57 protein-coding genes, 1 tRNA gene and 2 pseudogenes (1 of these 60 cut by a window edge) are annotated in these 57,049 nt (G+C 58.8%); 26 read left to right on the top strand and 34 right to left on the bottom strand.

Annotated elements, in window-relative coordinates:
- From CKO36_RS02385 to CKO36_RS02345, 9 genes are all read right to left on the bottom strand, one after another.
- Positions 1–452, bottom strand: partial view of a flagellar basal body L-ring protein FlgH gene (locus CKO36_RS02385; RefSeq protein ID WP_242469343.1) — the 5' portion only. The gene continues 172 nt to the left of window position 1, outside the view; the window shows 452 of its 624 coding nt (coding positions 1–452); its start codon is at positions 450–452; its stop codon lies beyond the left edge, outside the window.
- Between the two features lie 90 nt (positions 453–542).
- Positions 543–1,334 (bottom strand): flagellar basal-body rod protein FlgG, encoded by a 792-nt coding sequence (gene flgG / locus CKO36_RS02380; RefSeq protein ID WP_200280015.1) that lies wholly within the window; start codon positions 1,332–1,334, stop codon positions 543–545.
- A gap of 36 nt (positions 1,335–1,370) precedes the next feature.
- Entirely contained in the window at positions 1,371–2,111 is a 741-nt protein-coding gene (gene flgF, locus CKO36_RS02375; protein ID WP_200280012.1) for a flagellar basal-body rod protein FlgF, read from the bottom strand.
- Between the two features lie 47 nt (positions 2,112–2,158).
- Positions 2,159–3,475 (bottom strand): flagellar hook protein FlgE, encoded by a 1,317-nt coding sequence (gene flgE, locus CKO36_RS02370; protein ID WP_200280008.1) that lies wholly within the window; start codon positions 3,473–3,475, stop codon positions 2,159–2,161.
- A 33-nt stretch (positions 3,476–3,508) separates the two neighbouring features.
- Positions 3,509–4,180, bottom strand: coding sequence for a flagellar hook assembly protein FlgD (locus tag CKO36_RS02365; protein ID WP_200280005.1), 672 nt, complete (start codon positions 4,178–4,180; stop codon positions 3,509–3,511).
- A 61-nt stretch (positions 4,181–4,241) separates the two neighbouring features.
- Positions 4,242–4,661 carry a flagellar basal body rod protein FlgC gene (gene flgC, locus CKO36_RS02360; RefSeq protein ID WP_200280002.1) on the bottom strand — a complete coding sequence of 140 codons (420 nt, stop codon included), beginning with the start codon at positions 4,659–4,661 and terminating at the stop codon, positions 4,242–4,244.
- The gene (gene flgB, locus CKO36_RS02355) at positions 4,661–5,074 is read right to left on the bottom strand and encodes a flagellar basal body rod protein FlgB (RefSeq protein WP_200279999.1); all 414 of its coding nucleotides are present in this window, start codon (positions 5,072–5,074) and stop codon (positions 4,661–4,663) included. Before flgB ends, flgC begins: the two co-directional genes overlap by 1 nt.
- A 93-nt stretch (positions 5,075–5,167) precedes the next feature.
- Positions 5,168–5,980, bottom strand: coding sequence for a CheR family methyltransferase (locus CKO36_RS02350; RefSeq protein WP_200279996.1), 813 nt, complete (start codon positions 5,978–5,980; stop codon positions 5,168–5,170).
- A 79-nt stretch (positions 5,981–6,059) separates the two neighbouring features.
- Positions 6,060–6,998 (bottom strand): chemotaxis protein CheW, encoded by a 939-nt coding sequence (locus CKO36_RS02345; protein WP_200279993.1) that lies wholly within the window; start codon positions 6,996–6,998, stop codon positions 6,060–6,062.
- A gap of 203 nt (positions 6,999–7,201) precedes the next feature.
- Between CKO36_RS02345 and flgA the strand changes: the two genes are divergently transcribed.
- The 5 genes from flgA to CKO36_RS02320 all read left to right on the top strand — a co-directional run bounded on the left by flgA (position 7,202) and on the right by CKO36_RS02320 (position 10,830).
- Entirely contained in the window at positions 7,202–7,972 is a 771-nt protein-coding gene (gene flgA, locus CKO36_RS02340) for a flagellar basal body P-ring formation chaperone FlgA (RefSeq protein ID WP_200279990.1), read from the top strand.
- 128 nt (positions 7,973–8,100) lie between these two features.
- Complete coding sequence (gene flgM, locus CKO36_RS02335; RefSeq protein WP_200279987.1) at positions 8,101–8,412, top strand: flagellar biosynthesis anti-sigma factor FlgM; 312 nt, start codon at positions 8,101–8,103, stop codon at positions 8,410–8,412.
- 79 nt (positions 8,413–8,491) lie between these two features.
- Positions 8,492–8,980, top strand: coding sequence for a flagella synthesis protein FlgN (locus tag CKO36_RS02330; protein WP_200279984.1), 489 nt, complete (start codon positions 8,492–8,494; stop codon positions 8,978–8,980).
- 66 nt (positions 8,981–9,046) lie between these two features.
- A complete protein-coding gene (gene fliK, locus CKO36_RS02325; RefSeq protein ID WP_200279981.1) occupies positions 9,047–10,492 on the top strand; it encodes a flagellar hook-length control protein FliK in 1,446 nt (481 codons plus the stop codon).
- Positions 10,489–10,830, top strand: coding sequence for an EscU/YscU/HrcU family type III secretion system export apparatus switch protein (locus CKO36_RS02320; protein ID WP_200279978.1), 342 nt, complete (start codon positions 10,489–10,491; stop codon positions 10,828–10,830). Before fliK ends, CKO36_RS02320 begins: the two co-directional genes overlap by 4 nt.
- Here the strand turns inward: CKO36_RS02320 and CKO36_RS02315 are convergent.
- The 18 genes from CKO36_RS02315 to CKO36_RS02230 all read right to left on the bottom strand — a co-directional run bounded on the left by CKO36_RS02315 (position 10,818) and on the right by CKO36_RS02230 (position 27,275).
- Complete coding sequence (locus CKO36_RS02315; RefSeq protein WP_200279975.1) at positions 10,818–11,261, bottom strand: DUF2802 domain-containing protein; 444 nt, start codon at positions 11,259–11,261, stop codon at positions 10,818–10,820. The two genes, CKO36_RS02320 and CKO36_RS02315, sit on opposite strands and share 13 nt — an antisense overlap.
- Positions 11,262–11,277: 16 nt before the next feature.
- A complete protein-coding gene (locus CKO36_RS02310; protein ID WP_200279972.1) occupies positions 11,278–11,763 on the bottom strand; it encodes a chemotaxis protein CheW in 486 nt (161 codons plus the stop codon).
- Positions 11,764–11,845: 82 nt separating this feature from the next.
- Positions 11,846–12,967, bottom strand: a complete 1,122-nt coding sequence (locus CKO36_RS02305) for a protein-glutamate methylesterase/protein-glutamine glutaminase (protein WP_200279969.1) — start codon at positions 12,965–12,967, stop codon at positions 11,846–11,848.
- Positions 12,968–12,970: 3 nt separating this feature from the next.
- On the bottom strand, positions 12,971–15,058 hold the full coding sequence (locus tag CKO36_RS02300) for a chemotaxis protein CheA (RefSeq protein WP_200279966.1): 2,088 nt from the start codon (positions 15,056–15,058) through the stop codon (positions 12,971–12,973).
- 83 nt (positions 15,059–15,141) lie between these two features.
- Positions 15,142–15,918 (bottom strand): protein phosphatase CheZ, encoded by a 777-nt coding sequence (locus tag CKO36_RS02295; RefSeq protein WP_200279963.1) that lies wholly within the window; start codon positions 15,916–15,918, stop codon positions 15,142–15,144.
- Between the two features lie 53 nt (positions 15,919–15,971).
- Positions 15,972–16,358 carry a chemotaxis response regulator CheY gene (cheY, locus tag CKO36_RS02290; protein ID WP_200280153.1) on the bottom strand — a complete coding sequence of 129 codons (387 nt, stop codon included), beginning with the start codon at positions 16,356–16,358 and terminating at the stop codon, positions 15,972–15,974.
- A gap of 90 nt (positions 16,359–16,448) precedes the next feature.
- Positions 16,449–17,201 carry an RNA polymerase sigma factor FliA gene (locus CKO36_RS02285; RefSeq protein WP_200279960.1) on the bottom strand — a complete coding sequence of 251 codons (753 nt, stop codon included), beginning with the start codon at positions 17,199–17,201 and terminating at the stop codon, positions 16,449–16,451.
- Positions 17,202–17,349: 148 nt separating this feature from the next.
- On the bottom strand, positions 17,350–18,174 hold the full coding sequence (locus tag CKO36_RS02280) for a MinD/ParA family protein (protein ID WP_200279957.1): 825 nt from the start codon (positions 18,172–18,174) through the stop codon (positions 17,350–17,352).
- A complete protein-coding gene (flhF, locus tag CKO36_RS02275) occupies positions 18,161–19,444 on the bottom strand; it encodes a flagellar biosynthesis GTPase FlhF (protein ID WP_200279954.1) in 1,284 nt (427 codons plus the stop codon). Before flhF ends, CKO36_RS02280 begins: the two co-directional genes overlap by 14 nt.
- A gap of 41 nt (positions 19,445–19,485) precedes the next feature.
- Positions 19,486–21,591, bottom strand: coding sequence for a flagellar biosynthesis protein FlhA (gene flhA, locus CKO36_RS02270; protein ID WP_200279951.1), 2,106 nt, complete (start codon positions 21,589–21,591; stop codon positions 19,486–19,488).
- The gene (gene flhB, locus CKO36_RS02265; protein ID WP_200279948.1) at positions 21,591–22,742 is read right to left on the bottom strand and encodes a flagellar biosynthesis protein FlhB; all 1,152 of its coding nucleotides are present in this window, start codon (positions 22,740–22,742) and stop codon (positions 21,591–21,593) included. Before flhB ends, flhA begins: the two co-directional genes overlap by 1 nt.
- Positions 22,743–22,811: 69 nt before the next feature.
- The gene (fliR, locus tag CKO36_RS02260) at positions 22,812–23,585 is read right to left on the bottom strand and encodes a flagellar biosynthetic protein FliR (RefSeq protein WP_200280150.1); all 774 of its coding nucleotides are present in this window, start codon (positions 23,583–23,585) and stop codon (positions 22,812–22,814) included.
- Between the two features lie 40 nt (positions 23,586–23,625).
- The gene (gene fliQ, locus CKO36_RS02255; RefSeq protein ID WP_200279945.1) at positions 23,626–23,895 is read right to left on the bottom strand and encodes a flagellar biosynthesis protein FliQ; all 270 of its coding nucleotides are present in this window, start codon (positions 23,893–23,895) and stop codon (positions 23,626–23,628) included.
- 45 nt (positions 23,896–23,940) lie between these two features.
- On the bottom strand, positions 23,941–24,687 hold the full coding sequence (fliP, locus tag CKO36_RS02250) for a flagellar type III secretion system pore protein FliP (protein ID WP_200280147.1): 747 nt from the start codon (positions 24,685–24,687) through the stop codon (positions 23,941–23,943).
- Between the two features lie 29 nt (positions 24,688–24,716).
- On the bottom strand, positions 24,717–25,007 hold the full coding sequence (gene fliO, locus CKO36_RS19505; RefSeq protein WP_338053403.1) for a flagellar biosynthetic protein FliO: 291 nt from the start codon (positions 25,005–25,007) through the stop codon (positions 24,717–24,719).
- 143 nt (positions 25,008–25,150) lie between these two features.
- Positions 25,151–25,666, bottom strand: coding sequence for a flagellar motor switch protein FliN (gene fliN / locus CKO36_RS02240; protein WP_200279941.1), 516 nt, complete (start codon positions 25,664–25,666; stop codon positions 25,151–25,153).
- Positions 25,667–25,748: 82 nt separating this feature from the next.
- Positions 25,749–26,735, bottom strand: a complete 987-nt coding sequence (fliM, locus tag CKO36_RS02235) for a flagellar motor switch protein FliM (protein WP_200279938.1) — start codon at positions 26,733–26,735, stop codon at positions 25,749–25,751.
- A 33-nt stretch (positions 26,736–26,768) separates the two neighbouring features.
- Positions 26,769–27,275 carry a flagellar basal body-associated FliL family protein gene (locus CKO36_RS02230; protein ID WP_200279935.1) on the bottom strand — a complete coding sequence of 169 codons (507 nt, stop codon included), beginning with the start codon at positions 27,273–27,275 and terminating at the stop codon, positions 26,769–26,771.
- Between the two features lie 143 nt (positions 27,276–27,418).
- Between CKO36_RS02230 and CKO36_RS02225 the strand changes: the two genes are divergently transcribed.
- Positions 27,419–28,633 carry an AI-2E family transporter gene (locus CKO36_RS02225; protein WP_200279932.1) on the top strand — a complete coding sequence of 405 codons (1,215 nt, stop codon included), beginning with the start codon at positions 27,419–27,421 and terminating at the stop codon, positions 28,631–28,633.
- A gap of 3 nt (positions 28,634–28,636) precedes the next feature.
- On the opposite strand, the gene panC is transcribed toward CKO36_RS02225, so the two are convergent.
- The 3 genes from panC to pcnB are packed head-to-tail and all read right to left on the bottom strand — an operon-like array spanning position 28,637 to position 31,637.
- Entirely contained in the window at positions 28,637–29,488 is an 852-nt protein-coding gene (gene panC / locus CKO36_RS02220) for a pantoate--beta-alanine ligase (protein ID WP_200279930.1), read from the bottom strand.
- A gap of 9 nt (positions 29,489–29,497) precedes the next feature.
- Entirely contained in the window at positions 29,498–30,298 is an 801-nt protein-coding gene (gene panB, locus CKO36_RS02215; protein ID WP_200279927.1) for a 3-methyl-2-oxobutanoate hydroxymethyltransferase, read from the bottom strand.
- A 7-nt stretch (positions 30,299–30,305) separates the two neighbouring features.
- Positions 30,306–31,637 carry a polynucleotide adenylyltransferase PcnB gene (gene pcnB / locus CKO36_RS02210; protein WP_420826305.1) on the bottom strand — a complete coding sequence of 444 codons (1,332 nt, stop codon included), beginning with the start codon at positions 31,635–31,637 and terminating at the stop codon, positions 30,306–30,308.
- 172 nt (positions 31,638–31,809) lie between these two features.
- On the opposite strand from pcnB, the gene CKO36_RS02205 reads away from it, so the two are divergent.
- A tRNA-Glu gene (locus CKO36_RS02205) sits at positions 31,810–31,884 on the top strand.
- A 52-nt stretch (positions 31,885–31,936) separates the two neighbouring features.
- Positions 31,937–33,034 (top strand): alanine racemase, encoded by a 1,098-nt coding sequence (alr, locus tag CKO36_RS02200; RefSeq protein WP_200279921.1) that lies wholly within the window; start codon positions 31,937–31,939, stop codon positions 33,032–33,034.
- A 153-nt stretch (positions 33,035–33,187) separates the two neighbouring features.
- Here the strand turns inward: alr and CKO36_RS02195 are convergent, their stop codons facing one another.
- On the bottom strand, positions 33,188–33,337 hold the full coding sequence (locus CKO36_RS02195) for a hypothetical protein (protein ID WP_200279918.1): 150 nt from the start codon (positions 33,335–33,337) through the stop codon (positions 33,188–33,190).
- A gap of 249 nt (positions 33,338–33,586) precedes the next feature.
- On the opposite strand from CKO36_RS02195, the gene CKO36_RS02190 reads away from it, so the two are divergent.
- The 11 genes from CKO36_RS02190 (at position 33,587) to CKO36_RS02140 (ending at position 44,533) form a co-directional block, all read left to right on the top strand.
- Complete coding sequence (locus tag CKO36_RS02190) at positions 33,587–35,662, top strand: ribonucleoside triphosphate reductase (protein WP_200279915.1); 2,076 nt, start codon at positions 33,587–33,589, stop codon at positions 35,660–35,662.
- A gap of 72 nt (positions 35,663–35,734) precedes the next feature.
- Positions 35,735–35,929 (top strand): anaerobic ribonucleoside-triphosphate reductase, encoded by a 195-nt coding sequence (nrdD, locus tag CKO36_RS02185; RefSeq protein ID WP_200279912.1) that lies wholly within the window; start codon positions 35,735–35,737, stop codon positions 35,927–35,929.
- Positions 35,930–35,952: 23 nt separating this feature from the next.
- Positions 35,953–36,648 (top strand): anaerobic ribonucleoside-triphosphate reductase activating protein, encoded by a 696-nt coding sequence (locus CKO36_RS02180; protein WP_200279909.1) that lies wholly within the window; start codon positions 35,953–35,955, stop codon positions 36,646–36,648.
- A 109-nt stretch (positions 36,649–36,757) separates the two neighbouring features.
- Complete coding sequence (locus tag CKO36_RS02175) at positions 36,758–37,747, top strand: SPFH domain-containing protein (RefSeq protein ID WP_200279906.1); 990 nt, start codon at positions 36,758–36,760, stop codon at positions 37,745–37,747.
- A 17-nt stretch (positions 37,748–37,764) separates the two neighbouring features.
- Positions 37,765–38,697 (top strand): SPFH domain-containing protein, encoded by a 933-nt coding sequence (locus CKO36_RS02170; protein WP_200280144.1) that lies wholly within the window; start codon positions 37,765–37,767, stop codon positions 38,695–38,697.
- 220 nt (positions 38,698–38,917) lie between these two features.
- Positions 38,918–39,874 (top strand): serine hydrolase, encoded by a 957-nt coding sequence (locus CKO36_RS02165; RefSeq protein ID WP_200279903.1) that lies wholly within the window; start codon positions 38,918–38,920, stop codon positions 39,872–39,874.
- A 261-nt stretch (positions 39,875–40,135) separates the two neighbouring features.
- Positions 40,136–40,690, top strand: a complete 555-nt coding sequence (locus CKO36_RS02160) for a NapC/NirT family cytochrome c (RefSeq protein ID WP_200279900.1) — start codon at positions 40,136–40,138, stop codon at positions 40,688–40,690.
- A 2-nt stretch (positions 40,691–40,692) separates the two neighbouring features.
- Positions 40,693–41,664, top strand: coding sequence for an ankyrin repeat domain-containing protein (locus CKO36_RS02155; RefSeq protein ID WP_200279897.1), 972 nt, complete (start codon positions 40,693–40,695; stop codon positions 41,662–41,664).
- Positions 41,665–41,710: 46 nt separating this feature from the next.
- Positions 41,711–42,328 (top strand): c-type cytochrome, encoded by a 618-nt coding sequence (locus CKO36_RS02150; protein WP_200279894.1) that lies wholly within the window; start codon positions 41,711–41,713, stop codon positions 42,326–42,328.
- A gap of 47 nt (positions 42,329–42,375) precedes the next feature.
- Positions 42,376–43,668, top strand: coding sequence for an NAD(P)/FAD-dependent oxidoreductase (locus tag CKO36_RS02145; protein ID WP_200279891.1), 1,293 nt, complete (start codon positions 42,376–42,378; stop codon positions 43,666–43,668).
- A 379-nt stretch (positions 43,669–44,047) separates the two neighbouring features.
- Positions 44,048–44,533, top strand: a complete 486-nt coding sequence (locus tag CKO36_RS02140; RefSeq protein ID WP_200279888.1) for a hypothetical protein — start codon at positions 44,048–44,050, stop codon at positions 44,531–44,533.
- Here the strand turns inward: CKO36_RS02140 and CKO36_RS02135 are convergent.
- A complete protein-coding gene (locus CKO36_RS02135; RefSeq protein ID WP_200279885.1) occupies positions 44,504–45,316 on the bottom strand; it encodes a TetR/AcrR family transcriptional regulator C-terminal domain-containing protein in 813 nt (270 codons plus the stop codon). The genes CKO36_RS02140 and CKO36_RS02135 overlap by 30 nt on opposite strands.
- Positions 45,317–45,669: 353 nt before the next feature.
- Between CKO36_RS02135 and metH the strand changes: the two genes are divergently transcribed.
- From metH to CKO36_RS02115, 4 genes are all read left to right on the top strand, one after another.
- Positions 45,670–49,440 (top strand): methionine synthase, encoded by a 3,771-nt coding sequence (gene metH / locus CKO36_RS02130; protein ID WP_200279882.1) that lies wholly within the window; start codon positions 45,670–45,672, stop codon positions 49,438–49,440.
- Between the two features lie 100 nt (positions 49,441–49,540).
- On the top strand, positions 49,541–50,368 hold the full coding sequence (locus tag CKO36_RS02125) for an ABC transporter substrate-binding protein (RefSeq protein ID WP_242469335.1): 828 nt from the start codon (positions 49,541–49,543) through the stop codon (positions 50,366–50,368).
- Entirely contained in the window at positions 50,361–51,395 is a 1,035-nt protein-coding gene (locus CKO36_RS02120; protein WP_200279876.1) for a FecCD family ABC transporter permease, read from the top strand. The genes CKO36_RS02125 and CKO36_RS02120 overlap by 8 nt, the downstream gene beginning before the upstream one ends.
- Entirely contained in the window at positions 51,392–52,225 is an 834-nt protein-coding gene (locus CKO36_RS02115) for an ABC transporter ATP-binding protein (protein ID WP_200279873.1), read from the top strand. Before CKO36_RS02120 ends, CKO36_RS02115 begins: the two co-directional genes overlap by 4 nt.
- A gap of 43 nt (positions 52,226–52,268) precedes the next feature.
- On the opposite strand, the gene CKO36_RS02110 is transcribed toward CKO36_RS02115, so the two are convergent.
- Positions 52,269–52,676 carry a PilZ domain-containing protein gene (locus tag CKO36_RS02110; RefSeq protein WP_200279870.1) on the bottom strand — a complete coding sequence of 136 codons (408 nt, stop codon included), beginning with the start codon at positions 52,674–52,676 and terminating at the stop codon, positions 52,269–52,271.
- Positions 52,677–52,781: 105 nt separating this feature from the next.
- Here CKO36_RS02110 and CKO36_RS02105 point away from each other — a divergent pair, with 105 nt between their 5' ends.
- Together CKO36_RS02105 and CKO36_RS02100 are read left to right on the top strand one after the other, a co-directional pair.
- Complete coding sequence (locus CKO36_RS02105; RefSeq protein ID WP_200279867.1) at positions 52,782–54,686, top strand: DUF294 nucleotidyltransferase-like domain-containing protein; 1,905 nt, start codon at positions 52,782–52,784, stop codon at positions 54,684–54,686.
- Positions 54,687–54,691: 5 nt separating this feature from the next.
- Positions 54,692–55,414: a 3'-5' exonuclease gene (locus CKO36_RS02100; protein WP_200279864.1), complete on the top strand. Its 723-nt coding sequence runs from the start codon at positions 54,692–54,694 to the stop codon at positions 55,412–55,414.
- Positions 55,415–55,444: 30 nt separating this feature from the next.
- Here CKO36_RS02100 and CKO36_RS02095 read toward each other — a convergent pair.
- Positions 55,445–56,569: pseudogene (locus tag CKO36_RS02095) on the bottom strand (BCCT family transporter); the annotation flags it as partial.
- A gap of 68 nt (positions 56,570–56,637) precedes the next feature.
- On the opposite strand from CKO36_RS02095, the pseudogene CKO36_RS02090 reads away from it, so the two are divergent.
- Positions 56,638–57,049 (top strand): annotated as a pseudogene (locus tag CKO36_RS02090) (ISKra4 family transposase); the annotation flags it as partial.

The following is a 57,049-nucleotide window of genomic DNA, read 5'->3' as shown; positions in this document are numbered from 1 at the left end:
TATTCCTTGCCTTGGTTCAGGCCAAGCCATTTTTCACCCTGCACCACCAGGTTACCATTGGGCAGCACCTCGGCCACCGTCACGGTAATTTGACCACTCAGGCTGTTGCTTTGCTCCGAGTCGCCCTCGCCTTCAAATTCCTGGCCGGAAACGGCCCCGACGCCCAACAGATTGTTGGAGGGCTCCACCTGATGTCCCATGACATCCAGCTGAGAAAAATCAACCCCAACCGTGGAATCTTTAGTCACTGAGGTCTTGGCTGATTTGCTGGCATTGGTGTTTTCAACCAATTGCACATTCAGCAGATCACCCACCTGACGGGCCTTATAGTCCTCAAACAGGCCACGGCTTTGCGCGGGCTGAAAAATGGCCCCATTATTGAACCGCTGCGGCAGGGGGGCAGGCGCGGATGCGGCAATGAAATCTGGATTATCTCCGCGTTTTGGCGGCATGGAATCGCAACCGATCACCAGAATCACCGCAAAAGTGATGGTGAATTTGTGGATGGGTGGCATTGCCGCTACTCCTGCATTGAGCCGACCTTAACGGCCAAGGTTATTGTTGGCGTACTGAATCATGGCATCAGCTGTTGACAATGCTTTGGTATTAGCCTCATAGGAACGCTGGGTTTCGATCATATTGACCAGTTCCTCGGCAATATTGACGTTGCTGGTTTCAAGCATGCCTTGCCGTGCTTCCCCCAGTCCATTGATACCAGGTGCGGATTCCTGGGCCGCACCAGAGGCTGCGGTTTCCAGAAACAAATTCTCACCAATGGGTTGCAGGCCAGCGGGATTGATAAAATCGGCCAGCTGTATCTGCCCAAGCTGTTGCGGATCAACCTGTCCTGGCAGTTGCGCGCTCACCGTACCGTCCGCGCCGATTGAAATCGACTGGGTTTCCTCTGGAATTACCAAGCCTGGCTGCAAAGGATAGCCATTCGACATTACTACTTCACCATCAGCATTGATCTGAAAGCTGCCGTCTCGTGTATAGCCAAGATTGCCATCGGGCAGCAGGATCTGAAAAAATCCGCGCCCATCAATAGCCACATCCAGCGAATTGTCCGTCAATACCATATCGCCCTGCTGAAATAGCTTTTCGGTCGAAACGGTGCGGACTCCGACACCCAGCATGAGGCCGGAAGGTAATTGGGCGTCTTGGGTCGCTTGGGCACCGGGCTGGCGAATCGTCTGGTAGAGGAGATCTTCAAACACTGGCCGGCCTTTTTTGTAGCCGGTGGTATTCACATTGGCCAGATTGTTCGACACTACCGACATTCGTGTCTGCTGAGCATCGAGTCCGGTTTTTGCGACCCATAGCGCTTGATTCATGGTTTTTTACTCCTGCTGGCTCGGCACAGGCCGTTATCAACTCATACCGAGTAGCTTGTTGTTGTTTCGGGCAAGGTTATCGGCGGTGCTCATCATTTTCACTTGGGTTTCATAATGGCGAGTGAGCTCCATCATGCGCGCGAGTGCAGCCGCCGTATTGACATTGCTGGTTTCCAGCATGCCAGAAACCACACGCACATTGGCATCAGCGGGCGCTTGTCCACCGTTGCGCAAGCGGAACAGACCATCCTCGCCACGCTCCAGATCAGCGGTTGGGGGATTGACCAAACGCAGACGCTCAATCGCAGCCAGACCTCTGGGTTCACCGCCGAGCGGGCGAATAGTCACCGAGCCATCAGCGCCGATAGTGATACTTTCAGCCGGCGGAATAGCAACTGGTCCACCATCGCCAAGCACCTGTAAGCCATTGCCCAGGCGCATAATGCCTTGAGCGTCGATCTGCAAATCTCCGGCGCGGGTATAGGCCTCGGTGCCGTCCTGGGCCTGTACCGCAAGAAATCCATTACCACGAATAGCAATGTCCAGATCGCGACCAGTGCTCTGCAAGGCCCCCTGGGTAAAGTCAATTGCCTCATCGGCTACCTGCACATAATCACGGGAGTCGAACACGGGACCCCGCATGGGTTCGGTATAGGCATAAGCGATGGCTTGGCGGAAGCCATTAGTATTAGCATTGGCCAGATTGTTGTTATTGACTGCCTGTGCATACATACTTTGCTTAGCGCCAGTCATGGCCACATAAAGCATTCGATCCATGATACTACCTCCGAATTTAATGCAGCGCTTAACCGATAGCCAACGGCCTAGCGGATATTGAGGATTGTCTGAGTAATCGCGTTCGCAGTCTCAAGTGTTTTGGCATTGGCTTGATAATTCCGTTGCCCGGTAATCAAATTGACCAGTTGTTCAGCCAGATCGACATTTGAGCCTTCCAATGCGCTGGACTGTATAGAACCCAAGCCGGCCGTCGCTGGTGCTCCGATTGAGACACCACCAGATGCATAGGTTTCTTGCCAGTTATTGTCTCCGAGTTGAGCCAAACCTTGTGGATTAATGAAGTTTGCAAGTGCAACCTGGGACAACACTTTCGACTGATTATTGGTAAATTGGGCAAAAACGCGGCCTGTTTCATCAACATTGATGCCGCTCAATTGCCCTGATGTGTAACCATCTGCAGTTATAGAAACCTCATTATCTCCGTCATATTGTGTAGATCCAGCCAAGTTTACAGGAAGGTCAACAAACCCGTTTGCTCCATTATCTAAAAAAGGGTCATTTATTGAGCTTATCGTAATAACGGGATCTGCTGTTGTAAGTTGTCCTAACGCATCAAAGGTTATATTTTGTGGAGCAGCAGACCCTACATCAACAACTTGACCAAAAGTCGCACTAGCAGGATCATCATCCGTCATACCAACATAAAGATCCCAATTCAGCGGGTCTGCAACACCACCACCCGCATCCGTCCTTTGGAAAAAAAGTGTCACTGGCCGTGGCGTCCCAAGAGAATCATAAGTAGTTACCTGTGTTGAAAAATTGTACGTATCAGGAGTTGGATCAGGAAAAGCAAAAGTACCACCAGCAACAACTCCAGGAGGTACTTCAGCATTGGCATCAAGGTTTACAATGGAATCAATGGTAGTGGTTGCTTTTGGCTCTATTTTACTGGTAGTTAGCTGGATATCCTGTGGGGAGCCAACGCTAAATGTCGTATTGGAATCCGTTTCATCCAGCGGGTCGAACCCCTGGAGCCTCTGTCCACTGGTATTGGTAATGTAGCCGTCACGGTCAACTTGATATTCGCCAGCGCGCGAATACACTCGACTACCATTAGGGTCATCCAAAACGAAAAACCCGTTGCCACTGATGGCAAGATCCAGTCCATTATTAGTGAGTTCGATAGGTCCTGGCGAAAAAAGCTGTGTCACAGACAACACATTTGCACCTTGCCCCACCGCAGTTTTACTGGAGCTGGCAAAAGATTGCGCGAAAAGATCCCCAAATTCGGCGCGCGATTGCTTGAACCCTGTGGTTGCAACATTCGCAATATTATTACCAGTGACGTTCAGATCGGTCTGGGCGGCATTTAGACCGGTCAATCCAACATTGAATGCTGACATTGTTTGTCTCCTTTTGTTTCGTAATGTCTCGAATCAACCAATACGCCGAATATCTTCGAATTCAAGCGTACCGAGGCCAATCACATCAATCAGCAGTCGGCCTTCCTCATTGACCGTGACGCTATCGACCTCTGCATCGAGATAGACTTCAGCTGCCTGGGATTCGCCGCCTCCCGTTGTAGACGCACGAAATTCATAGACCCCGGCTGGCGCGGGATTGCCATCGGCGAGTAGGCCATCCCAGGCAAAATTGTTCAGTCCGGCGGATGTGTCCTGCAGAGCGATTTGCTGAACCGTGGCACCACTGGCGTTGACCACGTCGATAGTGACTGATTGTGCTGAACTGGTCAGATCAACCGCACCAGCGATGCTCCCCCCGGCCGTGAGTTCACTGAACTCAGTTGGCACCAGCACATCCTTGCCCACCAGGCTGGCCGCTTGCAGTGATTGACTCTGACTCAGAGTACGCGCAAGCACACCGAAGGAGTCCGTCAACGTCTGCATGCCTTCCAGGGTGGAGAACTCCGCCATCTGGGCGATCATTTCGCCATTGTCGGTGGGCTCAAAAGGATCCTGCTGGGCGAGTTGCTTGGTCATCAGCATCAGAAAGTCGGCCTGATCCAGCTTATTGTTAGGGCCGGTATTCGTTGGCGACTTGGGTGCAAGCCCCAACCTCTGAAGAGTTTCCAGTGAAAATTCTGACATCGTTATTGATCCTTCGTTTGTTCAGCGCCTGAGATCATTGAATCCAATGTCTCGCAACCCGTTACTGTGCGCCAAGTTGCAGAGTGCGCTGCAACAACTGGCGGGTGGTGTTCAGGACTTCAATATTGGCTTCGTAATTGCGCGAGGCTGACATCATATTGGCCATTTCCTGCACCACATTCACGGCAGGGCGGAAGACATAGCCTTCTTCGTTGGCCTGTGGATGCTGCGGCTCATAGGTGGCGATAGGATCTTCCGGCCGATCAATAATGCCGGTCACTCGCACTGGCGTGTCGGCACGGTTGGGGTCGGTGCGGTCGTAGACCGTCTGGAACAACACCTCTTTGGGCTGATAGGTGTCTTCGGGGGTTGGTGCCCCAACACTGGAATTGGCCAGATTGGAGGCCACGGTATTCAGTCGCACCGACTGAGCAGTCAGCGCGGAAGCCGAGGTCGAAAAAATACTGAAAAAATTGCTCATTAGCCTCCTCCGGATTGCAGCGCGGATCTCAGCCCTCTGATCTTGCGATTCAGAAATTCAACACTGCTTTGATATTGCATGGCATTTTCGGCGAAGGTGGCATGCTCAAGTTGCGGATCGACGGTGTTGCCGTCGAGCGCCGGTTGCGATGGAACGCGATAGAGTCGCTCCGGCGGCATATCGACAGCGCCGGTCGCCGGCGGCGGCAAATGTCGATCATTGGTGCGCTTTAGCGGCAAGGTATTGCCGCGCCCAGCCGCCTCAGCCAATACGGCACGGAAATCAATATCGCGCGCCTTGTAGTTGGGCGTATTCGCGTTGGCCAGGTTGGACGCAAGCAGTTCCATGCGATCCGCCCGGACCAGAATGGCTTGCGGGGCAATGCCCAGTGCTTTGTCGAGGGATAGACTCATGGCTCATCCTGCGGTTGCTGTCCCGATGGTTCGGCTAAAAAGCAAGCAATGGATGTGCCAGTGCCGCCTGATGGCGGCGGGGAAGGGGGGAAATCAGATGCGGCGCAGCACCGAACCGCGCGGAGTCCGCTCGACCTCAAAAGCTTTGGTATAAGGCCCGGCCGACTCTGAGGCGCCAATGAAAAAATATCCGCCGGACTCCATCTGCCGGGCGATGCCGTCAAAGACCTGACGTTTGGTCTCAGCAGAGAAATAAATCAGCACATTGCGGCAAAAAACGATGTCAAACTTGCCGAGCGCAGCATAGGAGTCCAGCAGGTTGAGTTTTTGGAAACGCACCTGACGCTGGATCTCAGGCTTGATTTGGTGTCCGTTCGCAACCGTCGTAAAAAAGCGATTGCGACGCTCCTGGCTCAGCCCGCGCACAATGCTCAAGCCATCGTAGAGACCGGAGCGCGCCTCGGCCAGGGCGGATTCGGACAAGTCCGTAGCGATGATATTGGCACTGGGGGCTTTCAGCGGATTAGTGCTGGCATATTCGTTCAGCACCATGGCAATGCTGTAAGGCTCCTGCCCGGTGGAGGCGGCGGCTGACCAGATGCGCAGGCTGCGTTTGGTGGCAGCAAGTTGCGGCAGGATGATGTGATGCAGCATCTCGAAGGGGTAGGTGTCACGAAACCAGGAGGTTTCGTTGGTGGTCATGGCATCAATCACGCGCGATTTGAGCTTGGTCTGCGTGGGACTGCGCAAGGCGCGCAATAACTCTTCAACACTGGCGAAGGAAAACTCACTGAGCAGACGCGACAGCCGGCTGGACACCAGATACTGGCGGTTTGAGCCGAGCACCAGCCCACAGCATTCGCTCAGAAAACGCGAAAACTCATTGTAATCTTGCGGGTCTATCATGTAGCAATCTGGTACTTTGGCCGTCTGGCATGGAATGAAACGGGCATTGTATCGCGCCGGCACACCCGGCGGCCCTGCTTTAGTTGTGACTAGGCGCTTCCTCGCCAGTATATTTCAAGACAGCGGCCGCGAGTTCATCGGGATCGAATTTTGGCAGAAAATGATTGGCGCCGGCACGCTTAACCAGATCCATATTGAACTGACCGCTTAGCGATGAATGCAAAATCACAGTCAGTGCTTTAAGATTGTCGCTTTCACGAATTTTGCGTGTGAGCGTATAGCCGTCCATGCGCGGCATTTCGATATCCGAGATCACCAGAGCAATCTGTTCACTTACCGGCCTGTCAGAGTCAAGCTGTTCCAGGTATTCAAGCGCGGCTTGACCATCCGAGCGCGTTTCCACTGCATAACCCATGCCTTGAACGCTGCGCTCAATCTGGCGGCGAGCCACTGTGGAGTCATCCACCACCAGCACGCACCGGTTTTCTTGACGCGCTTCGCCCTGGCTTTTTAATTCGTCTGAAATGTCTTGCGCTAAGGGATTGATCTGCACAAGCACCCGCTCAACGTCAATGATCTCGACCCAGCGGTTGTCGATTTCGGTAACGGCCACTAGGTAGCTTTCCCGCTCCGTTCCCCGGGGCGGTGGCCTGACCTTCTCCCAACTAACATTCACGATGCGATCCACATTCGACACCCAGAAACCCTGCACCGAGCGGTTAAACTCAGTCACAATTACCTTCGCATCAGCCCCCGGCGCAATGGTCTGGGCACCAAAGCCAATGGCCCGTGCCAGATCAATAATGGACACTGTCTTGCCACGGATGTTGGCCACCCCGCAAACGATAGGCGACGATCCTGGGATCTGGCGTAAATTTGGCTTGGCAATAACCTCCCGCACCTTAAACACATTGATGCCAAAGGTCTGCTCATTGCCGAGATGGAACAACAGCAGTTCCATACGGTTTTGCCCGACCATCTGCGTTCGCTGATCGACACCGTCAATAAATTGACTCACCTTAGTCCTCCCGATGCGGCACGGCGCCACCGGTATCGCACGGCAGCTATTAGCTGGATAATAGCCTAATTGCGACAGGATAGCAGGCGCCCGTGACTTGTTTTGGCCCTCGTTGCATGCCAGAAAATGGCATTGATATTGCGTATTTTAATTATTGCCAGCCAGTATGGCTTTTATCAGGGAAGCCCAGTGAGAATTCAAAGATGCTGAAGCGCACACTCATGCCCGCCCTGACCGGCGCCATGGCCCCCCGAATGCAGCGCCGGGGGTTGCTGTCCCTGGGCCTTGCCACAGCTGTGATGATTGCGAACAGCGCCTTGGGGGCCACCGGATCGGATGCCATCGAACCGGTCAGCAATATCGAGCGCACCGCCAGAACTTTTCTGTATCGCGAAGCCGGCGGTGAGCGTGGCGCAACCGTAAAGGTCAACATCAATCCGGTCGATCCGCGTCTGCGTCTGCAACGCTGCGATCATGACCTTCAGGCCAGCTTCGCGCCGGGTGCGAACCAGGACGGCAACACCAGTGTCAAAATTCAATGCCAGGGGCCGGTGCGCTGGTCGCTGTTCGTCTCGGCGCAGGTCGAGCGCTTTGGTGAGGTTGTGGTGGTCAAACGCCCCCTCAATCGCGGCAGCTTGGTGATGCCGGCGGATATCGCCCTGGAACGGCGCGAGACCAGTGGACTGCAAGCCGGTTATTTCGACGACATGGCCACCATTATCGGCATGCAGGTGCGCCGCTCGCTGCGCCCGGGTGACATACTGACCGATGCTTATCTTAAGACTCCGTTGTGGGTCGAGCGCGGGCAACTGGTGCAGATGCTGTCCGAAACCGGTGGCATCCGTGTCATCATGAGCGGTGAGGCGCTCGAAGGCGGCAGTGCCGGAGAGCGCATCCGCGTGCGCAACAACTCCAGCAAACGCGTGCTGGAGGGCATCATCGAATCACCCGGCGTGGTGCGAATTCCAATGTAAGGCACATTCGCCGGTGCACGAGGGCGTCAATGCCTAGCGCTCGGATATGATTTTTTCAGTTTCCGCTCTCAGGGCCGTTAAGTTAAGATTCGGCAGGAAACTCCAGCGTATTAACAGCAACATTGCCGATGGAAATTAAAAATCTTGGCCCTAAAAGACGCACTGAGCGATCGGCATCCAAAGTGGTCGAGGCCAGCCGTAAAGGCGCGGGTGGAAAAGTCGCCGCTTCCGTGCCGGCCTCATCTTCCAACCAGAGCGAATCCATCGAGCTGACAGCCATTGCGCGCGCGCTGGGTGCAGCCCAGGCCGAGGCGGCCAACGCGCCTTTCGATGCCGACCGGGTTCAGGAGATTCGCGACGCCATTGCCGAGGGCCGCTACCCGATCAACAATCATCGCCTGGCGGATAAACTGATCGAACTGGAAGGACTGCTCGACTAATCGATCAGTCCCACATCGTCCGACGCCCTCGGGACAGGACCAGCCTCGGGTGACGGAGCTTTATCAATGAGGCCTCAGCATGCCACAGCATCAAGAGTTTCAGCCGGCTCTGGAACGCGCAATCGATCTCTCCCGCCAACTCGAACAACTCTTACTGGATGAAACCGCCCTCCTCCATGGTCGCGAGCCTGAACGCTTGCAAGCCCTGATCAAGAGCAAGCTGCGTCTCCTGCGTCAGGTCGAACAAGCCACCCGGCACCTGAAAGCCCTTGTCGAACAGGCCGGCCAGCCTTTTACCCGCGAGGGTCTGAGTCAACTCCTGGAGGCGCTCGACACCGATCCGACTCAGGAGGATTCACTCAGCGCACAATGGCAGACCCTGCGCAAGCTGGCCGCCAGTTGCGAGCTGATGAATCGCAACAATGCCCAAACCGTCGAGCACAGCCGCAAGCGGGTCGCCACGGCCTTGAGCATCATCCGCGGCGAAGAAGACAACGGCAACACCTACAACCTCAGTGGTCATGAACAGTCCGGCACTGTGCTCGGACGCCCGTTGACTCAGGCCTAAGCCGTACTCATCTTCAGCTCGTCACCCCTGCCGCAGGCGTGACGCTGAGCTGCTCAGAGCCATCGCATGGCAGACTTCACTCAAGTCAACCCCCGGGCCGGTAGCCACTCGCCGCCGGTTCGCTCCCAAGCCCCCGAAACAGCAACTCTGGTGCGCGGTACGCGCGTGGCCGCACAGGCCCAGGACAGCGCGCGTCTTGCACTGGGTTCCCGCGTCGAGGTGCAATTGAAGTCCGTGCTCCGCTCGGGCGACCTTGAAGTCCGCCTGCGGGCCTTGGGCCAAAATGCTCAGAACGCCCAGCCCGCACCGCGCGGCCAGTGGTCTCAGACAATGCGCGTGGGTATCACAGACGCATTGCGACCGGCCCTGCTTGAGGCACTACGCACCCTTTCGACTGATCAGTCACGCCAGGGATCCATCCTGAAAGCCGAGGTGGTGTCCTTAAACCCGCGGATTATGCTGCGCCTCATGCACTCCGACGGCGCAGAAGCACCCGGAACCAAGGCTTGGTTCGTCGCTCAAGTGCGCGCACACTGGCCGGGCGCCCAACGCCTGACCAATACTTTTGCAAACTGGGCGCGCAATCTGCAAGAAAGCAAGGCCGCATCCCCTCTGTCTGGGCGTGCTGAGGCAGGCAAACAGCCATCGCAAACCGGACAAACCCAAACCACAACCAAGGTTCCGTTGCCGCCAGGACAGGCTGAAGCGAGTAAAGCGCTGGCGACGCCAGAGCGCGCTCAATCTGTACAACACAGCGAACTCAATCAGGCCATCAAAGAGATTCTGAATCGCCTCGCCAGTCCACGCGAGCTGACAGATCCACAACGATTGCCAGTCACACTCAAAAACTCCGGCATCTGGCTCGAAGCCTTGCTGGCGCGGGCTGCCGTCACTCCCAATCAGCGCCTGTCACTGGAAGCCGATCTCAAAGGACAGTTATTGCGTCTGGCGCAACAATTGCGCGCAACCCCAGCACCCAGCAGCAACGCTGGTGCCAAATCTGGCCCGCAGCGCGCTTCCGATCCACCGACTGGCGGTGGAGCGGATCGCTTGCTGCAGCAACCGGCCACTGCGCTGTCGCGCGAGGTCCATGGCATGCTGAAGCAGCTTGTCACCCTCCAGTTACAGAGCGCAGATCATGCCCCTGACCCATTACGCTGGGCGGTGGAGCTGCCCTTTCAGAGCAGTGCCGGGTTATTGGCGCTTGATGCCGACATTCAACGCGAATCAACCCAGGATGAAGAAGATCCGGAGCGTTGGAGTATGCAGCTGCGGCTCGACCTCCCAGTACTCGGGCCACTGTTAATCAGCCTCATTCTCCATAACGACCGTCTGCACGCCAGCCTGGTCGCCGAGCAGAGCGCCGGTGCAGCCAAGCTGCGCGAGCGACTCCCGGAACTCAGAGCGCAGCTTGAGAAACGCGAGATTGAAGTGGCCAGCCTGCATGCCCGCGAAGGATCGACCGAACGACCACCCAAGCCGGAGCCACCGCTCCTGAACGAACAGGCATGAGCAAGGTGCAGGAGGTACAGGAGTCAGCCGACAGCAGCCACGAACGACCGCTGGCAACACACAAAGCCGTTGCCTTGAGCTGGGATCGCGAGCATGCGCCTCGCATCACCGCTACCGGTTCCGGCTTAACCGCTAGGGAAATCCTGCGTATCGCCGATGAACATGGCATTCCGCTGCAACAGGATCCCGCGCTGACCGAGGCCTTGGCGCAGATTCCCCTGGGTGAGGAAATACCGCCAGCCCTCTATGCAGCCGTTGCCGAGGTACTGGCCTTTGTCTTCACGCTGGCCGGCATTGATCCGCACCAAGATCACAGAGCTGAAGATCACAGATCTTGATGTGACCCCACGCCTGTGGCAATCCCCTGACCATGTAGGGTAAACAACAGATCAACTTCCGATTCCGTGAGCGAGCAAAGTTTGCGCACCTCGGCACGATCCTGTCCGTGGCGGATCAGTTGTATCGCTTGGGTATAAGGACTGCTGTCGGCATTGCGCAAACGCATCTCCAAACGTGTCTGCTGGTTGAGTTCACCCTGACGTTCGACCGCGCGAAGCACCCGGGCCAGATCTTCACGATGTGTTACAGCTTCACCTGACAAGACCCGGGCCGCACCCTGAATAGCCAGCAAGGTCTGGGTTTGCTGCTCTAAAGCCTGCTGCATCCGCGCCAGGTGTTTGCGCAGCTGCATCAAGGCCAAGAGTGCCACGCCCGCCAGCAGCGCAAACAGGGCGGCAACTAGAGCCAGGAGATTGGTCAGGGTGATCAAGGCGCGAGGAGCAAAGTCACATACTGCGCACCAGCTCCCATTCCTCATCAGACAGCAGTTTTTCCAGACTAATGAGAATGGTCAGGCCATTGGCGCTGCTGTGAACACCAAGAATAAAGCGGCTGCTTTGATCACTGCCAACAGCGGGGGTTGGGTCAATATCCTTGGATGCAATCTGCACCACCTCGGCCACCGAGTCCACCAGGATACCGACATTCTGATTCTCGACATCAATGATGACGATGCGCGACTGATCGGTGGTGTCATGATTAGGCAACCCCATGCGCCGGCGCCCGTCGATGACGGTGACAACATCACCGCGCAGGTTAATGATGCCAAGAATGTAATCCGGTACCCCGGGTACGGGCGCAATCTCAGTGACCCTCAGCACCTCCTGTACCTGAAGCACGTCAATCGCATAGGTCTCTTCAGCCAAGCTAAAGGTGACATAGGATGAGGAGTCGCTGGCAACAGCGTCCGACGCTTTCTGTGATGCGGTCATGTCATTCTCACTTGCTCACTTGCAAAATTCTGGGCATTGATGCGAATTATTCAGCCGTTGCGCTGCTTGATTAAGGGGTTGCTCAACAGAAGCTCTTCACCAGCGCCGGTCCAACCTCGGTGAGGGTCAATACATCATCGGCCAAGCCGGCTTCAACCACCGCCGCTGGCATGCCATAAACGACCGAGGAAGCGGCATCCTGTGCCCAGATTTTGGCCCCCACGCCTTTTAACGCTCTGGCACCTTCACGCCCGTCAGCCCCCATGCCGGTCAGCACCACCGCCAGCACCTGGCCGCGCAGTGCCCCCACAGCTGACTGAAAATTGATATCGACGCTCGGCTTGTAGATGGTCCCCGGGGCGCTCTCGGCAATCTTGATGCGAGTGGTGGAACCACCTTCGAGTAGCATTTGCATGCCACCCGGGGCCAGCAGCGCCAGGCCGGGCTTGAGTACGTCACCGGTGACGGCCTCGCGCACCTCAATTTGACACAGTTTGTTCAGACGCTCGGCAAAGGCTGGTGTAAAGCTGGCCGGCATGTGCTGAATTAGCACAATCGGCAGCGGAAAGCTTTTGGGCAAATGTTTGAGTACTTCCTGCAACGCCACCGGACCACCGGTTGATGTCCCGATGAGTACGGCCCGCATGGATTTCAGCGTTCCCGCACTAATGCTGGCCGCAGTGGTTGAAGGCGCCCCGGAACCCAATCCGCCCGCGCCAGTGGCCGGTGCGCCAGCCCCCCCTCGCGCACGCGTGGAGCTGGCCGGCGCAGGCCGTGCCGTCACCCCCGGAATTGAGGTGCGCACCCGGCTGCGTGCCATGGCGCGCACGCGTCGGCGCAACAGCGTCTTGGCGGTATCCTCATCGCCGGCCATCTCACTGAAGCGCTTGGGCATGAAATCCAGCGCTCCGGCATCCAGCGCATCAAGGGTCGCCTGGGCGCCGTCGGTGGTCAGGGTGGAAAACATCAGCACGGGCGTTGGGGTGTCGGCCATGATGTGGCGCACCGCTGTAATGCCGTCCATCACGGGCATTTCAATGTCCATGGTGACAACATCCGGCTTGAGTTCCTTGACGACCTTGATGGCTTCCTGCCCATTGGCGGCCGTGCCGACGACCTCAATGCCAACATCGGCATTGAGAATCTCGACAATTCGCCGGCGAAAAAAGCCGGAGTCATCAACAACCACGACACGACACGCCATGAACTAAACCTCCTCTGCAACGACTCTGTCGCGTGCGCTGCGGCTGCTTAAACCACCCTTGCCCATGGTGCGCATAAGTTCGGGCACGTCCAGAATCAAGGCGATACCGCCATCGCCGGTAATGGTGGCCCCCGCCAGACCGGGCACGCCGCTCAGTCCCAGGCCCAGCGGCTTGATCACGACCTCTTCCTGACCCACCAGGCCATCGACGACCAGCCCGACTTTGCGCTGACCAACGTGCACCACCACCACATGGGCTTCCGCATTGGCTTTGACCGGCACATCGGGGCGGATCCAGCGACCGACATACACCAGCGGCAACGCATGACGGCGCACCATAATGGTTTCCTGATCATCGACGAAGTGACTCTTAGTCAGATCCAGGTCGAGAATCTCGGACACCGAGGCCAGGGGAATGGCGAAGCGGCGCCCGTCCAGGATCACCATGAGCGCCGGCAAAATTGCCAGCGTCAGCGGCAGGCGCACTTGCAGGCTAGTGCCACGACCGAGTTCAGAGTCAATTTCCACCGTGCCGTTGAGTTGGGCAATGCGGGTTTTGACCACATCCATGCCAACACCACGGCCGGAGACATCCGAGATCTCCTCCTTAGTGGAAAAGCCCGCCATGAAGATCAGGTTGAAGGCATCACGATCCGACATGCGCTCAGCCACCATCGAGTCGAGCAGCCCCTTAGAAACGGCTTTTTCGCGCAGTGCACTGGGATCCATGCCCCGGCCGTCATCTTCGATGATCAGCGCAATATGATCCCCTTCCTGTGCGGCCCCCAGCACCACCCGGCCTTTGCGTGGCTTACCCGCCGCCTCGCGCTGCTCGGGAGTCTCTACGCCGTGATCCACCGCGTTGCGCACCAGATGCACCAGCGGGTCCGCGAGGGCCTCGACCAGGTTTTTGTCCAGGTCCGTATCTTCACCGAAGGTCTCTAAATCGATTTCCTTGCCCAGATTGCGCGCCAAATCGCGCACCACCCGGGGGAAGCGACCAAAGACCTTTTTGACTGGCTGCATGCGGGTTTTCATCACCGCCGTTTGCAGATCGGCAGTGACCAGTGCCAAGGAACCAATGGCTTTGGAAACCTCATCGTCAGCCATCTGCGAACGCAGCATGCTGAGCCGGTTACGTACCAGCACCAGCTCACCGACCAGATTCATGATTTCATCAAGTCGATGAGTATCCACGCGTACCGAGGTCTCAACCTGGGCATTCTGGGTATTGCGGGCCGGTGCTTTGGTCGCAGTCGCATCCTTGACTGGAGCGGATTTTTCCGCCGCAGCCGGTTTGGGTTCTGGTGCTGCTGCCGGTTTGGGTGCCGGTGCCGATTTGGGCGCTGGAGCCGGCTTTGCGGGTTCCGCAGTTGCAGTTGAGGGCGGTAGCTCGGCGACGGGTTTGGGGCGCCCGCCTTCACCATGTAATTGATCGAGCAGAGCCTCGAATTCGTCATCGGTGATGGTGTCGCCGTCGGCCGCAGGAGCCGCTGGCGCGGAAGCCGTGTCACCGCCCCCAGGTGACGGAGCCTGGGCGCCAGGTTCACCACTGATTGCGGATAGCAGATGATCGTACTCCGCCTCGGTGATCTCGCCATTTGCGCCTGGAGCTGCTGCTGCGGTGCTTGCATCCGCCGGTGCCGGCTCCGATGCGGCCTCTGGTGTTGGCGCGCTGTCCGGCGCGGGAGGACTGGAATCACCCGGCACGGCCAATTTATCGAGATCGGCAACCAACGCGGCGGGTGCGGACTCCAGATCCTGTCCCGACTTGATATCATTGAACATGACATTCAACACATCAAGCACGCGCAAAATCGAGTCCATCAGGAAGGCATCAATGCGTTTTTCACCATTGCGCAACAGGTTGAAGATGTCTTCGGCACGATGGCAAATCACTACCATGGGTTCAAGGTTTAGAAAACCTGCGCCACCCTTGATGGTGTGAAAACTGCGAAAAACGGCGTTGAGCAGATCGCGGTTTTCCGGCTCCTGCTCCAGATCAATCAACTGCTCGTTGAGTCCTTCAAGCAGCTCGCCGGCTTCAACGAGGAAATCCTGCAGAATTTCGTCATTCGGGTCGATGGCCATGGCGTTTACTCTTGCTAGTGAAGATCATGGGTGCCTGCCCTGTGAATCGATATCCGGTTGCATAGCGAAGGTTGGCGGGTAGATTAGAAGCCCAAACTTGAAAGCAGCGCATCGACATCATCCTGACCGGAAACAACGTCGGCTTCCGCATCTTTGGTGTTAGGCACCGCCGGCCCCTGCCCGTCCAGCGGACTTGCTGCTGCCTTGGCTCCAGCAGCTGTCGTTGAGGATTGAATTTTTTCGGGTTCCAGTCGCTCACCCGAGAGTCGCACCAGTCCCACCAAATTGCCCTCAACCTCCTGCACCAGGCGGATCACCCGGGCAATGATTTGTCCAGTCAGATCCTGAAAATCCTGCGCCATCATAATCTCTGACATCAGACTGCCCAAGCGTTTGGCTTCATCCGTGGCATGACCCAGGAACGCATCCAGGTCGCTGGACAACTCGCGGAATTGACTGACATCTAGCTCGCGACGGCGAAAACTGGCCCAACGCTCGATAAAGCGGGCCGACTTCTCGTGCAGTGCCTCAGCGATCGGCAGGCCTTCATCAACAGCATTCAGGGTGCGATGCGTGGCCTGCTCGGTCATGGTAATCACATGATTCAGTCGCTCCTTGGCGTCTGGAAAATCCGCTTGGGTAATTTCCAGCAGCCGGGAGTCTTCCCGAAAACTGCGCAGCGCGTCATGGAGATCGCGCGTCAAACGACCAAGCTCTTCAAACAGCTCCCGCTCATAGGGCGCGCCCAAACGCTGGATTGTCAATCCCGCTTCATCGGCCTGGCCCGCTTCAAGCTGCTCAATCAGCAGGCGCGCCAGTTCGAGCTGGCGCTGCTGAGTTTCTATTTGCTGTTGTGGCATGATCACCTTGTCTCGCGTCGGCGCGGCCGGTCAGGCCGTAGCAAAAACAAACCTCAGCTCTTCACCCGATCAAAAATTTTATCGATCTTTTCTTTCAGTGTTTCGGCGGTGAAGGGCTTGACAATGTAACCATTGACCCCGGCTTGTGCCGCTTCCATGATCTGCTCACGCTTGGCCTCGGCCGTTACCATCAACACGGGCAAATCCTTCAAGCGCTCGTCGGCGCGAACCGCCTTGAGCAGTTCAATGCCCTGCATGTTCGGCATGTTCCAGTCAGTGACCAAAAACTCGTAGGCACCATTTTTCAGCATCGGCAACGCCGTACTGCCATCATCGGCCTCGGAGGTGTTGTTGAATCCAAGATCGCGCAGTAGATTCTTGATAATGCGTCGCATCGTGGAAAAATCATCCACAATGAGAATTTTCATGCCTTTGTCCACTTTCAACTCCCAATCATTTCATTGGCGACCATTATTTGGCAACGAGCACCAGCCTCCCCTCCCTGGGTAATCCACACTGAGGCCATGCTCCTAGACCGTAGCACTTGAAGTAATCCATTCTTGCAGGCGAGCCCGCAACCGATGGACAGATTGACTTCTGATCTGGCACACCCGGGATTCCGTAATTCCCATCACGGCGCCGATCTCGCGCAAATTCAATTCTTCATTGTAATAGAGTGCCAGCACCAAGCGCTCCTTTTCTGGCAGGGTCGCGAGCGCCTCGGCGAGGGCGTCGCGGAAGGCGTCGCGCTCCAGCGCCTCAATCGGCGTCGCACCATCAGCCGGCAGTAAGCGGTCAGAATCACGATCCTGACCGAAGAGTTCATCAAGCCCCAACAACTGCACACTGGCATTGTCCTGCAACATGGCATGAAAGTCATCCAGGCTCACCTGAAGTTCTGCAGCAATTTCGCGGTCCCGTGCCGCGCGCCCCTCACGCGCCTCCACCTGTTGTATCGCCTCAGCAATGCGTCGACTGTTACGATGCACTGAGCGCGGCGCCCAGTCAGAGCGACGCAGCTCATCGATCATGGCCCCGCGGACCCGAATGCCGGCATAGGTGGCAAAGGTCGCTCCCTGACCGCCCTGGAACTGGCGTGCTGCTTCAATCAGACCAATCATACCTGATTGGATCAGGTCGTCGACCTGCACGGAGGCCGGCAACCGTGCCATTAAGTGATGCGCAATCCGGCGCACCAAGTCAACATGCCCCGTCACCAGTTGTTCCGGCGACACGGCATCCGCATCGCTCCGATAGTCCTGCAGGGATTGCTTCGCAGTCATGACAGACGCCAGGTCATGGGGCCAATGCTGAGCTCAAGCGCAGAATCCTGCGCCAAATAAAATCACCATTGTGGTGGATTTGATCAGAAAAGTCTCGGAAAAACTAGTTGGGGCCGGCGGTTGAAAATCTGAAGACCCGGCGGATCAATCAGGCGTGTGCAAGCAGGCGTTCGACGAAAAAACCCAGGCCACCATGATTGGAGCGGGCGGTTTTCCAGCCATCGACCCGGCGTGCCAGTTCGGCAAAGGCGCGCGCCGAAGCGCTGGCCGGGTAAAGATTGACCACCGGCACGCGCTTTTGCACCGCCCGGCGCAAATGCTCATCAAGTGGAATGATACCTGATAACTCAACTACGACATCAGGTAAGTATTGCGTCAGTACCGTCGCAAGATTCTGCGCGACTCGCCGCCCGGCCTCAGCATTGACCATCATGTTGCACACCAGACGAAAACGGCGCAAGCCATGATCCTGATGCAAAACCTTAATCAACGCATAGGCATCGGCCATTGAGGCCGGTTCGTCGCACACCACTACCAAAACATCCTGCACAGCCTTGCAAAAACTGGTAACGGAGCCCTGCACACCAGCGGCGGTATCAACGATCAGCACATCGAGTGGCTCACGATACGAGCTAAAAGCGCGAATCAGCCCCGCATGCTCGGTGGTACTCATGTTGGCCATGGATGCAACACCCGAGATGGCGGGCACCAGCAAAATGCCATCGGGTCCTTCAACCAGGATGCTGCCGAGATCATCAACCTCGCCGCTGACTAAATCATACAGGGTGCGCTGCGGACGCACCCCAAGCAACAAATCAGCATTGGCAAGCCCCAGATCGGCATCAAACAGCATCACCCGACGGCTGAGCCTGGCCAGTGCCACAGCCAGATTGACCGACACATTGGTTTTTCCAACCCCACCTTTGCCGCTTGCAATAGCTAAAAGCTTTAACTGCGGCTCATAGGCCGACATGGGCGCCTTTCCTAAAAGGAACCACCGATTCGAGAATCATCCCCTGATCCGCCGGACCCAGGCGGTCTGCGACGGGAGCTGCGCCCAGGGATTGCATGGGCTGTTGGGCCGCTTGTTGTAATGGTTGTCGCAGTGACTGCTGCACAGGCGCCTGCTCCAGCGAGGTGCTAAAGGACGGGGCGCGACCCATGGGGGTGTCATGCAGGGCCAGCCGGGTCAGGTACATGGAATCCACAGCGTGGAAGTGCTCGGCTAGGCCCAGGCCATCGCTATAGAACGCCAGTCCCAGGCGTTGCTCAAGCAGCACCGACAGTGCCTCGCCAAGGTGTTCGACCTCATCGACTTTGGTCAACACCAGCGCACTCGGCGTATTGCCTTGAAAGGCTTGCAAAAGCTGTCTGAGCACCCGCCCCTGATGCGTCGCCGCAATTACCAGCCAGGTTTCGATCTCGACTTCCGCGCGCACATGGGCAAACAGGCGCTGCTCGGCAACATCCTGCGTTGCCTGTCCAGCGGTATCGACCAACACCAAGCGCCCCTCACCAGCCCGCACCGCCAAATCGACCAGTTCGCGTTCGCTCTCCAGCAGCATCACCGGCACGCCGGCCATCTGCCCAAAGGCCTGTAATTGTTTGTAAGCTCCCAGGCGCTGGCGATCCAGCGTCACTAGGCTGACGGCATCCCGCCCCATGCGTCGAATCTGGCGCAGCGCCAGACGGCTGACAGTGGAGGTTTTGCCCACGCCCGTCGGACCCACCAGCGCCAGCATGCCACCACGTTCCAGGATTTCCGGTTGCTCGGTCGGCAGTGCCGATGACAGGCGTGCTCGCACCCGCGACCAGGCAGTTTCAATTGAGGTGTCTTCAGGAATGCCGCCTGCAACACTGCGCGCGAGCTTGTCCTCGAAACCGCGCCCAATCAGTCCGGCCGCCAAATCGGCTGCCAGGGGATGACGTGCGGCCCATTGCGAACTCTCGCTGGCACCTTGTTGCTGCACCAGCAGATGGCGCAGGTTACTGAGTTCGCGTCGCATGGCGTTTAGCTGCGGATCGACTGGATTCTGACCGTAGCCAAGGACGCGTTCCATCCCTCCCTCGGCTCCAGCACGCATGGGATCATCGGTGCCCCCCCCGGCATCCACGGCCGCCACGATCTCAAGCATGCCATCGACCCGGCGACTGGAAAGGATCACCGCGTCAGCGCCCTGATGCTCCCGCACTTGGCGCATCGCATCCCCCATGTCCTTCGCCCGATATCGCCGTACATTCATCTATTACTCTCCCTACTTACATCCCGTGGACTGGGCAAGGACTAGGCGGCACGCGCGTTCGCCTGTCCCACGGTCGCTACGACCCGAATACGTCTGTTATCCGGTATCTCGGTAAAAGCGATCACAGTCAGATTACGCACCGCACCGCGCAGCCAACTTGAAATCCAGGTGCGAATTTCCGGAGCCACCACCAGCACCGCCGGGGCTCCATCCATTTCCTGACGGCGCACCGCATCGGCAACGGATCGCTGCACCCGTTCGGCCAGGCTGGGATCAATGCCGATGCTTTCCCCCTGACTGTTTTGCAATGATCTATGCAAAAGTTGTTCCAGCGAAGGATCAAGGGCAATCAGCGGCAACTCGTCGCCAGCGCCAACCAAGTCCTGCACAATTGAGCGTGCCAGGGCGACCCGCACGGCAGCGGTCAGCACGTCGGGATCCTGACTGCTCTGCGAACGCTCCGCCAAAGTTTCGGCAATGGTGCGAATGTCGCGAATTGACACCTGTTCAGCCAACAAATTCTGCAAGACCTTGAGCACCACACCGAGTGGCAGCGATTTGGCAAACAGATTTTCGACCAGCTTGGGCGAGCGGCGCCCGAGCTGATCGAGCAAATGCTGCACTTCCTCATAGCCAATCAACCGATAGGCGTTTTCGCGTAACACCTGCGACAGATGGGTGGCGATGACCGTAGCGGCATCCACCACGGTATAACCAGCTCCCTGCGCCGTATCGCGATCCGAGGGATCGATCCAGAGCGCATCCAGCTTGAAGGTCGGATCCTTGGTCGGGGTTCCAGGCACCTTGCCGAACACCTGGCCAGGGTTGATTGCCAGCTCGCGATCAGGAAACACCTCGGCCTGGGAGATATTCACTCCCAGCAGGGCGATACGGTACTGATTGGGACCAAGCTCCAGGTTGTCGCGAATATGCACCGGTTGAATCAAAAAGCCCAATTCCTGGGACAACTTGCGGCGCACCCCTTTGATCCGCCCCATCAACTGGCCATCCTGGCTGCGGTCCACCAGGGCAATCAACCGATAGCCCACCTCCAACGCCACCAAATCCACTGCGGGCACATCGTCCCAGGACAGATCGCGCATCTCAGGTGGGGGTACCTCATCGCCACCAGGTGGCAGCGCCGCTTGCGCCTCAGCCGCTTCCCGTTCGGTCGCATGACGGCTAATTTGATAGCCGGCTCCGGCAAGCATGCTCGCCAAACCAAGAAACACCATGTTCGGCATCCCGGGAATCATGCCCATGACGCCAATGACGCCAGCGCTCACATAGAGGACTTTGGGGTTTTCAAACAGCTGGGCCGTGACTTGCTGGCCCATGTCCTGCGCGGTGGAGACTCGGGTGACTATCAGGGCCGTAGCGGAGGACAGCAGCAGCGACGGCAACTGCGCGACCAGACCGTCACCAATGGACAGCAAAACGAAGTTGGAGGCCGCATCATCAAAGCTCATATCGTGCTGCGTCATGCCGATAATGAGCCCACCAATCACATTGATGAACAGAATCAGAATGCCGGCGATGGCGTCGCCACGCACGAATTTACTGGCACCATCCATGGAGCCGTAAAAATCAGCTTCCTGGGCGATTTCTTCGCGACGCGCGCGAGCCGTATCCTGATCGATCAAGCCGGCATTCAGATCGGCATCAATAGCCATCTGTTTGCCCGGCATGGCATCAAGGGTAAACCGGGCGCTCACCTCAGACACACGCCCAGCGCCCTTGGTGACCACAATAAAGTTAATGATGACCAGGATGGAGAACACCACCAGGCCGGCGGCAAAGTTGCCACCGATGACAAAGTCACCAAAGGCCTGCACCACGCGCCCGGCCGCCGCCGTACCATCGGCCCCATTGAGCAGGATGACCCGGGTTGAGGCCACATTCAGCGCCAGGCGTAGCAGGGTCGCCACCAGCAGCACGGTTGGAAAGATCGCGAATTCCAAAGGTCGCGCGGCATAGATGGCGACCATGATCACGACCAGTGACAAAGCAATATTAAAAGTAAACAGAATATCCAGGATAAAGGGCGGTAGCGGCAGCACCAGCATGGCCAGCAAGGCCATCAGGAGCACGGGCGCTCCCAGCCCGAAATCCCGCAGTGCTTGCAGTCTGTCGGCGATGCCAGCCATTAGTTCGCCTGGTGCGCACGACGCGCACTGACGCGATCAAGAAATTCCTCAGGCACCGGCAAATCCCGGGGCATGACCGGCTGCATATCCGGGCGCTTGAGCTGATAGACGTAGGCTAGAATGCGCGCCACAGCGACGAAGAGACCTCCGGGAATTTCCTGATTCAAATCAGTGGTGAAATAGATTGCGCGCGCCACCTTCGGTGCTTCGACCGCCACAATCTTATGCTCCTCAGCCAGTTCACGAATTTTGAGTGCCACCTCATCAATCCCCTTGGCCAGCAAGCGTGGCGCGCCCATGGCGCCGGGCTTATATGCAATAGCCACGGCGAAATGGGTCGGGTTGGTAATCACCACATCTGCCTTAGGCACTTCGGCCATCATGCGTCGCTGCGCCATTTCCATTTGCATTTGCCGGATGCGCCCCTTGACCTCCGGCTTGCCTTCGGTTTCCTTGTGCTCATCCTTCACTTCCTGCAAGGTCATTTTAAGCTGCTTGTTGTGATTCCACAGCTGAAAGGGTACATCAATCAGCGCAATCAGCAGCAGCACCGCAGAAACCATTAAAAACACCCAGGCCGCCAGATGCCCGGCATGCATGATGCCCTGTTTCACCGACTCCTCACCCAACATCAAGATCTCATCGACAATCCCCGAGAGTACGGAGGCGGCCACTCCACCGATGAGGATGACCTTGCCCAGGGACTTGACAAGTTCTATCAGCCCGGTTGTAGAGACAAACTTCTTCGCCCCCTTAATGGGATTGAGCTTGTTAAACTTGGGCGCCATCGCCTGACCCGAGAAATTGCCCCCTCCGATGATCAGGGGTCCCACAACAGCCGCGACGGTAAGCAGGGTGAGCAAGGGGGCAAGATTTAGCAAGGCATCCGTGACCTGCCGACCGAAATACACCGGAACAATGGCGGAGTTGAACAGCTGTTCGCGCTCAAGGGTCAGACCGTCAGCAAACTGATTGGCAATCTCCATACCCAGATGAGACCCAAACAGCACCATGAAGCTGCTGGCCACAATCAGCACAATGAAGGTATTGAGTTCCTTCGAACTCGGCACCTGGCCTTTTTCACGCGATTCACGAATGCGTTTGCCAGTCGGTTCTTCGGTTTTTTCCTGGCCGTTTTCGTTTTCGGCCATGGCAATTCTCCGGGGCCTGTCCGGGGCCGAGAGTGCTGCGCAACCCGCCTTGGGTGCGTCAGCAACGGATCAGAGCCTGATCAGTTGCTGAATCAACTCAAAACCCTGTGTTAGTAATTCACCAAGCCGGGCAAAAATACTCGGCAGCAGAACGCTCAGCAGAATAAAACCGGCCATCATCATGACTGGAAAACCGACGGCAAAAATATTCATTTGCGGTGCCGTACGCGCCACCACGCCCATCGACAAATTCACCACTAGTTGCGAAGCAATGGCCGGCAGTGCAATCAACAGCGCCCCGCTGAACATGGTGGTGCCAAAGTTAAGCAGTGCCCAGAAGTCATCCGACCTCAAGCCAGCCTCGCTGATCGGCAGGCTGACAAAACTCAGCATCAGCATTTCAATCAGCACCAGATGGCCATTCATGGCGAGAAACAGCAAGGTGGCAATAATGACAAAAAACTGCGCCACAATCGGCACCTGTATGCCACCCACAGGATCGATCGCCGAGGCAAAGCCCAATCCCATCGACAGTGCCACACTCTCTCCGGCCTGAGTCAATGCCGAGAAAACCATTTGCAGACTAAACCCCATCGCAATGCCGATCACGACCTGCTGCATGGCCACCATCAGCCCCTGCATGCTGAGGGGGTCAATCAAGGGCGCTGCGGGCAACTGCGGCGCAATCAGCATCGCCAACAACAGCGCCAGCCCCATACGCATTTGGGCATTGACATTCCTGGCGCCAAAAATGGGCGATACAAACAGCATCGCCGTGATGCGCATAAAGGGCCAGATCACCGACAGCGTCCAAGTCATGATCTGATCCGCGCTGAAGTTAATCACAGCAGCGCTCAGTTTCAGGCTCCCGGTTGCGGTTTAGTCAACCCAGCAGCGTTGGGATACGATCATAGAGACCAACGGTATAATCAGTGATGGTTGCTAACATCCAGTGTCCCGCAAACAGTATCGCAGTAAACACTCCAAGCAGTTTGGGGATAAAGGTCAGCGTCATTTCCTGCACCGATGTTGCCGCCTGAAGCATACCAACCAAAACACCAATTGCTAACCCAGTGACCAAGGGTGGCGCCGCCATATAGAGCAGGATCGTCCCTGCTTCTTTGCCAATATCAATTACCATTTCCGGTGTCATTGCATATCACTCCTCAATGGTTGTGCTGCACCTGTATTCCTCGGTCTAGCCATAGAAACTGCGCGCCAGCGTACCCAAGATCAGTGACCAGCCATCAATTAGCACAAAGAGCATAATTTTGAACGGCAAAGAAATAATCATTGGCGACAGCATCATCATACCCATGGACATCAGCACACTGGCAACGACCATGTCGATAATCAAAAATGGAATCAGGATCAGAAAGGAAATCTGAAATGCGGTTTTAAGTTCGCTGGTCACAAAGGCTGGCACCAGCAAATTCAACGGGATCGCATCCGGGCTGTCGAATCCATCAATACCATTGATGTCAGCAAACATAGCCAAATCCACCTCGCGCGTCTGCGCCAGCATAAAGGTACGCAAGGGTTTTACCGCAGCACTCAGCGCCTCTTCCGTGCCTAACTCCTCATTTGCATAAGGCACCACAGCATCGTTATAAATATCCTGAAACACCGGCCCCATAATAAAAAGGGTCAAAAAAAGCGCGAGCCCGAGCAAAATCTGACTCGACGGCGTCTGGGTGGTACCCATACCCTGGCGCAGAATCCCCAGAACAATGATAATGCGCGTAAAGGAAGTCATCATGATCAAGGCCGACGGCAGCAGCGTCAGCAGGGTCATGAGAATCAGCGCTTGCAGCTTGACCGTGTAGACCTCGCTACCATCTGGAGTGGCGGTCACCGACAGGGCATTCAAGCCACCCAGCTGCGCCCCGGCATCAGACGCAAACAGCGCACAGCCCAGCGCCCCGAACAAAACAGTCAGGACCATCAGCGGGCGGCGGGTCAGCGGAATCGAACTCATGCGTCTGGGGTTTTACTCATCTGCTTGCGCAGCAGAGAAGCAAAATCAACGCCAGGCTTGGGTTCCGCAGGGGATTTCAGGGGTTTTTTCAGTTCGTGCAGCCTGCGCATACCGGCCGGACCGACCCCAATCAGCACTTGTTCCTCACCAATCTGAACGAGCATCAGGCGCTCACGGTTCCCGACCGAACGAACCGCCAAAATTTCGATGGCGTGGGGAATGCCAGCGCCAGAAGTGCCAGAAAATCGACGCATGAACCAGGCAAATGCCACAATTGCAAGTAGCACAAAGGCCAGGCCACCGATTAACTGCGTCAGATAGCCGCCGGCCCCATAGCGGCCAATAGTTGGTTCAAGTGGCTCGGCGCCCCCGGCACCTGGCATTAGCAAAAACCATACCATAAACCACCGATGCCAAGCGCCTGATCGCATCACTTGTTGATCTTCCGAATGCGCTCGCTCTGGCTGATGACGTCGGTCAGGCGGATACCAAATTTTTCATTGACCACCACCACTTCGCCATGTGCGATCAAAGTGCCATTGACCAACACGTTCAGGGGCTCACCGGCCAAGCGGTCGAGTTCGACCACCGACCCTTGATTGAGTTGCAGCAGATTGCGAATCGGAATCCGGGTGCGGCCAATTTCCATCGAAATGGTGACAGGTACGTCCAGCACCATATCGAGATTGACTTGATCCGCACCTTCGACATGATCCTCGGAGAACTCCTCTGGATTCATCGGAGTGGCCGCCGATGCGTCATTGCCACCCCCAACCCATTCGGACTGACGCGTGCCGGATGCCGCACCACTATCTGTCTGTTTTTCTTCCTCTTGCTGCTCTTCAAGTGCTGCTGCCCAATCGTCCGCCGCCGACGACTCATCCCCGGCATCCATATCGACCTCCGGGGTGTCATCAGTAACCGGGTTGTCTTGTTCCTCGCTCATAGCTGAACTCTTTGCGGTTGTGGTGCTGCGCTCATCGAATTTAACTGACCAATGCCCATGATTCTACCCAAAAGGCAACACTTTAATTCGTTTGCACATGCACGATTTCTTCGATCCTGATCGCATTTTGTCCATTGATAGTGCCAAATTTGCCACGAAATAACGGGATATCCTCCACATTAAGGTCCACCAGATCGGGAAAATCGATTGGAATAATGTCGCCCGGGCGCACTCTAAGTAACTCTTCGACAGTTAAGGTCGTCTCGATTAGTGTGGAACTGACTTCAACTTCAGCCGCATAGACCTCCTCTTCGAGCGCATGCAGCCAGCGCTTATCCACGCTGGAGCGGTCGGATTGTAAACCGGTATCAAGATGCTCGCGAATGGGTTCGAGCATGGAGTAGGGCAGTGTCACATGCAGATTGCCACCACCACCATCAAGATCAACGTGAAAATCATTGATCACAACAATCTCGGTCGGGCTGACGATGTTGGCAAACTGCGGGTTCACCTCCGCGTTAATGAACTCAAACTTGAGTTCCATCACCGGCTCCCAGGCTTTCTCCATGTCGGCGAAAGCCGTATTGAGCAGATTCTGGATCACCCGAAGTTCCATGGGCGTGAAATCACGCCCTTCAATACGGGTGTAGAAGCGCCCATCACCGCCAAAGAAATTATCCACCAATACAAACACCAGCTTGGGATCAAACACAAACAGCCCGGTACCATGCAAGGGGATAACACGCACCAAATTTAGGCTGGTTGGCACAAAGAGCGAATGCACATAATCCGAGAATTTAACCAATCGGGTGCCAACCACAGAAATTTCCGCTGAACGGCGCAACAGATTGAACAAGTGCACGCGCAAGTAGCGGGCAAAGCGCTCGTTGATCATTTCGAGCGTGGGCATGCGCCCACGCACAATGCGTTCCTGGGTTGCGAAATTGAACGACCGCGCCTCGCCATCGGCGGGAAAGGGATCCTCGTCGGCATCAATGTCGCCGCCATCAACGCCATGCAATAGGGCGTCGATTTCGTCCTGACTAAGGATGTCGGTCTGCTGGGACATGGCGAATACTCCGCTCGGCCAGATGACTCTGGCTTACTGCATTACAATTTCGTTGAAATAGACATGCTCAATCCCGGCCGGGGAGCCGGTACGCACCAAAATCGCGGTAATCGCGTCATAAATCTGTGTGCGCAAGGCATCCTTACCTTCGGGGGTATTCAATTCTGCATATTTCTGGTTGCCCAGGATCGGCAGCAAATCGTTACGAATAATCGGCGTGTGCAAGCGCAAGGCATCAATCACCGCCGGATCCCGGCTGGCCAGCACTAGGTTAACCCGTACAAAGCTGGCCGGCTGATCCGGCTCCAGAGTCGCCGTAATCGGCTTGTCGAGCCGGTAGTAGAGCAAGGGCATGGGTGCGGGTTCCGTAGTCACTTCCGCCTTTTCAGTACCGCCCAGCAGAAAATACCAGGCTGCCCCGCCACCGCCACCAAGCACAATCAGTGCCAGCAAAAGGATGATAATCAGTTTTTTCTTGCCAGCTTTCTTGGGTGCTCCATCCTCGTCACCCTTGCCTTTCTTTGCTGCCTTTTTTGCCATGCTCAATTCACCTTCGTTGCTCTTGGACGCCCGGCTCGCCAAGCTGATGCGATCACCACGAGCGCCGTTTGTAAGCTTGGGAGTTTAGCAAACTGCTAGGATTGCGGCTCACATCCATCAATCAACGGCTGGAGCCGAGGTCCGTGAACAAAGACCAGATCAATAATTTGACCATTTTACTGATGACGCTGGGGATTAGCGCGCTCTTCCTGAGCATGATCCAGCCCTTCCTGATGGCGATCTTCCTGTCGGGGATCTTCAGCGCCCTGGCGCGGCCTGTTTACCTGCGCCTGGATCAGTGGTTCAAAGGCCGGCACCATCTGGCCTCCCTGGTCACCTTGCTCATCATGGTCGCCATCGTGCTGATTCCACTGACCAGCTTAATCGGTGTTGTCATCGCACAGGCGATTGATGTCAGCGAGTCCGTGACGCCCTGGGTCAAAAAACTCACCGAACCGGGAGTCTTGACCGCCAAAATCGAACACCTGCCCTTATACGACGTCCTGCTGCCATACCGCGAGCTGCTGATCTCTAAGGCGGGCGAAGCCGTTAGCCTGGTCAGCACCTTTCTGGTCGGCGGGCTGTCATCGCTGACTCTGGGCACGGCCAATGTGGTCTTTATGATCTTCGTAATGCTCTACACCATCTATTTTCTGCAAATGGACGGTCATCGGCTGGTCGAAAAAATCCTCTACTACCTGCCGCTCAAAAGCAGCGATGAACATTTGATGCTGGATAAATTCACTTCAGTGACGCGCGCAACCCTGAAAGGCACGTTACTGATTGGTGCTCTGCAAGGCACCCTGGCCGGTATCGCCTTTGCTGTCGCCGGCATCAATAACGCCGTCTTCTGGGGCACCCTGATGGCGGTGCTCTCCGTGATACCCAGCATTGGCTCCGCACTGATCTGGATCCCCGCCGTCATCCTGCTGATGATTCAGGGGCAGGTGCTCAGCAGTCTGCTGCTCGGGCTCTTTTGCGGTCTGATTGTCGGCAGCCTCGACAATGTCCTGCGTCCGATTTTGGTCGGCAAAGACACCAAAATGCACGAGCTGATGATTTTCTTCAGCACCCTGGGCGGCATTATGATGTTTGGCCTAACCGGCATTTTCATTGGCCCCCTGATTGCCTCGCTCTTCATCACCATCTGGGACATGTACGGCACCGCCTTCAAGCATCTGCTGCCTGCCGTGGAATGGACCCCCAGTATTCAGCCTCTTGGGCATCAAGCGCCTGCCCGGCCGATCCCTGAGCCATCGGCACCCGCCTCATCTGCTAAACAAGCCGATGCACCTGTCGCAGAACCCAACACTGAAACACCGGATGAACAAAGTACAGACCAAGCAGAGAAAGGCTAACCCTTATCGCTTCGTGTTAAAACAACAATTATCGATCAACCGCGTACTTCCCAAATAAGCGGCCGCCAGAATCACCAGAGACTCATCATCCGGCCTGGGGGCGGCCAAATCAGCCGCCCGGCGCACGCGAACATAATCCGGGCGCAAGCCCGCCGTGCTCAGCTGTGCCTCCGCTTCCGCCTCTACAGCCGCCAGGCTCGCACCCTGCTGCACCGCCTGCGCCGCTGCCTGCAACTGCTGTTGCAACTGCGGCGCCAGCGCACGCTGCTCGGTACTGAGATAGGCATTGCGCGAACTCATTGCCAGGCCATCGGCTTCGCGCACTGTCGGGCCAGCTAGGATTTCAATCGGCAGGTTAAGATCCTTGACCAGACGCCGAATCACCACCAACTGCTGAAAATCCTTGGCACCAAACACGGCAACATCGGGCTGCACGATATTAAACAGCTTGGTCACCACAGTCGCCACGCCTTCGAAAAACCCAGGACGGCTGCAACCGCACAGCATCTCACTCAATCCAGGCACATGTACCCGGGTATGGCCCTCGCGCCCGTCCGGATAGATCGCCTGCTCCGAGGGCGCGAACAGCCCATGCACCGCGCGCGCCTCAAGCTGCTGGCAATCCTGGTCAAAAGTGCGTGGATAGCGGTCAAAATCTTCATTGGGACCGAATTGCAGCGGATTCACAAACAGGCTGACCACCACCCGGTCACAGCAGTCTTGTGCCTGATCGATCAACGACAGATGCCCGGCGTGCAGAGCCCCCATGGTCGGCACCAGCGCCACGCGCAGACCCGCGCGCTGCCATTCGGCGCGTTGCGCACGCAGGGGGGCAATCTCGTGAAAAATCAGCATGACAAGACCTCAGAACAACGTCTGCTCCGGCCCTGGAAAGGCGCCGGACTTCACCGCCGCCACATAGGCCGCCAGCGCACCACTGAGCCCGCCGGTCTGGCCGGTGAGGAAATCCCGGCTGAAACGTGGTGGCCGGCCCCTATGGGCACCCAGCATGTCGTGTAGCACCAGCACCTGACCATCGCAGTCAGCCCCCGCACCAATCCCAATCACCGGCATCCTGAGCTGTTGTCGGAGTTCTCCAGCCAGCTGTGCCGGCACACATTCCACCACCAGCAACTCCGCCCCAGCTTCTTGCAACGCCCGTGCATCGGCACGAATCCGCTCCGCAGCTCCGGCCTCGCGTCCCTGGTAGCGATATCCACCCAGACGATGCACCGACTGCGGCAGCAGACCAAGATGCACACACACGGGCACGCCAAAATCACTCAGCGCCCGTACCATATCCAGCACCTGAGCACCGCCTTCCAGCTTGACCATTTGCGCACCGCCCTCCCCCATCAGGCGGTGTGCACTGGCGAGCGCCTGAGCCGGCGTGGTGTAGCTCAAAAAGGGCAGATCGGCGATCAGCAGCGGTGCCGACAAGGCGCGCGCCACTGATTTGGTGTGATATACCATATCATCAACACTGACCGGAAGCGTGCTTGCGTGTCCCTGAATCACATTCCCGAGCGAGTCGCCCACCAAGACCACCTCGACCCCGGCCTGCTCCAGCAGGCGGGCAAAGGTCGCGTCATAGCAGGTTAGGCAAGCAATTGGCTGACGCTCGCGCTTCATGCTCGCTAACTGTCCGAGCGTTATCCTATCCATCTCTTATTCAGTCCTGAGACTCGGCCACCTGACCGGAGAGTGCGGCCTCACCGCCCCTAGCCTCGGGCTGCTTGGCCTTGCGTGTTTTACGCGGGCGGCGCTTGCGACGCCCGGCTGACTTGCGCTCAGCGGTCATGGCCGCACGTTCCGACGAATTCACATGCTGAAACTGCGTCCACCAGTGCGCAAGCTCCGGATCGACCTCACCGGACTCAGCCCGCAGCAGCAGAAAATCATAAGCGGCGCGAAAGCGCGGATGCTGAATCAAGGCCAGGGGGCGCTTGCCGCGCCGGCGCTCCAGGGCTGGCTGTAATGCCCAGATCTCCCGCATCGGCAGACCGAAGCGCTTAGGAATCGCCACCCGCCGCTGCTGACGCCCGGCGATGGTGCCAGCGGCAAGTGCCATCGCCTCGGCTTCGCGATGACCGGCCTCCAGCAAACGCTGGTATTCCCGTCGCACCGGCTCCCACAGCAGCACCGCCAGGAGGAAAAAAGGCGCAATCGGCTTGCCGTCCTGCACCCGGCGGTCGGTGTTGTCCAGTCCGCGATTGACGAAGGTAATCGGAAATCCCTGTTCCTCTTCCGCCAAACAGGCTTCGATATCGGGGAAGAGTTCGGCAAACAGACCGTAATGGCGCAGTTTTTCAAAGGCCGAGAGGGCGTAGCCAGCCTGAAACAGCTTCAGAATTTCCTCAAACAAGCGCGCCGGCGGCACCTCATGCAGCCAAGGCGCAAGCTCGAACAACGGACCCTCGCAGGATGGATCAATCACAAAACCGAGTTTGCAGGCAAAGCGTACCGCACGCAGCATCCGCACCGGATCTTCCCGATAACGTGCCACCGCATCCTGGCCAATCAGGCGCAGACGCCCGGCGGCAATGTCATCCAGCCCCCCGGCATAATCAACCAGGGAGAAATCCTCAATGTTGTAATAGAGCGCATTGACGGTAAAGTCGCGGCGCAGCGCATCCTCGGCAAGACTGCCATAGACATTATCCCGCAGGATCATGCCATTTTCGATCTGGCGGGCGCCCTCATCACCGTCGGTCAGAGGCCCGGCGCGGAAGGTCGCCACCTCGACAATCTCGGGGCCAAAAAAGACATGCGCCAGTCGGAAGCGCCGGCCGATCAGCCGACAGTTGCGAAAGACGGCGCGCACCTCCTCCGGGCGGGCATCGGTGGCAACATCAAAGTCCTTGGGCTCATGCCCAAGCAGCAAATCCCGCACACCGCCACCCACCAGATAGGCCTGATAGCCGCTCTGCTTGAGTCGATAAAGCACCTTGAGCGCATGGGCGCTGATATTCGCGCGCGAGATACTGTGCTCTGGACGCGGCACAATGCGAGGAGTCGGTACAACCAAGGAAGACAAATGAACCTAATGTTATGTTTGTTTCAATCCACGCCTGGAAAATAAGCCAGGCGATAACAAGCCGAACCAGCCGCGCATGATCTCCGCTTGAGTCCGACGCCAAATGCCGTATAATACGCCACTTAGCACTTCACGTCCCGCTCCCTTCGTCTAGCGGTTAGGACGCTGGCCTCTCACGTCGGTAACAGGGGTTCGAATCCCCTAGGGAGCGCCATTCAAGCTTTCCATCCCCTTTGGGCGGGTTGTGTCATCAGCACAGCCCCGGTATGTCCCGACCGACTCAAGCCCACATCGATCTCGCAGCCATTCGCCACAATTTCCACCTCGCCAAACGTCTTGTCGGCGGCGCGCAGGTACTTGCGGTCATCAAGGCCAATGCCTACGGGCATGGCGCCGTTGCCGTAGCCCGGGCACTGGAGACGCAAGCTGACGCCCTGGGCGTCGCATGCAGCGAGGAGGCACTGGAGCTGCGGGAATCGGGCATTCGCGCGCCCATTGTGCTGCTGGAGGGTATTTTCGAGCCGCTTGAGCGGCAATGGCTCGACCGTCTGAACTTAACGCCCGTCGTGCATAACCGGCAGCAATTGAACTGGCTCTTGGAGGCGCGCCCGCGCCAGCCGCTCGGAGTCTGGCTGAAGCTCAACACCGGCATGCACCGGCTCGGCCTGGCACCGCAGCAGGCTAGCGCCGCTTACACCGAATTGAGCCGCTGCCCCCATATCGACCGCGTGGTGCTGATGACCCATTTCGCCCGTGCCGATGAAGCCGCCTCCGCACCAACCGACGCCCAGCTCGCCTGCTTCAAGCGCCATTGCGCCGGGATTGCGGCACCGCGCAGTCTGGCCAACTCAGCCGCCATTCTCAGCCGGCCAGACAGCCATGCCGACTGGGTTCGCCCCGGCATCATGCTCTATGGCCTGGATCCGCTCGATCATGACACCCCTCAGGCCGCCGACTTACGCCCGGCGCTACGCTTTGAATCGGCACTGACAGCCGTGCGCGAACTCGCCGTCGGCGAGTCGATCGGCTATGGGGGGCGCTTTGTCTGCACCCGCCCCACCCGCGTCGGCGTAGTTGCGGCTGGTTATGCCGACGGCTACCCCCGCCACGCCCCCGACGGCACCCCGGTAGCCGTGAATGGCACCCGGACGCAGCTCATCGGTCGGGTGTCCATGGATATGCTCACCGTCGATCTCACCGAACTCCCGCAAGCGCAACCCGGCGATCCGGTTGAACTCTGGGGACCACAAATCAGCGCCACCAGCGTCGCAGCAGCCAGCGGCACCATCAGCTATGAACTGCTGACCAGCCTGTCACGTCGGGTGCCACTGCATTATTACAACGCCACAGCGGCAGATACCTGAGACCACCCTCCCTTTCTCGCAGCTTCCAAGCGCCAGCCTGGCTCAATGCCAGCGCTCGCCGCATAAACCGGCCAGTCCGGTCAAGCAGCGCCATTGATGACCCGGCGCGCAACGCAGACCACGAAAAGACTGGTTCAGCAACAGAAAACCGTCTCAACGGCGTACGCCCGGCGGATCGGCGAGCGTGGCGGCCCGGTGCCAATCCCCCTGCCGCCAGTCCAGCGTAGCGCGCAAGCGACAAACATCCAGCAGGCGTAGCGCGTCTGGGGCTGCGCCGGGTTCGGCGACCTGCACCGGCGCCACTGCAAGCCTCCAACAGCAGAAAAACCATCAATTCTGCCATTAACTTAACGATGGCAAGACTCGCAGCCTGCGAGCCGTGCGTCCTCTCTCAAACCCTCCAGCAGCTCTGGCCTGGCCGCACATTTGATGATCCAGGTCAGCTTAGGTTAAAATCGCTTTTCACAATATCTAGTGTCATCTATACTGACAAGCACAATATCTTGTGTCGCCAACTCAGATGACCTGACCAGAGCAGCCGCGAGTCCACTTATGTCCCATCGCCAGCCCAGTCTTGCCAGCCTACCACGGCGCGTACTTAAACGCGACGGAAAGGAAGTTCCATTCGCGTCCGCGCGTATTGAATCGGCCATTCTGCGCGCCGGTCGTGCCAGTGGTGAGTTCGACGAGCTTGAAGCTGGGCTGCTGACCGCTCAGGTGGTCAAGGTGCTGGCGCATCGCTTCAATGATGAGCGGGTGCCCGACATCGAAGACATCCAGGATGTCGTCGAGCAAACCCTGATCAGCGCTAATCATTTTGTGACCGCGCGCTCCTATATTGTCTATCGCGAGCAGCATCGCAAACTGCGCCACGATCACCGCACTCTGGTCGATGTCGCCGGTTCCATTAACGAATACCTCGACCGCTCCGACTGGCGCGTTTCGGCCAACGCCAATCAGGGCTACTCGCTCGGCGGGCTAATCCTCAATACCTCGGGCAAGATGATCGCCAACTACTGGCTAAGCCACGTCTACACCCCCGAGATCGGCGAAGCCCATCGTGAAGGCGATTATCACATTCACGATCTGGATATGCTGTCCGGCTACTGCGCCGGCTGGTCGCTGCGCACCCTGCTCAACGAGGGTCTGAACGGTGTGCCGGGCCGGGTCGAGGCCGGGCCACCGCGGCACATGTCCTCGGCCATCGGGCAGATTGTGAACTTCCTCGGCACCCTGCAAAACGAATGGGCCGGTGCCCAAGCCTTCTCGAGCTTTGATACCTATCTGGCGCCCTTCGTGCGGTGCGACCAACTCGACTACACCCATGTGCGCCAGTACATTCAGGAACTGATCTATAACCTCAATGTTCCGTCGCGCTGGGGCACCCAGACGCCCTTCACCAATCTGACCTTCGATTGGGTGTGTCCCGAGGATTTGCGCGATCAGGTGCCCTTGGTCGGTGGGGTTGAGCAGCCCTTCACCTATGGCGACCTCCAGACCGAAATGGACATGGTCAATCGCGCCTATATTGAGGTCATGACCGAAGGTGATGCCAAGGGGCGGATTTTTACCTTCCCGATCCCGACCTATAACATCACGCCGGACTTCCCTTGGGAGAGCGAGAACGCCGAACGGCTGTTCGAAATGACTGCCAAGTACGGCCTGCCTTACTTCCAGAACTTCGTCAATTCCGAGCTGTCCCCCAACATGGTGCGTTCCATGTGCTGCCGCTTGCAGCTCGACCTGCGCGAGCTGTTAAAGCGCGGCAATGGGCTCTTTGGCTCCGCCGAGCAGACTGGCTCACTCGGCGTGGTGACCATCAACTGCGCCCGGCTGGGTTATTTGCACAAGGGCAAGGAACAAGAGCTGCTTGCGGCGCTCGATCACCTGCTGAATCTGGCACGCAAGAGCCTGGAGTTGAAACGCAAGGTGATTCAGCGCCATCTTGACGCCGGTCTCTTCCCCTACTCCAAGCGCTATCTCGGCACCCTGCGCAATCATTTCTCGACCATTGGCGTCAATGGCATCAACGAAATGATCCGCAATTTTACCCGAGATGCTGAGGACATCAGCACCGAATGGGGGCGCACCTTTGCCACCCGTTTCCTTGATCATGTGCGCGCACGCATGGTGAGCTTTCAGGAAGAAACCGGCCACATGTACAACCTAGAGGCCACACCCGCCGAGGGCACCACCTACCGCTTCGCACGCGAGGACAAGAAGCGTTTCCCGGACATTTTGCAGGCTGGCAGCGAGGACTCACCCTATTACACCAATTCCTCTCAGCTGCCGGCCGGCTTTACTGATGACCCCTTCGAGGCGCTGGCGCTGCAGGAAAACCTGCAATCCAAATACACCGGCGGCACCGTGCTGCATCTGTACATGAGCGAGAAGATCAGCTCGACCGAGGCCTGCAAGCGCCTGGTACGACGAGCCCTTGAGAACTTCCGTCTCCCCTACATCACGGTGACGCCGGTGTTCTCCATCTGCCCGCATCATGGCTACATTGCCGGCGAGCATGAATACTGCCCCAAGTGCGATCAGGAACTCATCGCCCACAAGCGGATCGAGGCCCAGAGCGCCGAACTGGCGGTTACCGGAGCCACCACCCTGGTTCCAAACACCTGAATCCTCAAATCATGAACCCTGAGAACATTGACCACCGGTCAATGCGTCCATCAACCCTCACTGGAGACACCCATGCTGACTGACGGCTCTATCGAAATCCGCGATGAAGAACGGACCCGCTGCGAGGTTTGGACCCGTGTAATGGGATACCATCGCCCGGTTTCAGCCTTCAATGCCGGCAAGCAGGCCGAGCATCGCGAGCGACGTCTGTTCAGCGAGCAGCCGCAAGGCAGCGAGCAGCCCCAGCGCACGCTCGAAGCGGCTTAATCGCCCGCGCGCCGAATGCTCGCATGGATGTGGCACCCACCAGCCTGCGCCTTGGCGGCCTGACGGCGCTCAGCACCACGGACTACCCCGGTGAACTGGCCGCGACCCTGTTCTGCCAGGGCTGCCCCTGGCGCTGCGCCTACTGCCACAATGCGCATCTGCTCAATGCCAACACCCCGCCCGCGCTCAGCTGGGCCGAGGTGCTGGAATTTCTCGGCTCCCGGCGCGGTCTGCTTGACGCGGTACTGTTCAGCGGTGGCGAGCCGACCCTGCAAGCTGCGCTGCCAACGGCCATCCAAGCGGTACGCCGCCTGGGGTTTAAGGTCGGACTGCATAGCGGCGGCCCGGCCCCGCAGCGACTCGCGCGCGTGCTGCCGCTGATTGACTGGCTGGGTCTGGACATCAAGGCCCTGCCCGAGGACTATCCGCTGATCACCGGCGTGCCTGGCTCTGGCGCCAAAGCCTGGGAGAGTCTGGCACTGGCGCTAGCCTCCGACGTGGCGCTTGAAGTGCGCACCACCGTCATGCCCGGATTCGACCATCCGGACTATCTCGCTGATTTGATGCAGCAGCTGGCCGCCGCCGGCGTCTCGCGCTACGCTCTGCAACAATGCCGCCCGCATTCCTTACTCGATGCAGAGCTGCGCACCCAACTGCCCACCCAACTTCCCCCGCCCGACAGCACTCCCTTCGCGCATTTCGTCCTGCGCACCGCCTGATCGCCCCAGCAGAATTCGCGCTTGCGGCCTGTCCTGAAGCCGCTATGCTTGAAGTGCCCGCCACGCGCGGACGCCCTCGCCTTTCCTTGGTCTGCTGGAGATCCCGCCCATGGCCATTACCGCTTTTATGCTTGGACTGCTGGTCTATGCCGGCTTTCGCCTGTTTCACCGCGCTTTTTATACCGTCAAGCCCAATGAGCGCGCCGTCCTGACCTCCTTTGGCCGCGCACAGCGTATCGGCGACAGCTTTGTGCGCGACAACAGCCTGAATGAAGAAGAACAACAACGCTATCAATTCCCGGTGCTGCGCACCATCGGGCCCGGTGGCCCCTACTTCAAATGGCCCTGGCAGAAGGTGCATAAGGTTGAAGTGGACACCAAGGCGCTGGATCTGACCTGGGATCCGACCAAACGCCAATCCACCATTGAGGCGGTCACGAAAGACAACCTGACCACCGGCGTCAATGGCCAGATTCGCTTTCGCGCCTCCGAGAACAACCTCTATGCCTATCTGTTTGGCATCGACACGCCGCTTGAGCATGTCATGGGCTATTTTGTCTCCGTGCTGCGCGAGCGCATCGCCAACTTCGTCGATCCCAAGGGCCAGAGCCTGGTCGGCAGCGGCGACATGCAAGGCGAAGAAGGCGGGCCCGCTGTTGATCTGTCAGAAGGGGTGTCCATCAATGACCTGCGCAAAAACCTGCCGCTGCTCAACGACTACATGGAACAGCAATGCCGTTCCACCGGCACCCGCTACGGTCTTGAGCTGGACGCCGCCTTGATCACCCAGATCGATCCGCCAGCGGAGGTCGATCGCGCCCTGTCCGCCATCAACTCCACCCGCAATCAGGTCGCCGCTGACATTAGCACCGCCCGCGCCGATGCCGAGCAGCAAATCACCATGAGCAACCGCGCTGTGGAGATCGCCAGCAACAACGCCCAGGCCGAGGTTGCCCCACTGCGCGAACTGAGCGAAACCCTGTCCAACATCAAGGCACGTGGCGGTCAGAGTGCTCTGCGCGCCTATTTGCGCAACATGCGCATCCCGCTGCTGAAGCAGGCACGACGCATTGTGCAGATCACGGCTCCTAACCGCTAACCGAGGCTCCCGTTATGATGTTCCTTGATCAAGACTTTGGCACCTTCATTGCTTTCTTTTTCGGGCTGGCCTGTATTCCGCTGCTGCTGGCTCTGGCACGCTCTTTTGGTATTTATGCCGTGGTGCGCGAGCGCGAGGCGCAGGTGTTCATCCTGTTCGGCAAGGTATTAGGCACCCTGGATGAGGCCGGCCTGCAATACCCGGTCAGTCATTTCGGGCTCAAGGCACTGCTGGTGCCCTTTTTTGGTAAGCGCCACCTGGTCAGCACCGCGCTCAAGCAGTATTACCTGCGCGATCAGATGGTCAATTCCGAAGAAGGCACCCCCATGGGGGTCGGCATCTGGTACGAGATGCAGGTCAGCGATCCGGTGTCCTATTTGTTCGTCAACGCCAATCCAGAAGGCTCCCTGCAAGCCAATGTGGCCAGCTCCACCATCTCGACGCTCAGCAATCTCGAAATGGACAAGATGCTCGAAGACCGCCATCAGCTCAGCCGCAAGGTGCGCGCGACCGTGTCGCCGCTGTCGGAAAAATGGGGCTACAAGCTCGGCTCGGTTTACATTCGCAAAGTTGCCTTTACCGACCGACAAATGGTGGACAACATCACTGAAAAAGTGGTCAAGCGTCTGGTGCAGGTGACCAGCGCCATGAAACAGGATGGCGAGAACCGCGTCGGCCTGATTAAAAGTCAGACCGCCTACAAGGTTTCGCAGAAAATGGCCGAGGCTGCCGCCACCCGCCCGGCTGTGGTTGGTGCCGCGCTCAATGAGATCGCCGGCAAGGATCCAGAGGTACTCAACGCCGTGCTGGATGTGATGGAAACCGAGCGCCTGATCGAGTCCCGCGCCGAAGTCGATGTGCTGCCCGCCGATGCGCAGCTGCTGGTTGAGCTGGGCAGCAGCACCGGGCACATCCCCAGAATGACGCTCGACAGCGAGGCGCTGGCCTGATGTCACACCGCCGCCTCGCCCCGGCATCCGGGGCGGCGGCGGGCTAGCACAGCAGCCGGACTTGGCGCAATGATCAACTGATTTATCAAGAAGATATCAAAATAGACTGATAAATAAGAAAAATATTTTTCCAGACTCCCTTGATTTCTGGCGTGTTTTGATTATGCTTTTAAGGCATCAGTCCGTCGTTTTACCGCCACTTTCGCCAGCGGATCATGCCATGAACAAGCTTTTTATCCCCGCGCCCCCGGACGCCACCTCCAGCCTTATCACCCCAAGCACGCTGTCGCGGCGCCATTTCCTCGGTAACCTGACCCTGGCCAGCGGCGCCCTGCTGCTTGGTGGCGCAGCGCCACCGCTGGCCGCCGCACCCAGCGCCTTGCAGACGCAGGTTTCAACGCTGGTCAAGCGGATGCGGGCTGAGGGACGCATTTCCTCCAGCGAGCGCACCTCCTGGTCGATCTACGACTTCTCCACTCGCCAAAAGCTGGTCGCCATCAACGAGGACATCCCGCGTCAAGCCGCCAGCATGATCAAGCCCTTTGTGGCACAAGCGTTTTTCTACCTGGCGGATCGCCGTCGCTCCGGACCGCAATTTACCAGCTCGGTGCGCGACATCATGGAGCAGAGCATCCGCCGCAGCAGCAACACCGCCACCAATGAGCTGATGCACATGGTCAGTCGCGCCAATGGCAACCATGGCCCGCAGGATGTCGAGCGGGTGCTGAAACAATACGCCCCGGGGGTCTTTCGCGAGACTAGCGTGGTTGAATACATTCCCGCAGGCGGTCGCACCTATCGCAACAGGGCCTCGGCGCACGACTACAGCCGCTTCCTGTTCGCGCTCTGGCACAGCCGCCTGCCGCATGCCCGGGATCTGCGCGACATCATGGGGCTGCCCAACCATGATCGCATCACCCGGGGTGTCAGCAGCATCCCGGCGCATGTGCGCGTTTATGACAAAACCGGCTCCACCGCGCGCCTGTGCGGCAATATGGGCATTATCGAGTGTCAGGACAGTCGTGGGCGCCCACGGCCCTATACCTTCATCGGCATCATTGAGCGCGACAGCCGCACCGAGTCCTATACCAGCTGGATCACGGCGCGCAGCAATGCCCTGCGTTCGGTTTCAAATCTGGTCTATCTGTACATGAAAAACCAGCACCAATTGGTGTAAAACACGAGCTTGCCTCCCCTGGCTCGCCCTTCCTGCCGACACAATGGGTTTGGGTCCCTGGCCACATAGGCCACTGACCCAAACCACTTACCTGCCCCAAAAGGCGCAAAACCTATTCCCTTGCTTGGCAAGCGGCTTTCTATCCTTTAGCATCTGTCAATGACAATTGACAGTCCAGAGATCGGACTTGGCCTGCTGGTGCGGTCCGACCCCTCATGACTTAAGGAACAAGCCATTTGAAATCACCCAGTGAGGTTTTGCATGCCTGACACCAAGGCTTCCTCTCGCCGCTACATGCTTGTGTTTGTCGCGCTTTTTGTGGCCGGCATCGGTTTCGCCGGCCTGTTTAATTTTACGCTGAGCGCTACCAACGAGATGGAGTTCTGCGTCTCCTGCCACACCATGCAGACCAACTATCTGGAATATCAGGAGAGCATGCACTTCAAGAATCAATCCGGCGTGCAGGCCACCTGCGCCGATTGTCATGTGCCCAAGCCCTTCCTGCCCAAGATCGCGACCAAGATCATCGCCGCCAAGGATGTCTATCACGAAATTATGGGCACCATCGACACCCCGGAAAAGTTTGAAGCGCGCCGCTGGCACATGGCCTCAAACGTCTGGAAAAAGATGGAACGCACAGATTCGCGTGAATGCCGCCGCTGTCACGACTACCAGAACATGGATCTGTCCGAACAGGGCCGCTCCGCTCGCAGCCGCCACTCCCGCGCCGAGGACAAAGGCCAAACCTGTATCGACTGCCATAAGGCGGTGGTGCATAAAATGCCCCGCGAGCCCGAAGAGCCAGAGGAGGAGTGAGGATGACACGGCCGGATCTTCCTGACCAGCATGGTTCCCACTTATGGCGCGCGGCCTGCGCCCTGAGCGCCGCACTGTTGACCAGCGCCGCGCTCGCCGGCAATCCCGAGCTCGACCGCGAACTGCGGTTGTCAGCCATGATCGGCGATACCCCGAGCGTCGCCGCACTCATCGACCAGGGCGCCGATGCCAATGCCGCCAATGAGTTCGGCAAAACCGCGCTCATGATGGCCGTGGAAAGCGACAGCATGGATACGGTCGCCCTGCTCATCAACCGTGGTGCCGATGTCAATGAGCGCACCGTCGCCGGCTGCACTGCCCTGACCTTCGCCGCCGAAAACGGCCACATTGGCATCTCGGCATTGCTTATTGAACGCGGCGCCCACGTCCACGACCGCACCCGCGCCGGCTGGGATGCCCTGATGATTGCCAGCCGCTACGGCATTGCCGACATGGTTCGACAACTGCTGTTTCGCCATGCCGACCCGCGCGCCGCCGACAAGGAGGGACGCAATGCGCTTATGAATGCCGCCGCCGCAGGCCACACTGAAATCGCCGAACTGCTGCTGCAAGCGGGCGCCCAGCCCAACAGCCAGGACAACGCAGGCGATACCCCGCTGATCATCGCCGCTGACAATGGCCAGGCGCCCATGGTCGAGTTACTGCTCACGCATGGGGCCGAGGTCAACCGGCGCGATCAGCTCGGCATGAGTGCCCTGTCTTGGGCGGTGACCGATGGCAATCCGCGCATCGCCCGCACCCTGCTCGCCGCCGGAGCTGACCCGAACATCGTCGATATCGATGGCTTCACCCCACTGATGCAAGCCGCCCGTGCCGGCGATGCCGATCTGATCCGCCTGCTGCTTGATCATGGTGCTGATCCCAAGGCGACTAACCAGAACGGTCAGACCCCGGTCGAGATCGCCCGCGCCCATGACCAGACTCGCGCCGTGCAAGCGCTCACCAGTGACTGACACGGCACCACCACGGGAATCGTTCCCACCCATAGGAGGAATCATAATGAACCAACACCCCTCTCTCCGCACCCTCATCGGTGCTGCCCTGCTGCTTGGCGTTGGCTCCAGTGCCGCCCTGGCCGAATCCGAGGACACCACCGCCATCGGCACCATGCTGGCCAACACCTGCGCCGGTTGCCATGGCACCCATGGCAATAGCCTGGGGCCGGCCACGCCCAGTATTGCTGCCATGGATCCGATTGTCTTCGTCGAAACCATGCAGTACTTCCGCGATGACGAGACCTACTCCACCATCATGGGTCGCATTGCGCGTGGCTATAACGACGAAGAACTCGAAAAGATGGCCGAATACTTCCACCAGCAGGACTTTGCTCCCGCCCAGCAGGATTTCGACCAGGCCCTGGTCGAGGCAGGCAGTGACCTGCACGAGCAGTACTGCGAAAAGTGCCATATCGAAGGTGGCAAGGCGGTTCCCGAGGAGGAGGACTATTACATCCTGGCCGGCCAGTGGACCCCTTATCTGAAGTATGCCATGAGCGACTTCCGCGACGAGCGCCGCGAGATCCCCAAGAAGATGAAGCGCAAGCTTGAGTCCATGCTCGAAGCCGAGGGTGATGACGGACTCGCTGCCCTTTGGGCCTATTACGCCAGCCAGCAATAAATTAAGACGCCATCCGCGCAAGATAAGCATTCAGGAGGAGAATGGATATGAGCATGAACCGACGTGATTTCGTCAAGACCACCGGTGCGCTGGCCACTGTCAGCACCTTGGGCTTCCCACACATCGCCCGCGCCGAGAGCAAAAAGGTTGTGGTGGTTGGTGGTGGCACCGGTGGCGTCACCGCCGCCAAGTATCTAAAGCTTGGCGACTCCAGCATTGAGGTGACCCTGATCGAGCCAAACCAGAGCTACTTCACCTGCTACATGAGTAACGAAGTGCTCAGCGGCGACCGCCAGCTCAGCTCCATTGAGCATGGCTATGACGGCCTCAAGGGACATGGCGTCAAGGTGGTGCATGACAAGGCGACCGGCATTGATGCCGACAAAAAAGTGGTCAAAACCGCCAGCGGCGATGAATTCCCCTACGACCGCTGCGTTGTCGCTCCCGGCGTCTCGCTGCTGTATGACAAAATCGACGGCTACAGCGAAGCAGTCGCCGAAACCATCCCCCATGCCTGGAAAGCCGGTAATCAGACCAAAATCCTGCGCAGCCAGCTCGAAGCCATGGACGATGGCGGCACCGTGCTGATTGCCCCGCCACCCAACCCCTTCCGCTGTCCGCCCGGCCCTTACGAGCGCGCCAGCCAGATCGCCATGTACCTGCAAAAGGCCAAACCCAAATCCAAGGTGCTGATTCTCGATTCCAAGCAAAAGTTCTCCAAGCAAGGCCTGTTCACCCAGGGCTGGGAGCGTCTGTATGGCTTTGGCACCGAAGATGCTTTGATCGAATGGCACCCAGGCCCGGATGCTGCCGTGGTCAGCGTCAACCCCGATGACATGACGGTCGAAACCAGCTTTGGCGATGAGATCAAGGCCGCAGTCATCAACCTGATTCCACCGCAGCAAGCTGGCACGATCGCCCAGGAAGCCGGCCTGACCGACGACAGCGGCTGGTGCCCAGTGGATAAAAAGACCTTCGAGTCCAGCATCCACGCCGGCATTCATGTCATCGGCGACGCCTGTATCGCCACCAAGATGCCCAAATCCGGCTACTCCGCTAACAGCCAGGCCAAGGTCACGGCGGCGGCCATCATCGCCATGCTCAACGGCGACGAGCCCGGCATCCCCGCCTATGTCAACACCTGCTATTCCATTGTCGGCAAGGACTACGGTATCTCAGTCGCCGCCGTCTATCGCCTCAGCGAGGACGGCTCCACCATCGCCGGCGTCGAAGGCGCCGGTGGCCTAACCCCCTCCGACGCGCCGCAATGGGCCTTGGCGCGCGAAGTCCAGTACGCCCACAGCTGGTACAACAATATCGTCCACGATATTTTCAGTTAATCAACTGATCAAACGGCCGTTCTGGCACCTGATGAATTCGGGGTCTTTCCTGACCCCGAATTCCATAACCAATCCCTCCAATCCGATCAGCACACAGCCACGGCTGATCAGTCCTCCACAAAATCCACCTTGATCGTTGGGCGTAACGGTCTCAACAACAATCGCGTTATGCGCTATAATAGACTAAACTGGTCAGTCTAGCTTTACCCAGTGGCACAGGTCACTCGGAGGCTTCGCATGAACAACCCTCTTCACCGGCTCCAAAGTGGTCGCTCGTGTTCCCAGCCATCCTGCTGGCCGCCGTTTTAGGCGCTCTGCACCCTGCTGCGCAGGCCGATTGGCGGGATGTCAGCGATCAAGTCATGATGTGTTCACGCTCATGCGCAGTGTCGATGAGGCTTCCTTCATTGGAGTTCGCGACAGCTTGATTGTCGAGAACAACTTTGGCCACACCGTAGTCATTCCGGAATCGCAACTGATTGAAACCGAGCCAGGCTTCTCATTGCTGATGATCGATTCCGAAAACCGTTTTCAGGTCAGTCAGGTCTGGAACTACGAATGGCAAAGCATGCTGGCGATGAGCATGCTGGCGATGAGCATGCTGGCGATGAGCATGCTGGCGCGCGAAAGCGGTATCATCTTTGCGCATACAGCTGACTGGTCCTCTGACGCCTCATCGACTCAAGGTGGAATGTATTATGTCTCGGCTATCGACTCTTGGGATGGACGAGTGATTTGGCGTGTTCCCTTGGGCCGTGGTTGGAAGTCTGCGCACGAATATGGCGGCATTTACTTCGATCATGACAACCATCTTTACATTGGGACCAATGCCTACTTAATCTCGATCCAAAACGCGCCGCTCTGAACTTCTTCGAGTTTCAGGGGGGGCATCATCCGGACTCAGAACGCTCGTGTGTGTTTGCGGTCTGTATTTGTCGAGAAAACCAACGATCAGGTGTTCGAGGTGGGCGGTCAACTCCACCTCGGGCACCGCATCAATCACCTTGAAAAGCAGCTGTTCGCGAAACTCAGTCGCCGCCAGCACCCGCAGCTCGGCGCCAGCCTGCTCGACATCATCGATTTGCAGCAGGCCTTGGTCGGACAAGTGGGCGACAACGGCAATGAACAGCTTGCGACTGCGGGCCGGGCCGCTCTGCCAACAACGCTTGGCAACGTCTGGATACTGCTCGGCTTCAGCCATCACAACACGATTGATGGCAATGACCTGTGGATCCAACACCACCGCCAGGTAGCCGCGCAGCAGACGCCGCAGAATTTCGGCCGCATCCTGACCAGCGGTAATCTGCTCCAGATCGAAGCCGTGACGCGCAAAAACACGCGGAAAACCTGCCGCGAAAAGCGCGTCCTTATTATCAAAATGAGAATAAATGGTCTGTTTGGCGACCCCAGCCGCGCGAGCGATCTGTTCCAGACTGGTGCGTTGCACACCCTGACGCATAAACAGCGGCACGGCCGCATCAATAATCGCCTCGCGCTTGGCCGCATTCTTGAAGGGGCCGGTCCCCTGATTTGCACTTGCCGGCTGCCGAACCCTAGCATCAGGCTGCGCCATTTCCACAACAGCTTGCGTCTGGCGAGGACGAGACGGCTTAACGCCCTGTGCCACCACGGGTTGATCTTTGTTCACAGTTATTCAGTGCACTCCTTGTTGCATTCCCAAGTCGTCAATGGCGACTTATACGTCAAGCAATTGGCGACTGTCCATGCAAAATAGCAAGCGGATCTTCACACTGGCCCAACCAGCGGCACCAATCCACCAACATTCAACCGCCCATGTACCCGCCCATCGGGACTTTCCCCCGGATCATGTTAAGCTAGTCCTCTAATCGAACCACCGGATCCTGGATCCCTGCACGTCGGCTCCGGTCGATGTCACCATCAAAACACTCCTGTTGCGCCCCAGCCTCAAAAGGGGCGCACAGCGACTCGCACAGAAACTCAAATAACGTCCCTGGCCGCCGGCTCAGGGCGAGAGAGCTTATGACTGACCATTCCCACCTGCTCAAAGCGCGCCTCGCGCGCTCCATCCTTATTCTCGACGGTGCCATGGGCACCATGATCCAGCGCCACCAGCTCGACGAGGCCGCTTATCGCGGCGAGCGCTTCAAGGACTGGCCCTCCGACCTCAAGGGCAACAATGATCTGCTGGTACTCACCCAGCCCGAGATCATCAAGGGCATTCATGCCGAGTATCTGGCCGCTGGTGCCGACATCATCGAAACCAACACCTTCAACGGCACCCGCATCGCCATGGCCGACTATGGCATGGAGGAACTGGTCTATGAGATCAACCTGGCTGCCGCGAAGCTGGCCCGGCAGGCGGCGGACGAAGCCTCGACACCCGAGAAACCGCGCTTCGTCGCCGGCATTCTCGGTCCGACCAATCGCACCGCGTCCATCTCGCCGGATGTCAACGACCCGGGCTTTCGCAATATCGACTTCGACACCCTGGTCAGCGCCTACGCCGAGGCGACTCGGGCATTGATCGAAGGCGGCGTCGATATCCTGCTGATCGAAACCATTTTCGACACCCTGAATGCCAAGGCGGCGGCCTTCGGCGTCTGGCAGGTGTTCGATCAAGATGGCGTCGAGCGCCCGATCATGCTCTCCGGCACTATCACCGATCAGTCCGGACGCACCCTGACCGGCCAGACCACTGAAGCGTTTTATAACTCGCTGCGCCACGCCCAGCCGCTCAGCGTTGGGCTCAACTGCGCGCTCGGGCCGAGCGAGCTGCGGCCCTATGTCGAGGAACTCGCGCGCATCGCTGAGTGCCAAATCTCGGCTCACCCCAATGCCGGGTTGCCCAATGAACTGGGCGGCTATGACCTGGGTCCCGAGGAGATGGCCCAAGAGGTCTCCGACTGGGCGCGCGAGGGCTTTTTGAACATCGTCGGCGGCTGCTGCGGCACCACGCCTGATCACATCCGCGCCATCGCCGAAGCGGTGGCCGGCCTGGCGCCGCGTCAGGCACCTCAGCTCGAACCCGCCTGTCGTCTGTCCGGGCTCGAGCCCTGCAATATCACCGCCGACAGCTTCTTCGTCAACGTCGGTGAGCGCACCAATGTCACCGGCTCGGCGCGCTTCAAGCGGCTGATCAAGGAGGGCGACTATGATACCGCCCTCAGTGTCGCCGTGGAGCAGGTCGAGAATGGCGCCCAGGTGATCGACATCAACATGGACGAGGGCCTGCTCGACGCCGTCGAGGCTATGAAGCGGTTCTTGAATCTGACCGCTGCCGAGCCGGACATCGCCCGGGTGCCGGTGATGATCGACTCTTCCAAATGGGAGGTGATCGAAACCGGGCTGAAATGCTGCCAGGGCAAGGCCATCGTCAACTCCATCTCGATGAAAGAGGGCGAGGACAAATTCATCGAGCAGGCGCGCCTGTGCCGGCGCTATGGTGCGGCGGTGATTGTGATGGCCTTCGACGAGGTTGGCCAGGCCGACACCCAGGCGCGCAAGGTCGAGATTTGCGCCCGGGCTTACAAGATCCTGACCGAGCAGATCGGCTATCCACCCGAAGACATCATTTTCGACCCCAACATCTTTGCAGTCGCCACCGGCATCGAAGAGCACAACAACTACGCGGTCGATTTTATTGAGGCCACCCGCGAGATCAAGCGCACCCTGCCCCACGCCCTGGTCTCCGGCGGCGTGTCCAATGTGTCCTTCTCCTTCCGTGGCAACAACCCGGTGCGCGAGGCCATTCATGCGGTCTTTCTCTACCATGCCATCAAGGCCGGCATGGATATGGGCATCGTCAACGCCGGTCAGCTGGCGATCTATGACGATCTGCCCGAGGAACTGCGCGAGGCAGTCGAAGATGTGATCCAGAACCGCCGCCCGGACGCTACCGAGCGGCTGCTCGACATCGCGCCCAACTACAAGGGCGACGGCAGTAGTGCCGAGAAGACTGAGGATCAGGAATGGCGCTCCTGGCCGGTGGAGAAGCGCCTGGAGCATGCGCTGGTGAAAGGCATCACCGACTTCATCGACGAGGACACCGAAGCCGCGCGCGCCGCCGCCGACAAGCCGCTGGAGGTCATCGAAGGCCCGCTGATGGCCGGTATGAATGTGGTCGGCGATCTGTTTGGCGAAGGCAAGATGTTCCTGCCCCAGGTGGTGAAATCCGCCCGGGTGATGAAAAAGGCGGTGGCTTATCTGTTCCCCTATCTGGAAGCCGAGAAGGAAGCCTCGGGCATGGCCGGCACCAGCTATGGCAAGTTCCTGATCGCCACCGTCAAGGGCGACGTGCATGACATCGGCAAAAACATCGTTGCTGTGGTGCTGCAATGTAACGGCTACGAGGTGATCGACATCGGCGTCATGGTGCCGGCGGAAACCATCTTGAAGCGCGCGCGCGAGGAACAGGTCGATATGATTGGCCTGTCGGGTCTGATCACCCCGTCGCTCGATGAAATGGTCCATGTCGCCAAGGAGATGGAGCGCCAGGGCTTGGATATCCCGCTGCTGATTGGCGGCGCAACGACCTCCAAGCTGCACACGGCGGTGAAGATTGCCCCGCAGCGCCAGCAACCGGTGGTCTATGTGGTGGATGCCTCGCGCGCGGTCGGCGTGGTGTCGAATCTGCTCAGCAAAACCCAGCGCGACCAGTACATCAGTGACATCGCCGCCGACTACGAGCGCCTGCGCGTGGAACGCGAGGCCAAAAGCGGCACGCGTAAATCCATGCCGCTTAGTGATGCCCGGGCCAACAAGGTTGGCATCGACTGGGCGAGCTACCAGCCACCGCGCCCGCAGATCCTGGAGCCAACATTCGACACTGGCCGCCTCAATCAGCCGGGCTGGACACTCACAGTAGACCGTCAGGGCGAGGGTGTCATCCTGACCATTGATGACTATCCGCTGGCCGATCTGGTCAACTTTATCGACTGGTCGCCCTTCTTCAACGCCTGGGAGCTGGCCGGCAAATATCCGGCGATTCTCGATGACGAGGTTGTGGGTCAGGAAGCGCGCAAGCTGTTTGAAGATGCCAAGCCTTTTCTTGAGCAACTGGTCAAGGAGCAGTGGCTCACCGCCCGTGCCGTGTGCGGTTTCTTCCCCGCTCAATCTGTCAATGACGATGACATTGCGCTCTTTAGCGACGCAGCGCGCCGCGAACCGCTCGCCACCTTGCACATGCTGCGCCAGCAGATGTTCCGTGCCGCTGGCAAGAATCAGCCCAATCTGTGTCTGACCGATTTCATCGCCCCGGCGGATTCTGACACCAAGGACTGGATTGGCGGCTTCGCCGTCACCGCCGGAGTCGGCATCGACGCGCATGTTGCTCGCTTTGAGGCCGATCATGATGACTACAATTCCATCATGCTCAAAGCTCTCGCCGACCGCCTGGCCGAAGCCTTCGCCGAGCGCCTGCACCAGATCGTGCGCACCCAGCTGTGGGGCTACGCCGCCGACGAACAGCTCGACAACGCCGCGCTCATCGCCGAGAAATATCAGGGCATCCGCCCCGCACCCGGCTACGCCGCCTGCCCGGATCACACCGAAAAAGGCACCCTGTGGGAACTGCTCAAACCCGATCAGCGCATCGGCCTCACGCTCACCGAAAGCTACGCCATGCTGCCCACGGCGGCAGTCTCCGGCTGGTATTTCTCCCATCCCGAGTCGCGCTACTTCGGTGTCGGGCGCATTCAGAAGGATCAGGTTGAAGACTATGCCCAACGCAAAGGGATGACGCTGGAACAGGCCGAACGCTGGCTGGCGCCGGTGCTGGGGTATGATCCTTAGGTTCGCACAGACTGCGCTGAAATACTGTATTGCAGCAGCCTTTGCATTACTCACCACTTGCCTGCTTACAACAGCGGCAAGTGCCCAATCGGCTCGCAGCTTGCCAACCCTGGTCAGCACCAACCTCTGCGCTGATCTGCTGGTGCTGCGTTTGGCCGCGCCAGAGCAGGTGTTGGCCCTGTCACGCCAGAGTAGAGGGTTGGAGCAAACCGAGCTTGCGGCTCAGGCGCGGAGTTATCCCAACCACCGCAGCAGCATTGAGGAATTGCTGGCACTCAAGCCGGATTTAGTGCTGGCCTACGCTGGCTGGAGCGGACGGCGTCACGCCAAACTGCTTGCACGTCAGGGGATCGAGATCGTCGAGATGCCCTATCCCGGCGACTGGGAGGATGCGCTCAAGAGCGCGCGTGAACTCGGCGCGCGTATCGGCCGCGCAGACCGAGCCCGCCAAGTCACCGCCGCTGCGGATGCGCGCATGACAGTGATGGCTTCGCTGCTATCGGCTTCCCAGCAGCGTCAGGACAGACCGGCAGACAAAGCCACAGCCACACAGCCAAAACGCCAGCGCGCCCTGTACCTGCGCCCAAACGGCGGCACAGCTGGCGCCGGCACCTATGTCGATGACCTCATCCAGCGCCTGGGTTTGATCAATCTCGCCAGCGAGCAAGGCGTCCGCAGCTGGGGCCAATTCCCGCTCGAACGTCTCATCCTGGCGCCACCCGAGCTTTTCCTACTCGGCTATTTCGATCGAGATCAACCCATCCAGGCCTCCGGCGTCGCCCGCCATCCGTTGCTGCGCGATCTGCTCAATAAGACTCCCAGCATCGGCCTGCCCGCCAACGGCTGGGGTTGTGGCGGTCTTGAGTTGCTCAAGGCGGCTGAGATCATTACGGCCGCTATCGTCCCCAAAACAACGGATCATGAGTGATTCTCGCGTTCTGTTCGCGCAAAGTCCGGTGCTCGCTGCGGTGCCCGCCCTTCTTTTGCTCCTGCTAGTAGGCCTGAGCCTGGCATCGCTCACCATCGGTTATGCGCCTTTGTCCCCGACCGAGGTGGTGGCCGGTCTCTTTGGCCTCGGCACCGAGGAACAGCGGCTGATCGTGCAGCAGATTCGCCTGCCCCGAGTGCTGTTGGCCTGGCTGCTGGGCCTGTCGCTGGGGGCCTCCGGCGCCGCCCTGCAGGGGCTGTTGCGCAATCCGCTGGCCGAGCCGGGCCTGCTCGGTATTTCCGCCAGCGCGGCACTCGGAGCAGTGCTGGCCATTTATTTTGGTGCTACCGCCATCAGTCTGTGGCTGGTGCCCGCTGCCGCCATGAGCGTCGCTCTGCTCGCCACTCTGGCGCTCTATGCGTTGACCCGCGCCGGCTCGTCAAATCTCACCTTGATTCTGGCCGGCATCGCCTTGTCCGCCTGGGCTGGCGCCCTAACTTCGCTGGCACTCAATCTGGCCCCCAACCCCACAGCGGTGCAGGACATGGTGCTGTGGCTGCTCGGCTCCATCAGTGATCGCAGTTTCGATGACGTGCTGCTGTGCCTGCCCTTCGTACTCTTGGGGCTGGCACTGCTGCTGAGCTGCGGGCCAACGCTGGAAGTGCTGGCACTGGGCGAGGCCGAAGCCGCCAGCCTGGGGGTCTCGCTCGGACGACTGCGCGGGTTGATTATTACCGGCTCCGCCCTCTGCGTCGGCGCCACAGTCGCCATCACTGGCGCCATTGGCTTTGTCGGACTGGTGGCGCCCCATGTGCTGCGCCCCGCCGTTGGTTATCGCCCGGGCCCCTTGATTCTGGCCAGTGCCTTGGGAGGCGCGGTACTCGTTTTGATTGCCGATATGAGCCTGCGCCTGCTGGATCTCGCTCTGCCCGCCGCCCAGGAACTCAAGCTCGGGGTGGTCACGGCGCTGATTGGCGCGCCTTTCTTCCTGATGCTGGTGTGGCGCGCCCGGCAGGATTTACCATGACTCTGCTTGAAGTCGAAGGCCTTACAGTCCAGCTTGGCGGGCGCCCCCGAGTGCGGGGAGTCTCCCTGCGCCTCGCCGCCGGTGAACTACTGGGACTGATCGGACCCAATGGCGCCGGCAAAAGCACCCTGCTCAAGGCGCTGGTGCAAAGCCTGCCGTACACCGGCCAGCTGCGTCTGCTGGGCGAAGATCCCCTGAAGTGTACAGCCCAAGTGCGCGCACGCCGCCTGGCTTACCTCAGCCAGGAGGATCGCATTCAATGGCCAATGACCCTGACCGACCTGGTCGCACTTGGGCGCCATCCGTATCAGAACGTCTGGCACGGTGGCACCTGGCTGAGCAGCTGGTCCGGCGCCAGAGCACCGAGTCACGCAGACCATCAGGCCATTGAGCGCGCCCTGCGCACTACCGACCTCTGGCCATTGCGCAACCGGCGTGTGACCGAACTCTCCGGCGGTGAACGCGCTCGCGCCCGTTTGGCTCGCGCCCTGGCGGTGGAAGCCCCGCTGCTGCTGGCCGATGAGCCGGTAGCCGCCCTCGATCCCCTGCATCAGCTCAAAGTCATGCACTATCTGCGCGCCTATTGCCATCCAACCACGCCCGAACCAGGCCGCGCCGCCATCGTGGTTATGCATGATCTCACCCTGGCCAGCCGCTTTTGTGATCGCCTGCTGTTGCTGCATCAAGGCGAATGCCAGGCCCTGGGTCGCCCGGAAACGGTGCTCAACCCGGAGCACTTACAGCGGATCTACGGCATCCGTGCGCTCACCGGTCACCAGGATGGGCAAAGCTATGTGCTCCCCTGGGCACTGAGCGATCCAGCCGGTTGATTCGGAAGCCGGAAGTCGGAAGTCGGAAGCTATCCGAATGGTGTTACCCCGGAAAGCCGGCCGCATATTTGTCGATCCACTCAACAGCCGCCTCTTCACTGGTGAGTTCACGTCCTTCAGTTTCGCGGACATGGCGGCTATAGTGTTCGATTTGGCACACTTGCTCGACCATGCGTACCCCATACTCTGCCTCAACACCACTGAAACGAACCCCAACTTCGTACTCGTGTTCTTGTGCGCGACACCAGGCAACGATGCCATCGGCCTTGAATTCCGGCTGTACAATGGGGATCTCGATATAGATCTTGGTGCCAATTGAAACGGCGCTGTGGGAACGAAAGCAGAGACCACCGTAGCCAATATTGCGGAGATAGTCGTTACGGTCGGCCACTAAATCCCCAAGGCGGTAGAGAATGGGGATATCCGAGGGATGACGGAGGTACTGGCGCATAATGAATACGACCTATGGACGGAGTCGTCTCAGCAACATCGACCGGTGGCAGCATAGATTACATCCGCCGGTAACGCAGCAGCAGCTCCAGAACGCGGGAATACCATGGAAGCAGAAATCCGAGAGTTTCGCGATCACATCAGCCGCCACCCGCCCTTCGACGGGCTGAGCGACGAGCGCCTCGACGAGGTGGCCGGCGCGGTGGAAATCGCCTATTTCAAGGCCGGCACCACCATCGCCAAACGCGACGGCCCGGTGCAGGCACTCTCCTACATCCGCAGCGGCGCGGTGGAGGTGTACCGCCACAACGGTCAGCTCTCCAACCGTCTCGGCGAGGGCGACATCTTCGGGCAGCTCGACCTGCTGCGCAACCGCCAGGTGCGCTACCCGGTGCAGGCCATCGAGGACACGCTGATCTATCGGATCGCGAAGTCCGTTTTCGACCGCCTGTGCGCCGCAGACGAGGAATTCGCTGATTTCGTCGAGCTGTTTGGCTCGTCGCGGCTCAAGAGCACGGTGGAGCAGAGCCAGCGCAACAACGACATGATTGCCACACCGGTGCGTCGACTGATCTCCCGCCTGCCGGTGATGATCGAGGAGTCCGCCACCGTGCAGGAAGCGGCGCGTCTGATGACTGAGCACGATGTCTCTTCGGTGCTGCTGATCAGACCTGGCAACGAGGAAGATTCGGACCGCGTGTTTACGGACGCCGAGGGGCGGCAGTGGCTGCTCACGGGGATGATTACCGACAAGGATCTGCGCCAGCGTATCGTCGCCGAGGGCGTCTCGGCCCAGACCCCGCTTTCCAGCATCAGCCACGGCTGGCTCATCGCCATCCAGTCCAGCGAGTCGGTCAACGAGGCAATGTTGACCATGCTGCGCAACAATATTCAGCGACTGCCGATCCTCCACCGTCGTCGGCCCGTGGGGGTGGTGTATCTGTCGGACATCGTCCGCTACGAAACCAACAACAGCGTCTACCTGGTCAATAATATCTTCAACCGCACCTCGGTCAAGGCCCTGGCGCGCCTCACGCCCGAGGTGCGAGCCTCCTTCGTGCGGTTGGTAGATGAAGGCGCCAACTCGCGCATGATTGGTGGGGCGATGACGAGCGTCGGGCGCAGCCTGATGCGCCGCCTGGTGGAGCTGGCCGAGGCCGAGCTGGGGCCGCCTCCCGTGCCCTACTGCTTCATGGTGCACGGCTCCATGGCGCGCAACGATCAGTCCATCACCACGGATCAGGACCATGCCATGGTGCTCCATGACGCCTTCGAGCCCAAGCGCCACGGTGATTACTTCCGGGCGCTGGCCCGACAGGTCAGCGACGGACTGAATGCCTGTGGCTACCCCTACTGTAAGGGCGGCATCATGGCCACCAACGACAGCTGGCGTCAGCCGCTCGCGCGCTGGAAAGAGTACTTCCGAAACTGGATCGCCAAGCCAGATCCACAGCGGCTGCTGCACAGCTCCATCTTCTTTGACCTGGAAGCGGTTCACGGCGAAGAGCATTTCGTGGAGGAATTGCAGGACCTGATCGCTACCCGAGCCAAGGCCAGCCCCCGCTTCCTCGCCGCCCTGGCGCGCAATGCCCTCGGGCGCACGCCACCGCTGGGCTTTTTCCGCACCTTCGTGCTAGAGCAGGACGGACGGCATAACAACGCCATCAATCTCAAACGCCGCGGCATCGCCCCCCTGAACGACGTCATCCGGGTCCATGCCTTGGGCGTCGGCTCTCGGGCTCAAAACGGCTTCGAGCGGCTCGATGAGATCAGCCAGGCCGGGGCCCTGCCCGCCGGACAAACCGACAAATTGAGCTACACCCTGGAATTCCTCTCCATCGTGCGTATGCGTCATCAGGCCCAGGAGATCAAGGACGACCATGAGCCGGACAACGCCATCCAGCCGGAGCATATCTCGGATATCGAGCGCCACACGCTCAAGGAGGCGTTTCAGATCCTGAGCAACGCCCAAAGCTTCCTGCGCTTCCGCTACCCCAGCCCGGGCCGCTGACCGCCGTGTTCTTAAGTATACAAAAGCGCCTGACTTCCCCGAGTTGGGCAGACTATTTCGCCCGCCAGGCGCAGGCTTGCAAGACTGTGGGACTCAAGCGCTTTTATGCGGCAGGGGTGCCAGCAGAGGATGGCCCGATCGGAGATGTCCCGCTGGTGGCCTTGGATTTCGAAACCACGGGCCTGGATCCCCGCGAGCACGCCATCGTCAGCATTGGCCTGGTGCCCTTCGACCTGCGGGTCATCCGCCCAGCGGCGGGTCGTTACTGGGTCGTCAAGCCACCCCGATCGCTACGGGTGGAGTCCATCGCCTTCCATCGCATTACCCACTCAGAGGTAGAGCACGCGCCCCCCATTACCGCGATCCTCGACGAGCTGCTGGCCGCGCTCGCCGGCCGTCTGGTGGTGGTCCACTACCGCAACATCGAGCGACCGTTCCTTGAGGCCGCCGTCCTGGCCAATCGCGGTGAGCGTTGCCTGTTCCCCGTCATCGATACCATGGCGCTGGAAGCGCGCTGGGAGCGACGTGGCCGCCTGTGGGGGCTCAAACGCCTGTTCGGCCTCCAGCCGCCCTCCATCCGACTGGCCGCCAGCCGCGCCCGCTACGGTCTGCCCCATTACTCATCTCATCATGCCAAGGTGGATGCTATCGCCACAGCAGAGCTGTTCCAGGCCCAGATGGCCCGGCATTTTCAGCCCAGCACGCCGGTCTCCGATCTCTGGATCTAGGCGTTGGACGGCGACGGCGAAGCGCTGGCATCAACGAGCCGCCGGCTTAGCCGGTTTGATCGGCCTGGCAATCCGAGGCTCGCTCAGCAGCCCCCTGACGATGGCATAACAGCCGGCCAGGAGCAGCAGGGTGAAGGGCAGACCGGCGGACACCGCTACCGCTTGCAGGGCGGCCAAGCCACCCCCCAACAGCAGCGCGATGGCGACAGCCCCCTCAGTGACGCCCCAGAACACCCGCTGCGGCTTAGGCGCATCGATCTTACCGCCGGCGGCGATGGTGTCGATCACTAGGGAACCGGAATCGGAGGAGGTGATGAAGAATACGAGCACCAGCACGATACCGATGAACGAGGTGATATCGGTCAGCGGCAGCTCACTCAGCATCATGAACAGCTGTAACGGCAGCTCTGCCGAGACCGCGCCATCAAAGCCATTGCGCACCTGATCAATGGCCGTGGTGCCAAAGGCGGTAAACCAGAAGATCGATACTGTGGTGGGAATGAGCAGCACGGAGATCAGGAACTCCCGCACCGAGCGCCCCCGGCTCACCCGAGCGATGAACATACCCACGAAGGGCGACCAGCTGATCCACCAGCCCCAGTAGAAGGTGGTCCAGCCCTGGCTGTAGTTGACATCCTCGCGCGCGAAGGGGTTGGACAGAAAGGGCAGCTCACCCAGGTAGCTGACGATATTCTGGAAAAAGCTGGTAAAGATCAGCAAGGTCGGCCCCACCACCACCACAAACATCAGCAGCAGGAATGCCAGGACCATGTTGACCTCAGACAGGAGTTTCACGCCCTTGTCCACACCGGCCACGATGGACACCAGCGCCACCGCCGTGATGCCGGTGATCAGCAGCACCAGGGTCACATCCCCGTCACCGATCCCGAATAGGTAGTGCAGCCCCGAGGCCGCCTGCTGAGCGCCGAACCCCAGGGACGTGGCGAGTCCAAACAGGGTGGCGAACACCGCCAGGATATCGACGATATGCCCCGGCCAGCCCCAGACGCGTTCCCCCAGAATCGGGTAAAAAATGGACCGCACCGTCATCGGCAGGCCCTTGTTGTAGGAGAAAATGGCCAAGGCCAAGGCGACGATGGCGTACATCGCCCAGGGGTGCAGGCTCCAGTGCAGCAGGGTCGCAGCCATGCCCAGGGTGCCGCCTTTCAATGATGTCAATCATGAGCCATGCTTAGCCCATCATCCAAATGCAGAAAGAGGGCTTGGCCATAACAGCGCAACTCATTAACATCGACGGTCATCAGGCGACTTTTCAAGTCACGGTCGATCTCAGCGGAACCATGCTCGAAGCTGAAGCGCGCATCCAAGCCGCCTGCAACAGCATCGGAAGGCTTGCCAGCGCCGAGACGCTCAAGCGCTTTGACACCGACGGCTCCCCGATCACCATGGGCGCGATCAAATGGACCAAGCGCGGCGTCTCACCGAAGACCTACCAAACCCCCTATGGGGCCATTGAAGTGGAGCGCAACGTCTACCAAACCTCCCAAGGCGGTCGTATCTACTGCCCCCTGGAAGCCAGCGCACGCCTCATTCGCCAGGCCACCCCGCTGTTCGCCCAGCAGCTCTCGCACAAGTATTCCCAGATGAACGTCAACGCCGTCTGCGAAGACCTGC

The organism is Rhabdochromatium marinum, from assembly GCF_016583795.1.
In the GTDB taxonomy this organism is placed as follows: Bacteria; Pseudomonadota; Gammaproteobacteria; order Chromatiales; family Chromatiaceae; genus Rhabdochromatium; species Rhabdochromatium marinum.
This window is presented reverse-complemented; position numbering and strand designations above follow the sequence as displayed.

What these genes read in the sequence shown, in the direction of transcription:
- CKO36_RS02120 (WP_200279876.1), top strand. Translation starts at nt 50,361, where the DNA reads ATGAGTGATTCTCGCGTTCTGTTCGCGCAAAGTCCGGTGCTCGCTGCG.
- CKO36_RS02150 (WP_200279894.1), top strand. Translation starts at nt 41,711, where the DNA reads ATGAACCAACACCCCTCTCTCCGCACCCTCATCGGTGCTGCCCTGCTG.
- fliN (WP_200279941.1), bottom strand. Translation starts at nt 25,666, where the DNA reads ATGAGCGAGGAACAAGACAACCCGGTTACTGATGACACCCCGGAGGTC.
- CKO36_RS02280 (WP_200279957.1), bottom strand. Translation starts at nt 18,174, where the DNA reads ATGTCGGCCTATGAGCCGCAGTTAAAGCTTTTAGCTATTGCAAGCGGC.
- CKO36_RS02330 (WP_200279984.1), top strand. Translation starts at nt 8,492, where the DNA reads ATGCCACAGCATCAAGAGTTTCAGCCGGCTCTGGAACGCGCAATCGAT.
- CKO36_RS02140 (WP_200279888.1), top strand. Translation starts at nt 44,048, where the DNA reads ATGCGCAGTGTCGATGAGGCTTCCTTCATTGGAGTTCGCGACAGCTTG.
- CKO36_RS02320 (WP_200279978.1), top strand. Translation starts at nt 10,489, where the DNA reads ATGAGCAAGGTGCAGGAGGTACAGGAGTCAGCCGACAGCAGCCACGAA.
- fliQ (WP_200279945.1), bottom strand. Translation starts at nt 23,895, where the DNA reads ATGACACCGGAAATGGTAATTGATATTGGCAAAGAAGCAGGGACGATC.
- fliM (WP_200279938.1), bottom strand. Translation starts at nt 26,735, where the DNA reads ATGTCCCAGCAGACCGACATCCTTAGTCAGGACGAAATCGACGCCCTA.
- nrdD (WP_200279912.1), top strand. Translation starts at nt 35,735, where the DNA reads ATGCTGACTGACGGCTCTATCGAAATCCGCGATGAAGAACGGACCCGC.
- flgA (WP_200279990.1), top strand. Translation starts at nt 7,202, where the DNA reads ATGCTGAAGCGCACACTCATGCCCGCCCTGACCGGCGCCATGGCCCCC.
- CKO36_RS02190 (WP_200279915.1), top strand. Translation starts at nt 33,587, where the DNA reads ATGTCCCATCGCCAGCCCAGTCTTGCCAGCCTACCACGGCGCGTACTT.
- CKO36_RS02300 (WP_200279966.1), bottom strand. Translation starts at nt 15,058, where the DNA reads ATGGCCATCGACCCGAATGACGAAATTCTGCAGGATTTCCTCGTTGAA.
- CKO36_RS02310 (WP_200279972.1), bottom strand. Translation starts at nt 11,763, where the DNA reads ATGACCGCATCACAGAAAGCGTCGGACGCTGTTGCCAGCGACTCCTCA.
- flhA (WP_200279951.1), bottom strand. Translation starts at nt 21,591, where the DNA reads ATGGCTGGCATCGCCGACAGACTGCAAGCACTGCGGGATTTCGGGCTG.
- CKO36_RS02295 (WP_200279963.1), bottom strand. Translation starts at nt 15,918, where the DNA reads ATGCCACAACAGCAAATAGAAACTCAGCAGCGCCAGCTCGAACTGGCG.
- CKO36_RS02105 (WP_200279867.1), top strand. Translation starts at nt 52,782, where the DNA reads ATGGAAGCAGAAATCCGAGAGTTTCGCGATCACATCAGCCGCCACCCG.
- CKO36_RS02110 (WP_200279870.1), bottom strand. Translation starts at nt 52,676, where the DNA reads ATGCGCCAGTACCTCCGTCATCCCTCGGATATCCCCATTCTCTACCGC.
- fliP (WP_200280147.1), bottom strand. Translation starts at nt 24,687, where the DNA reads ATGGTCCTGACTGTTTTGTTCGGGGCGCTGGGCTGTGCGCTGTTTGCG.
- flgE (WP_200280008.1), bottom strand. Translation starts at nt 3,475, where the DNA reads ATGTCAGCATTCAATGTTGGATTGACCGGTCTAAATGCCGCCCAGACC.
- flgG (WP_200280015.1), bottom strand. Translation starts at nt 1,334, where the DNA reads ATGAATCAAGCGCTATGGGTCGCAAAAACCGGACTCGATGCTCAGCAG.
- CKO36_RS02365 (WP_200280005.1), bottom strand. Translation starts at nt 4,180, where the DNA reads ATGTCAGAATTTTCACTGGAAACTCTTCAGAGGTTGGGGCTTGCACCC.
- CKO36_RS02180 (WP_200279909.1), top strand. Translation starts at nt 35,953, where the DNA reads ATGGATGTGGCACCCACCAGCCTGCGCCTTGGCGGCCTGACGGCGCTC.
- CKO36_RS02145 (WP_200279891.1), top strand. Translation starts at nt 42,376, where the DNA reads ATGAGCATGAACCGACGTGATTTCGTCAAGACCACCGGTGCGCTGGCC.
- CKO36_RS02285 (WP_200279960.1), bottom strand. Translation starts at nt 17,201, where the DNA reads ATGACTGCGAAGCAATCCCTGCAGGACTATCGGAGCGATGCGGATGCC.
- flgC (WP_200280002.1), bottom strand. Translation starts at nt 4,661, where the DNA reads ATGAGCAATTTTTTCAGTATTTTTTCGACCTCGGCTTCCGCGCTGACT.
- fliK (WP_200279981.1), top strand. Translation starts at nt 9,047, where the DNA reads ATGGCAGACTTCACTCAAGTCAACCCCCGGGCCGGTAGCCACTCGCCG.
- CKO36_RS02350 (WP_200279996.1), bottom strand. Translation starts at nt 5,980, where the DNA reads ATGATAGACCCGCAAGATTACAATGAGTTTTCGCGTTTTCTGAGCGAA.
- CKO36_RS02305 (WP_200279969.1), bottom strand. Translation starts at nt 12,967, where the DNA reads ATGGCGTGTCGTGTCGTGGTTGTTGATGACTCCGGCTTTTTTCGCCGG.
- alr (WP_200279921.1), top strand. Translation starts at nt 31,937, where the DNA reads ATGTCCCGACCGACTCAAGCCCACATCGATCTCGCAGCCATTCGCCAC.
- panB (WP_200279927.1), bottom strand. Translation starts at nt 30,298, where the DNA reads ATGGATAGGATAACGCTCGGACAGTTAGCGAGCATGAAGCGCGAGCGT.
- flhF (WP_200279954.1), bottom strand. Translation starts at nt 19,444, where the DNA reads ATGAATGTACGGCGATATCGGGCGAAGGACATGGGGGATGCGATGCGC.
- CKO36_RS02160 (WP_200279900.1), top strand. Translation starts at nt 40,136, where the DNA reads ATGCCTGACACCAAGGCTTCCTCTCGCCGCTACATGCTTGTGTTTGTC.
- metH (WP_200279882.1), top strand. Translation starts at nt 45,670, where the DNA reads ATGACTGACCATTCCCACCTGCTCAAAGCGCGCCTCGCGCGCTCCATC.
- flhB (WP_200279948.1), bottom strand. Translation starts at nt 22,742, where the DNA reads ATGGCCGAAAACGAAAACGGCCAGGAAAAAACCGAAGAACCGACTGGC.
- CKO36_RS02170 (WP_200280144.1), top strand. Translation starts at nt 37,765, where the DNA reads ATGTTCCTTGATCAAGACTTTGGCACCTTCATTGCTTTCTTTTTCGGG.
- panC (WP_200279930.1), bottom strand. Translation starts at nt 29,488, where the DNA reads ATGCTGATTTTTCACGAGATTGCCCCCCTGCGTGCGCAACGCGCCGAA.
- flgM (WP_200279987.1), top strand. Translation starts at nt 8,101, where the DNA reads ATGGAAATTAAAAATCTTGGCCCTAAAAGACGCACTGAGCGATCGGCA.
- CKO36_RS02165 (WP_200279903.1), top strand. Translation starts at nt 38,918, where the DNA reads ATGAACAAGCTTTTTATCCCCGCGCCCCCGGACGCCACCTCCAGCCTT.
- CKO36_RS02155 (WP_200279897.1), top strand. Translation starts at nt 40,693, where the DNA reads ATGACACGGCCGGATCTTCCTGACCAGCATGGTTCCCACTTATGGCGC.
- flgB (WP_200279999.1), bottom strand. Translation starts at nt 5,074, where the DNA reads ATGAGTCTATCCCTCGACAAAGCACTGGGCATTGCCCCGCAAGCCATT.
- CKO36_RS02115 (WP_200279873.1), top strand. Translation starts at nt 51,392, where the DNA reads ATGACTCTGCTTGAAGTCGAAGGCCTTACAGTCCAGCTTGGCGGGCGC.
- CKO36_RS02230 (WP_200279935.1), bottom strand. Translation starts at nt 27,275, where the DNA reads ATGGCAAAAAAGGCAGCAAAGAAAGGCAAGGGTGACGAGGATGGAGCA.
- CKO36_RS02175 (WP_200279906.1), top strand. Translation starts at nt 36,758, where the DNA reads ATGGCCATTACCGCTTTTATGCTTGGACTGCTGGTCTATGCCGGCTTT.
- flgF (WP_200280012.1), bottom strand. Translation starts at nt 2,111, where the DNA reads ATGGATCGAATGCTTTATGTGGCCATGACTGGCGCTAAGCAAAGTATG.